The organism is Pseudomonas sp. URMO17WK12:I6, from assembly GCF_003253625.1.
Lineage (GTDB): Bacteria > Pseudomonadota > Gammaproteobacteria > Pseudomonadales > Pseudomonadaceae > Aquipseudomonas.
Map to the genome: position 1 here is coordinate 167,719 of NZ_QKYZ01000003.1, position 56,815 is coordinate 224,533.

At 60.2% G+C, this 56,815-nt stretch carries 52 protein-coding genes (2 of these 52 running past the window's edge); 19 read left to right on the top strand and 33 right to left on the bottom strand.

From position 1 onward, the window contains the following. The 3 genes from F475_RS06810 to F475_RS06820 form a co-directional block, all read right to left on the bottom strand. Positions 1–623, bottom strand: partial view of a Gfo/Idh/MocA family protein gene (locus F475_RS06810; protein WP_111453507.1) — the 5' portion only. It extends 493 nt beyond the left edge of the window; the window shows 623 of its 1,116 coding nt (coding positions 1–623); its start codon is at positions 621–623; its stop codon lies off the left edge, out of view. 187 nt (positions 624–810) lie between these two features. Continuing rightward, positions 811–1,578, bottom strand: coding sequence for an SDR family oxidoreductase (locus tag F475_RS06815; protein ID WP_018929676.1), 768 nt, complete (start codon positions 1,576–1,578; stop codon positions 811–813). 25 nt (positions 1,579–1,603) lie between these two features. Further along, positions 1,604–2,671 carry a phosphotransferase family protein gene (locus F475_RS06820; protein ID WP_111453508.1) on the bottom strand — a complete coding sequence of 356 codons (1,068 nt, stop codon included), beginning with the start codon at positions 2,669–2,671 and terminating at the stop codon, positions 1,604–1,606. Positions 2,672–2,859: 188 nt separating this feature from the next. Here F475_RS06820 and F475_RS06825 point away from each other — a divergent pair, with 188 nt between their 5' ends. Continuing rightward, on the top strand, positions 2,860–3,255 hold the full coding sequence (locus F475_RS06825) for a DUF4280 domain-containing protein (RefSeq protein WP_111453509.1): 396 nt from the start codon (positions 2,860–2,862) through the stop codon (positions 3,253–3,255). A gap of 194 nt (positions 3,256–3,449) precedes the next feature. Here the strand turns inward: F475_RS06825 and F475_RS06835 are convergent, their stop codons facing one another. The 12 genes from F475_RS06835 to tssB form a co-directional block, all read right to left on the bottom strand. Continuing rightward, positions 3,450–3,992, bottom strand: a complete 543-nt coding sequence (locus F475_RS06835) for a toxin-antitoxin system YwqK family antitoxin (RefSeq protein WP_111453511.1) — start codon at positions 3,990–3,992, stop codon at positions 3,450–3,452. A 12-nt stretch (positions 3,993–4,004) separates the two neighbouring features. Further along, entirely contained in the window at positions 4,005–6,014 is a 2,010-nt protein-coding gene (tssI, locus tag F475_RS06840) for a type VI secretion system tip protein VgrG (protein ID WP_111453512.1), read from the bottom strand. 14 nt (positions 6,015–6,028) lie between these two features. After that, positions 6,029–6,697, bottom strand: coding sequence for an endonuclease/exonuclease/phosphatase family protein (locus F475_RS06845; RefSeq protein WP_111453513.1), 669 nt, complete (start codon positions 6,695–6,697; stop codon positions 6,029–6,031). 19 nt (positions 6,698–6,716) lie between these two features. Then, the gene (locus F475_RS06850) at positions 6,717–7,433 is read right to left on the bottom strand and encodes a hypothetical protein (protein ID WP_111453514.1); all 717 of its coding nucleotides are present in this window, start codon (positions 7,431–7,433) and stop codon (positions 6,717–6,719) included. A 51-nt stretch (positions 7,434–7,484) separates the two neighbouring features. Then, positions 7,485–7,742: a hypothetical protein gene (locus tag F475_RS06855; protein ID WP_018929669.1), complete on the bottom strand. Its 258-nt coding sequence runs from the start codon at positions 7,740–7,742 to the stop codon at positions 7,485–7,487. A 15-nt stretch (positions 7,743–7,757) separates the two neighbouring features. After that, positions 7,758–10,301 carry a type VI secretion system ATPase TssH gene (tssH, locus tag F475_RS06860; RefSeq protein ID WP_111453515.1) on the bottom strand — a complete coding sequence of 848 codons (2,544 nt, stop codon included), beginning with the start codon at positions 10,299–10,301 and terminating at the stop codon, positions 7,758–7,760. A gap of 2 nt (positions 10,302–10,303) precedes the next feature. Beyond that, on the bottom strand, positions 10,304–11,329 hold the full coding sequence (gene tssG, locus F475_RS06865; RefSeq protein WP_111453516.1) for a type VI secretion system baseplate subunit TssG: 1,026 nt from the start codon (positions 11,327–11,329) through the stop codon (positions 10,304–10,306). After that, the gene (gene tssF, locus F475_RS06870; protein WP_111453517.1) at positions 11,293–13,086 is read right to left on the bottom strand and encodes a type VI secretion system baseplate subunit TssF; all 1,794 of its coding nucleotides are present in this window, start codon (positions 13,084–13,086) and stop codon (positions 11,293–11,295) included. The genes tssG and tssF overlap by 37 nt, the downstream gene beginning before the upstream one ends. Continuing rightward, positions 13,070–13,513 carry a type VI secretion system baseplate subunit TssE gene (gene tssE / locus F475_RS06875; RefSeq protein ID WP_111453518.1) on the bottom strand — a complete coding sequence of 148 codons (444 nt, stop codon included), beginning with the start codon at positions 13,511–13,513 and terminating at the stop codon, positions 13,070–13,072. Before tssE ends, tssF begins: the two co-directional genes overlap by 17 nt. A gap of 15 nt (positions 13,514–13,528) precedes the next feature. Further along, complete coding sequence (locus F475_RS06880; protein WP_007937704.1) at positions 13,529–14,026, bottom strand: Hcp family type VI secretion system effector; 498 nt, start codon at positions 14,024–14,026, stop codon at positions 13,529–13,531. A 75-nt stretch (positions 14,027–14,101) separates the two neighbouring features. Beyond that, the gene (tssC, locus tag F475_RS06885) at positions 14,102–15,589 is read right to left on the bottom strand and encodes a type VI secretion system contractile sheath large subunit (protein ID WP_019648924.1); all 1,488 of its coding nucleotides are present in this window, start codon (positions 15,587–15,589) and stop codon (positions 14,102–14,104) included. A 29-nt stretch (positions 15,590–15,618) separates the two neighbouring features. After that, the gene (tssB, locus tag F475_RS06890) at positions 15,619–16,167 is read right to left on the bottom strand and encodes a type VI secretion system contractile sheath small subunit (protein WP_026331704.1); all 549 of its coding nucleotides are present in this window, start codon (positions 16,165–16,167) and stop codon (positions 15,619–15,621) included. Between the two features lie 228 nt (positions 16,168–16,395). Here tssB and F475_RS06895 point away from each other — a divergent pair, with 228 nt between their 5' ends. The 5 genes from F475_RS06895 to tssA all read left to right on the top strand — a co-directional run bounded on the left by F475_RS06895 (position 16,396) and on the right by tssA (position 23,938). After that, a complete protein-coding gene (locus tag F475_RS06895; RefSeq protein ID WP_007937709.1) occupies positions 16,396–16,845 on the top strand; it encodes a hypothetical protein in 450 nt (149 codons plus the stop codon). A 66-nt stretch (positions 16,846–16,911) separates the two neighbouring features. Next, on the top strand, positions 16,912–18,243 hold the full coding sequence (gene tssK, locus F475_RS06900; RefSeq protein ID WP_111453519.1) for a type VI secretion system baseplate subunit TssK: 1,332 nt from the start codon (positions 16,912–16,914) through the stop codon (positions 18,241–18,243). An 18-nt stretch (positions 18,244–18,261) separates the two neighbouring features. Continuing rightward, positions 18,262–19,029, top strand: coding sequence for a DotU family type IV/VI secretion system protein (locus F475_RS06905; RefSeq protein WP_111453520.1), 768 nt, complete (start codon positions 18,262–18,264; stop codon positions 19,027–19,029). After that, complete coding sequence (locus F475_RS06910; RefSeq protein WP_111453521.1) at positions 19,026–22,844, top strand: type VI secretion protein IcmF/TssM N-terminal domain-containing protein; 3,819 nt, start codon at positions 19,026–19,028, stop codon at positions 22,842–22,844. Before F475_RS06905 ends, F475_RS06910 begins: the two co-directional genes overlap by 4 nt. Continuing rightward, positions 22,841–23,938 carry a type VI secretion system protein TssA gene (tssA, locus tag F475_RS06915; RefSeq protein WP_111453522.1) on the top strand — a complete coding sequence of 366 codons (1,098 nt, stop codon included), beginning with the start codon at positions 22,841–22,843 and terminating at the stop codon, positions 23,936–23,938. The genes F475_RS06910 and tssA overlap by 4 nt, the downstream gene beginning before the upstream one ends. On the opposite strand, the gene F475_RS06920 is transcribed toward tssA, so the two are convergent. Beyond that, entirely contained in the window at positions 23,935–24,906 is a 972-nt protein-coding gene (locus F475_RS06920; protein WP_111453523.1) for a 2-hydroxyacid dehydrogenase, read from the bottom strand. The two genes, tssA and F475_RS06920, sit on opposite strands and share 4 nt — an antisense overlap. A gap of 520 nt (positions 24,907–25,426) precedes the next feature. Between F475_RS06920 and F475_RS06925 the strand changes: the two genes are divergently transcribed. Beyond that, entirely contained in the window at positions 25,427–26,707 is a 1,281-nt protein-coding gene (locus F475_RS06925) for a serine/threonine transporter (RefSeq protein ID WP_111453524.1), read from the top strand. A gap of 12 nt (positions 26,708–26,719) precedes the next feature. Here the strand turns inward: F475_RS06925 and F475_RS06930 are convergent, their stop codons facing one another. After that, positions 26,720–27,400 carry a glycosyltransferase gene (locus tag F475_RS06930; protein ID WP_158538457.1) on the bottom strand — a complete coding sequence of 227 codons (681 nt, stop codon included), beginning with the start codon at positions 27,398–27,400 and terminating at the stop codon, positions 26,720–26,722. 148 nt (positions 27,401–27,548) lie between these two features. Continuing rightward, on the bottom strand, positions 27,549–30,158 hold the full coding sequence (gene acnB / locus F475_RS06935; protein ID WP_111453526.1) for a bifunctional aconitate hydratase 2/2-methylisocitrate dehydratase: 2,610 nt from the start codon (positions 30,156–30,158) through the stop codon (positions 27,549–27,551). Between the two features lie 409 nt (positions 30,159–30,567). On the opposite strand from acnB, the gene F475_RS06940 reads away from it, so the two are divergent. Further along, positions 30,568–31,038, top strand: coding sequence for a DUF1289 domain-containing protein (locus F475_RS06940; protein WP_007937731.1), 471 nt, complete (start codon positions 30,568–30,570; stop codon positions 31,036–31,038). A gap of 104 nt (positions 31,039–31,142) precedes the next feature. Here the strand turns inward: F475_RS06940 and F475_RS06945 are convergent, their stop codons facing one another. Then, a complete protein-coding gene (locus tag F475_RS06945) occupies positions 31,143–32,006 on the bottom strand; it encodes a universal stress protein (RefSeq protein ID WP_064618244.1) in 864 nt (287 codons plus the stop codon). Between the two features lie 159 nt (positions 32,007–32,165). On the opposite strand from F475_RS06945, the gene F475_RS06950 reads away from it, so the two are divergent. From F475_RS06950 to F475_RS06960, 3 genes are all read left to right on the top strand, one after another. After that, positions 32,166–32,774 (top strand): tRNA-(ms[2]io[6]A)-hydroxylase, encoded by a 609-nt coding sequence (locus F475_RS06950; protein ID WP_018929651.1) that lies wholly within the window; start codon positions 32,166–32,168, stop codon positions 32,772–32,774. Positions 32,775–32,934: 160 nt separating this feature from the next. Beyond that, positions 32,935–33,642, top strand: coding sequence for a winged helix-turn-helix domain-containing protein (locus tag F475_RS06955; RefSeq protein WP_064621290.1), 708 nt, complete (start codon positions 32,935–32,937; stop codon positions 33,640–33,642). Continuing rightward, a complete protein-coding gene (locus tag F475_RS06960) occupies positions 33,643–34,929 on the top strand; it encodes an ATP-binding protein (RefSeq protein ID WP_111453527.1) in 1,287 nt (428 codons plus the stop codon). On the opposite strand, the gene F475_RS06965 is transcribed toward F475_RS06960, so the two are convergent. The 4 genes from F475_RS06965 to F475_RS06980 all read right to left on the bottom strand — a co-directional run bounded on the left by F475_RS06965 (position 34,926) and on the right by F475_RS06980 (position 38,809). Further along, positions 34,926–35,414 carry a GFA family protein gene (locus tag F475_RS06965; RefSeq protein WP_111453528.1) on the bottom strand — a complete coding sequence of 163 codons (489 nt, stop codon included), beginning with the start codon at positions 35,412–35,414 and terminating at the stop codon, positions 34,926–34,928. The two genes, F475_RS06960 and F475_RS06965, sit on opposite strands and share 4 nt — an antisense overlap. Positions 35,415–35,559: 145 nt before the next feature. After that, positions 35,560–36,831 carry a cation:dicarboxylate symporter family transporter gene (locus F475_RS06970; RefSeq protein WP_018929647.1) on the bottom strand — a complete coding sequence of 424 codons (1,272 nt, stop codon included), beginning with the start codon at positions 36,829–36,831 and terminating at the stop codon, positions 35,560–35,562. A 93-nt stretch (positions 36,832–36,924) separates the two neighbouring features. After that, positions 36,925–38,133: a pyridoxal phosphate-dependent aminotransferase gene (locus F475_RS06975; RefSeq protein ID WP_111453529.1), complete on the bottom strand. Its 1,209-nt coding sequence runs from the start codon at positions 38,131–38,133 to the stop codon at positions 36,925–36,927. A gap of 10 nt (positions 38,134–38,143) precedes the next feature. Beyond that, positions 38,144–38,809: an RraA family protein gene (locus F475_RS06980; protein ID WP_111453530.1), complete on the bottom strand. Its 666-nt coding sequence runs from the start codon at positions 38,807–38,809 to the stop codon at positions 38,144–38,146. A 128-nt stretch (positions 38,810–38,937) separates the two neighbouring features. On the opposite strand from F475_RS06980, the gene F475_RS06985 reads away from it, so the two are divergent. Next, on the top strand, positions 38,938–39,834 hold the full coding sequence (locus tag F475_RS06985) for a LysR family transcriptional regulator (protein ID WP_018929644.1): 897 nt from the start codon (positions 38,938–38,940) through the stop codon (positions 39,832–39,834). A gap of 46 nt (positions 39,835–39,880) precedes the next feature. On the opposite strand, the gene F475_RS06990 is transcribed toward F475_RS06985, so the two are convergent. From F475_RS06990 to F475_RS07000, 3 genes are all read right to left on the bottom strand, one after another. Then, on the bottom strand, positions 39,881–40,498 hold the full coding sequence (locus tag F475_RS06990) for a DNA-3-methyladenine glycosylase (RefSeq protein ID WP_111453531.1): 618 nt from the start codon (positions 40,496–40,498) through the stop codon (positions 39,881–39,883). Between the two features lie 74 nt (positions 40,499–40,572). Beyond that, on the bottom strand, positions 40,573–41,385 hold the full coding sequence (locus F475_RS06995; protein ID WP_018929642.1) for an isocitrate lyase/phosphoenolpyruvate mutase family protein: 813 nt from the start codon (positions 41,383–41,385) through the stop codon (positions 40,573–40,575). Positions 41,386–41,430: 45 nt separating this feature from the next. Beyond that, on the bottom strand, positions 41,431–42,513 hold the full coding sequence (locus tag F475_RS07000) for a bifunctional transcriptional activator/DNA repair enzyme AdaA (RefSeq protein ID WP_111453532.1): 1,083 nt from the start codon (positions 42,511–42,513) through the stop codon (positions 41,431–41,433). Positions 42,514–42,639: 126 nt separating this feature from the next. Between F475_RS07000 and F475_RS07005 the strand changes: the two genes are divergently transcribed. After that, a complete protein-coding gene (locus tag F475_RS07005) occupies positions 42,640–43,053 on the top strand; it encodes a VOC family protein (RefSeq protein ID WP_018929640.1) in 414 nt (137 codons plus the stop codon). A 3-nt stretch (positions 43,054–43,056) separates the two neighbouring features. On the opposite strand, the gene F475_RS07010 is transcribed toward F475_RS07005, so the two are convergent. Both F475_RS07010 and F475_RS07015 read right to left on the bottom strand, forming a co-directional pair. After that, the gene (locus F475_RS07010) at positions 43,057–43,677 is read right to left on the bottom strand and encodes a LysE family translocator (protein ID WP_019579340.1); all 621 of its coding nucleotides are present in this window, start codon (positions 43,675–43,677) and stop codon (positions 43,057–43,059) included. 159 nt (positions 43,678–43,836) lie between these two features. Beyond that, the gene (locus tag F475_RS07015) at positions 43,837–44,049 is read right to left on the bottom strand and encodes a DUF1059 domain-containing protein (protein ID WP_007937743.1); all 213 of its coding nucleotides are present in this window, start codon (positions 44,047–44,049) and stop codon (positions 43,837–43,839) included. Positions 44,050–44,290: 241 nt separating this feature from the next. Here F475_RS07015 and F475_RS07020 point away from each other — a divergent pair, with 241 nt between their 5' ends. Next, on the top strand, positions 44,291–44,878 hold the full coding sequence (locus F475_RS07020) for a LysE family translocator (RefSeq protein ID WP_018929638.1): 588 nt from the start codon (positions 44,291–44,293) through the stop codon (positions 44,876–44,878). A 24-nt stretch (positions 44,879–44,902) separates the two neighbouring features. On the opposite strand, the gene F475_RS07025 is transcribed toward F475_RS07020, so the two are convergent. The 3 genes from F475_RS07025 to F475_RS07035 form a co-directional block, all read right to left on the bottom strand. Beyond that, entirely contained in the window at positions 44,903–48,586 is a 3,684-nt protein-coding gene (locus tag F475_RS07025) for a hypothetical protein (RefSeq protein ID WP_111453533.1), read from the bottom strand. 172 nt (positions 48,587–48,758) lie between these two features. Further along, positions 48,759–49,592: an AraC family transcriptional regulator gene (locus tag F475_RS07030; RefSeq protein WP_018929636.1), complete on the bottom strand. Its 834-nt coding sequence runs from the start codon at positions 49,590–49,592 to the stop codon at positions 48,759–48,761. Between the two features lie 34 nt (positions 49,593–49,626). After that, positions 49,627–50,130 carry a VOC family protein gene (locus tag F475_RS07035; protein WP_018929635.1) on the bottom strand — a complete coding sequence of 168 codons (504 nt, stop codon included), beginning with the start codon at positions 50,128–50,130 and terminating at the stop codon, positions 49,627–49,629. Between the two features lie 265 nt (positions 50,131–50,395). Between F475_RS07035 and F475_RS07040 the strand changes: the two genes are divergently transcribed. The 4 genes from F475_RS07040 (at position 50,396) to F475_RS07055 (ending at position 54,319) form a co-directional block, all read left to right on the top strand. Next, entirely contained in the window at positions 50,396–50,851 is a 456-nt protein-coding gene (locus F475_RS07040) for a (2Fe-2S)-binding protein (RefSeq protein ID WP_007937751.1), read from the top strand. 36 nt (positions 50,852–50,887) lie between these two features. Further along, complete coding sequence (locus F475_RS07045) at positions 50,888–53,056, top strand: xanthine dehydrogenase family protein molybdopterin-binding subunit (protein WP_111453534.1); 2,169 nt, start codon at positions 50,888–50,890, stop codon at positions 53,054–53,056. A gap of 1 nt (position 53,057) precedes the next feature. Then, on the top strand, positions 53,058–53,636 hold the full coding sequence (locus tag F475_RS07050) for a hypothetical protein (protein ID WP_111453535.1): 579 nt from the start codon (positions 53,058–53,060) through the stop codon (positions 53,634–53,636). Positions 53,637–53,710: 74 nt separating this feature from the next. After that, positions 53,711–54,319 carry a GGDEF domain-containing protein gene (locus F475_RS07055; RefSeq protein ID WP_064618228.1) on the top strand — a complete coding sequence of 203 codons (609 nt, stop codon included), beginning with the start codon at positions 53,711–53,713 and terminating at the stop codon, positions 54,317–54,319. Here F475_RS07055 and F475_RS07060 read toward each other — a convergent pair. Both F475_RS07060 and F475_RS07065 read right to left on the bottom strand, forming a co-directional pair. Next, a complete protein-coding gene (locus F475_RS07060) occupies positions 54,310–55,587 on the bottom strand; it encodes an amidase (RefSeq protein WP_111453536.1) in 1,278 nt (425 codons plus the stop codon). The genes F475_RS07055 and F475_RS07060 overlap by 10 nt on opposite strands. Continuing rightward, on the bottom strand, positions 55,584–56,009 hold the full coding sequence (locus F475_RS07065; protein ID WP_019579332.1) for a VOC family protein: 426 nt from the start codon (positions 56,007–56,009) through the stop codon (positions 55,584–55,586). The genes F475_RS07060 and F475_RS07065 overlap by 4 nt, the downstream gene beginning before the upstream one ends. A gap of 113 nt (positions 56,010–56,122) precedes the next feature. Here F475_RS07065 and F475_RS07070 point away from each other — a divergent pair, with 113 nt between their 5' ends. After that, on the top strand, positions 56,123–56,815 hold the 5' portion of the coding sequence (locus F475_RS07070) for a LysR family transcriptional regulator (protein ID WP_111453537.1). Its footprint extends 162 nt past the window's final position; 693 of the gene's 855 nt are visible here — the first part of the coding sequence; it begins with the start codon at positions 56,123–56,125; its stop codon lies off the right edge, out of view.

Here is a 56,815-nt window from a genome sequence, read left to right on the forward strand (position 1 = left end):
GCGCACACCGCCTCGACGTCGCCCAGCAGATGACGGGCCATGGCCAGTAAATGACTGCCCAGGTCCGCCAGGGCGCCGCCGGCGTAATTGGCGTCGCAGCGCCAGGACCAGGGTGAAACGGGATCGGCCATGAAGTCTTCGCTGAACTCGCCCTGGAAACTGATGATCTGCCCCAGCGCGCCGTTTTGAATGAAATCCCGAGCCAGGCCGATGATCGGGTTGTGCTGATAGTTGTAACCCACCCGCGTCACCACGCCTGCGGCTTTGGCTGCAAGGCGCATGGTACTGGCCTGCTCGAGGCTCACCGCCAGCGGCTTTTCGCAATACACCGGTTTACCGGCGGCGATGGCAGCCATGGCCATGGGGTAGTGCAGATGATTGGGGGTGGTGATGGCGATCAGGTTGACCTTGGGGTCATCGATCAACTGTTGCCAGTCACTATGAGCCGCCTCAAAGCCCCAGGCATCGGCGCAGTGGCGGGCGCGCTGCGGGTCGGCGTCGGCAAGGGCGGCGAGTTTGAGCTTCAGCGGCAATTCAAAAACAGCGCTGACATTGCGAAAGGCCAGGGCGTGGGCGCGGCCCATGAAACCTGTGCCGATGAGTCCGATACCGAGTTCGCGCATAGCCGGGGTCCTTTGGATTTTTATTTTCAGGAGGGCTATTTATGGAATAAAAATTCGCAATATGCAAATTTCGGAATAAATATTCTTGTAGTGAGAGTGCCAATCCCCCTACGCAGGGGCGGGGTGCACGCGAGGGAAACAAAAAAGGCAGCCCTGAGGCTGCCTTCGGTTTATTCGCAAAACCGAATCAGGACAGGAACCCGCCATCCACATTCAGCGAAACCCCGGTCGTATAGCTGGAAGCATCACTCGCCAGGTACAACACCGCACCGGCCATTTCACTCGGATCCGCCACGCGCTTGAGTGGAATCTGCTGCAATGCGGTGTTCAAAATTGCCTCGTTCTTCACCAGCGCCGATGCAAACTTGGTGTCGGTCAAACCCGGCAGCAAGGCGTTGCAGCGAATGCCGAACTGCGCGCATTCCTTGGCGAATACTTTGGTCATGTTGATCACCGCTGCCTTGGTCACCGAGTAGATGCCCTGGAAGATCCCCGGCGAGATGCCGTTGATCGAGGCGACGTTGATGATGCTGCCGCCACCGTGTTCGCGCATCAGCTTGCCGGCTTCCACCGACATGAAGAAGTAGCCGCGAATGTTCACGTCGACGGTTTTCTGGAAGGCGCTGAGGTCGGTGTCCAGCACGTTGCAGAACTGCGGGTTGGTCGCGGCGTTGTTGACCAGGATGTCCAGACGCCCGAATTGTTCGCGGATGGCGGCGAAGACCTGGGTGATCTGTTCCATCTCACCGATGTGGCAGGCAATGGCGGTGGCCTTGCCGCCGGCGGCGATGATCGCGTCGGCGACGTGCTGGCAGCCGTCGAGCTTGCGGCTCGAAACGATCACGTGGGCGCCTTGCTGCGCCAGCAGTTTGGCGATGGCTTCACCGATGCCGCGACTGGCACCTGAGACGAAAGCGATCTTGCCGTCGAGGTCGAACAACTGAGTCTTGGACATGATTTTTCCTTGTTATGGGGCCCGATCAGAGGCTGGATTTCTGAATGACCTGCAAGCTCATCTGCTCCAGCAGTTTGTTCATGTGAATGAACTGTGCGAAGCGTTTGTCCTGGGTCTGACCATGGAAGAAGCGGTAGTAGATCTGCTGTACGATGCCGGCCAGACGGAACAGGCCATAGGTGTAGTAGAAGTCAAAATTGTCGATCTGGATGCCGGCGCGCTCGGCGTAGTAATCGACGAATTCGCGGCGGGTCAGCATGCCGGGGGCGTGGCTTGGCTGGCGGCGCATCAGTTGCACCGGTGCCGGGTCGTCGGCTTCGATCCAGTAGGCGAGGGTGTTGCCCAGGTCCATCAGCGGGTCACCGAGGGTGGTCAGCTCCCAATCCAGCACGCCGATGATCTGCATCGGGTTGTTCGGGTCGAGGATCACGTTGTCGAAGCGGTAATCGTTGTGGACGATGCTCGACGTCGGGTGATCGGCTGGCATTTTGTCGTTGAGCCAAGCCTTTACCGCTTCCCACTTCGGCGCGTCCGGGGTCAGGGCCTTCTCGTAGCGCTCGCTCCAGCCTTTGATTTGCCGCGCGACATAACCTTCGGGTTTACCGAGATCACCCAGGCCATAAGCCTTGTAGTCGACCCGGTGCAATTCGACGAACTTGTCGATGAAGCTCTTGCACAGGGTTTCGGTCTTCGCTGAATCAAGACCCAGTTCCGGTGGCAGTTCGGAGCGCAGGATGATGCCCTTGACCCGTTCCATCACATAGAACTCGGCGCCGATCACCGATTCGTCAGTGCAGTGCACGTAGGCTTTGGGGCAATAGGGAAAACCGTCCCGTAGCTGATTGAGGATGCGAAATTCACGGCCCATGTCGTGGGCGGACTTGGCTTTGTGGCCGAACGGCGGCCGACGCAAGACGAATTCCTGTTCGGGGTATTCCAGCAGGTAAGTCAGGTTCGACGCACCGCCCGGAAACTGGCTGATCACAGGCAAACCACTCAGACCCGGAATGTGCGCCTTGAGGTATGGATCGATCAGGCTGGCATCGAGTTCTTCGCCAGAGCGGATACGGGTGGACTGGTCAGTAAGCGCCATGCTTATCCCTTCTGCTTATTTTGGAGGCCAGACATCATTGGCTAATCTAATGGCGCGCCGGGGTGGCCACAAGCGCGGCACGGTCTTATAGGTTAGCGTGTTGCCGGATAATCAGCGTTCCTGATGTGCGCGAACAGGCGCGGCGGACTATGGTTCAGGGAGCGTCGCTTCCAGGAAGGAGATTCAACATGGGCTGTCCGCAAGTTTGCGCCACCGCGACCCTGCAATGCAGTTTCGGCGCGGCGCCGGCGGTACTCAACGTGCTGCCAGTGAACCGCACAATGACCGGGGGCATGCCGGCGGCGAACATCATGGACCACATTCCGTTGGTGAACGTCATGCCGTTCGGCACGTGCATGAGCATGGCCAACCCGATAGTCGCGGCCGCCACCGCCGCGGCGCTTGGCGTGCTGACGCCGATGCCGTGCATCCCGGCCACCGCCACCCCGTGGATCCCCGGCGGCGCGCCGACCCTACTGCTGGGCGGCATGCCGGCCATCGATGCCAACAGCACCTTGATGTGCAACTGGGCCGGAGTGATCAAAATCGTGATGCCGGGGCAAATGCAGATGCTGATTCCCTGATCGCCACAACCTCTGTAGCAGCTGGCGAAGCCTGCGTTCGGCCGTAGCAGCTGTCGAGCTTGCGAGGCTGCGTTCGGCTGCGAAGCAGTCGTAAAACCTGAGACTGCGGTACATCAGGCAGACCGCATCAGCCGGACTTGCGACTGCTTCGCAGCCGAACGCAGCCTCGCGCTGCTCGGCAGCTGCTACAGAACTTAGGCTTGAGCAGGATCGCTCCAGCGTCTGAACCACCAGCGCACCCGTGAGATCGGCTTGCCGTCGGCGTCCAATGGTCGTCCGTCGCTGGCGAAGCCCTGTTCCGGTTCCAGCAATTGACCATTGAGATATCGAGCCTCGACGGCCGGCCTGCCGTTCGGATGAAAGCGCTGATAACGCCCGTCGCGCACGCCGTCGCGGTAGAACTCGACCTCCGCCAGTTGCCCATCGGGAAAGTAATTGAACGCCTCGCCATGCAGCAGCCCCCGGTGGTAAGTCGCCTTGCGCTGAAGACTGCCTTCGGGGGCATAGAAACTGGCAACCCCCTGCAGCTTGTCATGGACAAACGGCAGCTGCGCCGAGACCTTGCCATTGGGGTGGTAGAGCAGGGTGGTGCCTTGCAGCTCGCCGTGGCTGTAGTGCAAATCAGCCTGCGCGCGCCCGTCATCCTTGATGTGCAGCGCACCGTCGAGCTGGCCATCGAGCAGGCGCCCTTTGAGCTGTTTATCGTTCTGTTGCAAATCCAGCGGCGTGATGGCCATGGCGTCTCCTCATCAGTTGACCTGCACCAGACCACCCTTGATGGTCAGCATGCCGCCACCATCCACGGTCTGCGAAGCTGCACCCTTGTTGGTCAGGCTGATCCCGGCATCGTTGGTCATCGTCGTGCCGGCCTTGTTCTCCAATGAGGTACCAGCCTGATTGCTCAGAGAGGTCCCGGCCTTCTGGCTGATCGAAGTACTGGCCTCGGCCGCCAGATCGGCGCCGCTCTTGATCGCGAAACTGCCACCGCTTTGCAGGGTCAGGGTGCCGGTCACTTTGATGGTCAGGTTGCCGTCCACCGTCAGGCTGTAATCTCCGGTGACCTTGTGCGTGTAATTGCCGCCGGTACTGTGGGTCTGGTCAGCGCCCACGGTCACCGTGCGGCTGTCCTTCACATCGAGCGTGTCGCTGCCGGTCTGGATGGTCACGCTGCGTTTGCCTTTTTCCAGGGTCACGGTCTCGTCGCCGTCCTTCACCGTGCGCGTGCGAGCGTTCTGCACGGTCAGGGTTTCATCGTGGCCGACCGTGGCGGTGGTGTCGTTGAGCACGTTGATCTTCAGGTCTTTCTGCGCCTGCAAAAACACCTCTTCGGCGTCTTTCTTGTCCTCGAAGCGCAACTCGTTGAAACCGCCGCCGCCCTTGGACGATTGGGTCTTGATTCCCGACTGGGTCTGATTCGCCGGCAGCGCATAGGGCAGCGCGTTGTCACCGTTGTAGACGCAGCCGGTTACCAGCGGTCGATCCGGATCGCCATCGATAAAGGTCACGATCACTTCCTGGCCGATGCGCGGCACGAACTGCATGCCGAAGCCCTTGCCGCTCCAGGGCAATACAACTCGCACCCAACAGGAACTGGTTTCGTCGTTCTTGCCGTCGCGGTCCCAAGGGAACTGCAACTTGATCCGGCCGTATTCGTCGGTCCAGATTTCTTCGCCCGACTTGCCGACGACAATTGCCGTTTGCGGGTGCATGCGCGGTTTGGGGGTGATGCGTTCCGGGCGGTACGGCGTGGCCTTGGGGATTGCCTCGAAGCGATTGCGATAGCTGTCGTGACTGGCGTCATGTGTCACCGCCGTCACTACCCAATCGATGTTCAACGTTGAATCATCGTGCCCGGCGAGGGTGAACCAGTGCCCCGGCACCAGCCAGCGGCAGTCACTTTCACCGACAAAGCGTTTCTCCTGACTGCGCAAGCCGTCGACCCGCTGCTTGGTCAATGCATCGCCGCGCGCCTTGGCGTTGTAGCCGCCCGGATGTTCGTACATCGACCGTGGCCCGGCCACCGCTTCAGCCTGACCGTACAGCGAAGTGGTCGGGGTGGTGAATTCGTAATCCGTCGCCCGATACACCCCGGCCACCGCTTGCACACAGACTTGCCCGGAGCGAATGCCATGCAATTCACGCTCGCCCAACTGCTGGCCGAGATAGCTGACCTTCGGCCCGTTGGGGATCGGCACGAACGCGTCGTTGCTGTCGCCCAGCACCAGCGTGTGCTTGCCGTCCTCGTGGGTGAAAAACCAGAAAATCCCTTCTTCCTCCAGCAACCGCGAGACGAACGCGAAATCGGTTTCGCCGTACTGCACGCAGTATTCGCGCGGGGTGTAGCTGCCGCTGAGTGAGAGCTTGAAGTCGGTGAAGGCGTGGGCCTTGAAAATCGTGGTGACGATGTCTGAAGTGCTGAGGTTCTGGAACACGCGGTTGTTGCTGGCAAGGGTCAGCCACCAGAGCCATGGCCGTAGTACAAGCTGATAGCGCTCGGCGGTGGCGTCGGCGGGGAGTTGTCGGATTTCGGCGACCAGCGCGTCCAGCGGGCGGGTGAGGGCGTCGTTGTGCAGGGTGGCGGTGACGTGGGTGGCGACGGCGGTGGTCAGGGTGAGCGAGGAGCCGTCGTTGAGGCCGTTCAGAACTTGTGAGCCAAGGGCGTTCAGGGTTTCTTCGCCGGACAGCGACTCAGGGTAAAGCACCGACAGCGAAGCAGCGGTGAGGGAAAGGCTGGTGTTGCTGTCGGTGGTGCGGGGCATCAAGCGACCTCTTTTCAGGTTCTGACATCAAAAAGAATGGGGCGATGATCGGGGCCGCTCATATCAAACACGGTGTCCAGGTGGGTGATGTCAACCGGGACGACTTGCACATCAACCGAAGCCAGTACCCAGTCCAGGATTCCGCCCTTGCTTTGGGTCTGTCGACCTCCCCAGCATTCGTATGCGAGCCCTGCTGTATCGAGTTGCCCGACATTTTGATATTCCATATTCAGGTCGCCCGTGGCCACCCAGTTTCCACCCAGGGCGGTACAGGATTTGAGTTGGCTTTTGGTCAGCCCGGTCTGGCATGATTTGAAATGCGCCAGAAATACATAACCGGTGTAGCCGTTCACACCGGCAGCTTCGACGGCAATCAGATCCCGATTCAAACCATGCAAGCTGCCCTGACTGCACACTTGCAATGCTTCAAAACTTTTGACCATGACGATGTAGCCGTTCGAGTAGCCACCGGTGAAGGGGCAGACACGGTAATGGGAATAGACGCTGGCCAAGTATGACGCGTAGTTGTCCGTCTGGGCTGAGTGTATTTCGCATAGAAAAATAATGTCCGCGTCCCAGTCATCGCTTGAACAGCACTTGCTGATAAAAAACTCGACCTGAGTTTGTTTGTCCAGAGTGGAAGATTTGCCGTTTTTTTCGATGTTGAAACTGGCGATTCTCATGTTTCGATGCTCCCCGCAGTTACATCATGACGCAGGCGCCTTTCTTTTCGATGGGTTTCTCCCCCTGGAAGTGGAAGTACTTCCAATGGCATTTGAATTGGTCTCGATTGTGAAAAAGAAGCCTGGCCACATTGCACTCCTTGGCGCGTTTGTCATACGTCATGAACGGCGCACACAAAATCTGTGCGAACTCTTCCGCGCTGGTAGAGGCGCTGAGGTTGGCCTTCAGATCATTTATTTTTTTGATGAAGTTATTGATGTCATTTCCGACACAGCGGGCGGGTGAGTATCCCAGCATGGGGGAACAGATGCCGATGCTGGTTCCGGTCAACCACTGGCGCAAATTGAAAATACTAACCCAGCCTTGGTAGAGGATCGTTTCGTTTCCGACCTTTTGGAAGGTCAAACCGTGCTCCCAGGCTTGTATTGGGCCGTCGGTATTGATGTCTTGTCCGAAATTCAATACGGCGGTGTACAAGCCGTCTGCCGAACTTTCATTGATGGCAGCGCAGTATTTAGTGTTGGTTTTGTATTCAACGCCACATAGCCGCTTGACGACCCCTTGCATGACGGCGGTGCAAATATCATTACCCAGTAACGACTCATCATCCAGAACAGCATTTATTTTCTGGAAAGTGGTGTCGCTGTAGGCACGATTCAATAACATTTCGAATTCTACTGCCTTGTCTGGCTTTTCTGCGGGGCTTGAGCTGGAACTGGAACTGGCACCGAGCATGTGGTGTTACTCCTGTTTGTTCGACATCGCGTGTGGTGCTTTGTGAGTTTTTTAGTTGATATAAAAATGCTGTTTTGGTGCGCTGTCAGAGTTTATGCGATAGCCGCAGTAAGTCACTTCGGCGAGGTAGGTCTCGAGTCCGCCTGATGCTGTTTGCCGATAGCGGCTTTCAAAGCCGGTGTGCCAACCGTTTGTTATATAGACGGTCAGTACTTCGGAGGGCCAGGTCAGTCCAGCAAAATAATGGCTGATCTGGGTGTAGTCGGTTTGTGTTCCTATATACCCGGAACTTAGCATAAAGGCTGGCATTTCCTTCTCCTCCAGTTATTCCAACACCCACTCCGCCAGTTTCCCCGTCACCTGGGTCATCAACACATTCTCGACATCCCTCGCCCCGGCAGCACTGCACTTGGCCAACACCGCCTGCACGATCCCGGCATCGAACTCAAACTGCTTGCCGGTCGCGGCCTTGTACCGGCTGCGCAATTTCTCCAGCTTCGCCAACACAATCCCTTCCAGCGTCGCTTCATCCAGCGGTCGATACGCCACCACCGTCATGCGCGCCAGAAACGCCGGGCGAAAGGCTTTCAGCAGCACGTGATGCAGCACTTCGTTGAAGGCATCGGTGCCCAGTTGAGCGGTCGGTGTGTCGAGCAGCAACTCAGCCCCGACGTTGCTGGTGGCGAGCATTACGGTGTTTTTGAAGTCCACCACCAGCCCGGTGCCGTCTTCCATCACGCCTTTGTCGAAGACGTTGTAGAAGGCTTCGAGCACGTCCGGATGGGCCTTTTCGATTTCGTCGAGCAGCACCACCGAATAGGGTTTGCGCCGCACCGCTTCGGTGAGTACACCGCCGCTGCCGTAGCCGACGTAGCCGGGTGGGGCGCCTTTGAGTTGGCTGACGGTGTGGGCTTCCTGGTATTCGGAAAGGTTGATGCTGATCAAGTTGCGTTCGCCGCCATACAGCGCGTCGGCCAGGGCGTAAGCGGTTTCGGTTTTGCCGACGCCGGTGGGGCCGACCAGCAGGAACACGCCGACCGGTTTCTGTGGGTCGGTGAGGCCGGCGCGGTAGGCTTGCAGGCGTTGGGCGATGGTGTTCAGCGCGGTGCTCTGGCCCATGACGCGCAGGCCCATGCGCTGGCCGAGGGTGCGCACGGCATGGGCTTCGTCGGCGAGCATCTTGCCCACCGGGATGCCGGTCCAGCCGGCGATCACCGCAGCCACGGTTTTGCCGTCGACCTGTTCCGGCACCAGCGGATCATCCTGGCGAATGGCGTCCAGACCGGCCTCCAGGCGTACCAGTTCGGCGGCCAGATGATCGATGCGGCTGTCGGTGGCTTCGTCCGGTTTGTCGTTGTCGGCGCGTTCGCTCAAGGTGAGTAATTCGCGACGGGTTTCCAGCAGTTCGCGCACGGCGATCCGTTCTTCGTTCCAGCGGGTTTCCAGTTCGCGAATGGCCTGCACGTTACCCACGGATTCGGTTTCCAGCAGGGTGATGCGTTCACGGTGATCAAGCCCGGTGGCCTGTTCGCGGCGCAGGCGTTCGACTTCCTCCTTGAGGCTTTGCTGGCGGTGACGCAGGCTTTCCAGCGGTGGCGGCACGTCATGCTGGCCGAGGGCGACCCGGGCACACGCGGTGTCGAGCACGCTGATGGCCTTGTCCGGTAACTGGCGCCCGGAGATGTAGCGGTGGGACAGTTTCACCGCTTCGTGGATCGCCGCGTCGAGCACCTGCACACCGTGATGCTGTTCCAGTTTCGCAGCCACGCCACGGAGCATTTCTACTGCGGTGATTTCGTCCGGCTCCTCGACTTGCACCAACTGAAATCGCCGGGCGAGGGCGGGGTCTTTCTCGAAGTATTTTTTGTACTCAAGCCAGGTGGTCGCGGCCAGGGTGCGCAACTCGCCACGGGCCAGCGCCGGTTTGAGCAGGTTGGCCGCGTCACTGCCGCCTTCCGCGCCGCCAGCACCAATCAGCGTGTGGGCTTCGTCGATGAACAGAATGATCGGTTTGTCGGCGCTGCGCACCGCGTCGATCACGCCTTTGAGGCGCTGCTCGAACTCGCCCTTGACCCCGGCGCCAGCTTGCAACAGACCGAGGTCGAGTACCCGCAGGCTGACTTCCTGCAACGACGGCGGCACATCCCCGGCGGCAATGCGCAACGCCAGGCCTTCGATCACCGCCGTTTTGCCCACCCCCGGTGCGCCGACCAGGATCGGGTTGTTCTGCCGACGGCGCAGCAGGATGTCGATGCACTGACGAATCTCGCCGTCGCGGCCGACGATGGGGTCGATGCGCCCGGCGTGGGCATCGGCGGTCAGGTCCTGGGTGAACTGGTCGAGCACCGAATCCTGTTTCGGTTGCGGATGGCCGGCACTGACCGGCCGCGTGCCGCCAACGTGTTCGCGCGAGTTTTCGGTCCACTCCAGCAAATTACTGCGCAAGGCTTCCCGTGGAATTTTCAACAGCGACGAGGCGCTATTGAGCAGCAGGCTGCGACGTTCATCACGGTCGAGCAGGGCCAGCAGCAGCAAACCGGAGCGGATGCTCTCCAGGCCAAGCACACTGGCCTGAACCACCGCGTCTTCAAGCAGGCCGATGGTGTGCGCCGAAAGCGCCGGGGTGCGGGTGCTGCCGGATTTGAACAGTTCCAGGGCCTTGTTGATTTCCGCCGTCAGGGCATCGCGCTCCAGTCCGAAACGCGGCAGCAGCCAGGCGAAGTCACCGCCCTCGATGTCCAGCAACTCCAGCAGCAAGTGTTCGATTTCGACGTAATGATGACCCCGTTGCAGGCAGCGCTGCGCGGCCCGTTCGAGGGCGCGGCGGTTGTCCGGGTTGAGGCGTCCGATCAGGCTGGCCAGTTCCATGTTCAGGTGATCTCCAGCTGACGAAGGCGGGTTTCGATCCGTTGCACGGCAAGGCTGGTCTGGCGTTGCAGGCCGCCGTTCCAACTGAGCAAGGGCGGGGCCTGACGACCGAGTTTCATCGGACTGGCACCGCGCACCAACAGCACCAGTGTGCAATCCAGGTCGGGGCCGAAATACAGCGCGCTGAGACTGGCCAGTGCCGGATGGGCTTCACCGTCCGGCAGAAACCGCGCCGCCTGCGCCGAGGTCAGTGGGCCAAGGGTCAGGCGGATGCCGGCGTGTTCATCCCAGACCCGAGTGCCGGCCACCGCGTTACGACCCAGTTGCAGGTTGCGCCCGCCCGGTTGCAGTCGACTGCGACTGGCCGGTGGGATTTCCCGCCAGGCACCTTCATAGGCGCTGAGTTCTACTGGCAGTTCGAAGTGCTCGCGCACGATCGCGGCGAAACCGGCCAGGGAACGACGACCGTCGGCAAATAGCGCGCTGCACGCCAGTACCGCAGAGTCGGGTACGGCCTGGCGCTCCTGCAAGGCTTTGGGCAACAGCCCGGTCAGCGCCCGCAGTTGCGCCTGCACCGGCGATGCGCCGGGGGCTGTGAAGCCGACGGCGATCCGGTGTTTGCGCATCACCTTGTACAGCAGGCTGAGCAAGCGATGCTGGAACAGGTCGAGGAATTCGGCCGGGGCATAGTCCTTGGCCCGGGCCCGTTGTTGCAGCCATTCCTGATAGGCGTAGGGCAGGGGGCCGTCCGGCCCGCCGAGGCCAAACACTGGTGTCGTGAGCGTCGGTGGCTGGCCCGCGTCCAGGGTCAGACTTTCGATTTCGCTGGCGGAAAACAGCGGCGTCAACGGCCCGCGCAGGCGCAAGGCTTCCGCTTGAGGGGCGGTGCCGCTGCCCAGGGATTCGGCTTGCGGGTGTTCGCGTTCCAGCAGCAACAACGCCTGCAACAACTCGAACGCCTGCGGATCACGCCGCAGCTTCTGACTCAGACTCAGAGGGACAGCGGCATGCCGGCTTGGGGTTGCCATGTCTTGACCTCCTTGTCTGACTGGACCAGAACCGTGCGCACGAAGCGATTGGCCGTGGCATAGAGTGAAAAGAACTGCGCCAGCACCGCTGAGAACAACACGGCGCTGCTGCCGACGAAATGCTGTGGGTCGAGTTGCAGCCGGACCTCCAGCCCATTGCGCCAGCCGCGCCACGCGTCTTCGCCGACATGGGCGATCACCCGTTCGCAGCCGAGGCTCAACAAGCCGTCGATTTGCCGCAAGGCGCTGGCCTCGTCACGCAGGTTGTGCAACTGGAGGATTTCCTTGAGGGCATCCAGCGCCTGCGACCCCTCGACCAGTGACAAATGATTGAGGGTCAGTTGCGACACCAGCCGCCAGCGCGATTCGCCGTCCAGTCGCGGCAAACTCTGCGGGCTCGGCGGGTTACGCAAACGGGCCCAGGCCACCGGCCCCGGTCGTTCGAAACCCAGGGGCGTGCCGGCGGGCAGGCTCTGGGCCAGGTGCCGGTTGGTGCACAGCAGTTCGGCGGTGAGGCTGTATTCGCTGGTCTCGGTCAATGGATCGAGCCGGGTGTCCACCAGGCTCACCATCAGGTCGGTGCCCAGGCGATTCGGGGTCATGCCGCTGACCCGCCGCGCATGCCAATAGCATTGTTTGTCGCCGCCGATATGCTGACTGCCGTAATACGCTGGCACCCGTTGCACGCCCTGGCTTGAGCTGGCGCGCATGGCGCGGATGCTGTGGATCTCGACGCTGTTTTCCCGGTGACTGTCGGCGACCAGGCGATACTCGCTGCGGGTGCCGTCCGGGCGCAGTGGTTCCGAGGTTCGTGGAAACAGGTTGATCACCGGTGCGCAGCCCAGGGCGAAGTCGCTGGCCTGAAGGTGCAGGCGGTTGGCCGGGGCGCGGTCGAACACGATGTACAGGTACAGCGTCTGGCTGTCGCTGGCGGCGCCGGCCAATGGAATGTCGAAGAAGTTGAATTTGTCCGGGAACGCAAAGTACTCGGCGAGCAGGCGCATGCCTGGATGCACGCCGTCCTCGTCCGGCAACAGCACTTCGTCGCTGGCAAAACCGACGATTTGCGGCAACCCCTCCAGCATGACCGGCACGCTGCCGACCGGTCCGGCCAGCACCTTCACCGCGTGGGCGCCGAGCAGGTCATACAGGCAGGCGTTGATCACCGGTGAGGCGGCCAGGTGCACGCGCAATTGTTTGATGGCCAGCGTCGACCACTGGCTCTCACCCAGGCAACGCAGGCTCAGGCGCAAGGCCGAACGCGCCTGCGCCACACCGGTCAGGGCCTGTGCTTCATCGCTGCCCAGCAGCAGCGCTTCGTTGATTTCCACCGGCCACAATCGAACCGCAGCGCTGGTGCGAAAGTGGATGCTCTCGCCTTTGCTGGTGGTGACGAATAGCGGTGTGTCGCGGGGCAATGGATAACCATCGTTCAGGTTGCCCTTACTCGGGTCCGGCTCGAACTGCACGATCGCGCAGGACGGCAGCGGCCGCATGGCCAACGGGTACAGCTGTTCGAGCAAGGCGTCGCTGAACTCGGCATAGTCGTCATCGAGTCGCCGTTGCAGGCGTGCCGCGAGCAAGGCGAAACCTTCAAGTAGCCGCTCGACATGCGGGTCGGGGCATTCACCGGGGGACAGTTCCAGGCGTCTGGCGACCTTGGGATAACGCTCGGCAAAAATGCTCCCGGCGTGGCGCAGCCAGGTCAGTTCGCGTTGGTAGTAATCGAGCAGTTGCGGGTCAATCGAGTCGCTCATGACGCACCTCAAGACCATGGCTGGCCTTCTCGATGACAAAGGCCACGGGCCAGTGCTGCTGGCCGCTGCGTAACTCGCCCACCAGCCGAATGCTCAATTGCTGCGGATGGCCGGGGACCGGATTGACCTGGACCTCGCCCAGTTGCAGGCGCGGTTCGAAATGGGTGATCGCCTCGCGCACTTCCCGCGCCAACTGACGACGGTCATCGCTGCGCTGCTGTTGCAAGGCAGTCCAGTCAGCGATGCCGTAGTCGAGAATGCTCGGCGGAGAGGTCAGCGGACGTGAGCCGCGTCGGGTGTTGAACAGGCGCAGCAACTCCGTGTGCACCGAGTCGAGCAGCCCCTGGCGATCGAACACCTGCACGGTGTCGACCTCGCTGGCGGCGAGGCGCTCGAACAACGGTGGGAGCATGCCGGTGCCTGCCATGGCCGACGCGTCCGCTTACTTGACGAGCTTGTTGGCGGCCATGTCCCAGGTCGAGGCGGCCGTGCCTTCCTTGGTGCCGTCGTCTTTCTGGGCGGTGAGCTCCCACTTGATCTTGGTGAAGTTCAGGGAAATGGTTTCCACCGGTTTGCCACCCGTGCCGCCGCTGACGCTGACGTTGGACAGCACCACGTTGGTCAGGGTGTAGATGATGAACGGCATCAACTGACCGCTGCCTTCGGCGGCGTTACGGCCGATGGTGATCTTGGCTTCCGGGATCGGTTTGCCGGCGCAGCAATATTCGTTGAGGGAGGGCGTCGAGCTGTCGACGAATTTGGTCAGGGTGAACTCGCCGATGTGCGGCTTGCCGGAGGTGCGCTCCGAGTTGCTGACGTCGTTGGTCACCTGCATGGCCACGTTGTGGCTGTAGGACATGACTTCGATCTTGTCCTTGTAACCCTCAAGCAAGCTATCGCCTTTGATGTCGCCGCCGAGGTCGAGAATGATTGCATCCATCGCATGAAACTCCTGAAAGTAATCGTGCTAGATAAGCAGGGGAATCCCGCCGGGTTGACCCCGGCGGGAGGCAGGTCAGGCGGCTACCGGTGGCGGCAGGGTCGCGACCAGGCGGATCGACGCGGTCAGTTCCTCAAGCTGGAAGTGCGGCCGCAGGAACACCGTGGCCTTGTAGGCTCCGGGCTTGCCGGCGACCTCGGTCACATCCACCCGGGCTTCACGCAACGGGTACTGCGCCTTGATCTCTTGCGGCGCGTTGTCGTTGATCAGCACGTAGTCGGCGATCCAGTTGTTGAGGTAGGTCTGCACGTTGTCGCGGGTCATGAAGCTGCCGACTTTGTCGCGCATGATCACCTTCAGGTAGTGCGCGAAACGCGAGGCCGCGAGCACGTACGGCAGCATCGCCGAAATCCGCGCGTTGGCATTCGCCTCGTTGGTGTTGTAGACCTTGGATTTGTTGGTGGTCTGGCCGCCGAAGAACACCGCCACGTCGCTGTTTTTCTTGTGGCACAGGGCGATGAAACCGAGGTCGTTGAGCTCTTTCTCGCGGCGGTCGGTGATCGCCACTTCGGTCGGGCATTTGAGCGACAGGTCGCCGGAGGTTGTACGGAAGGTATGGGCCGGCAGGCCCTCCACCGCACCACCGCCTTCGGCACCGCGAATCGCCGCGCACCAGCCGTATTTGGCGAAGGCTTCGGTGATCCGTTGCGACAAGGCCCACGCTGCATTGCCCCACAGGTATTTGCCGTGGTCGCTGCCGTTGACGTCTTCGACGTAGTTGATGCCTTCCACCGGCGACGTGTCAGGACCGTAAGGCAGGCGCAGCAGGAAGTGCGGCAGCACCAACGATACGTAGCGCGAATCTTCGCTTTCACGGAACGAGCGCCACTTGATCAGCTCCTGGCTCTCGAACACTTTCGACAGATCCCGTGGCACGGCCAGTTCGGTGAAGCTGTTCATGTCGAACAACCGAGGGCTGGCGGCGGCAATGAATGGCGCATGGGCGGCCGCCGCGACGTTCGACAGTTTCTCCAGCAGGCCGATGTCCTGCGGGTGCCGGCCGAAGGTGTAGTCACCCACCAACAGGCTGAACGGGTGGCCGCCGAAGGTGCCGTATTCCTCTTCGTAGATCTTCTTGAACAGCGCGCTCTGGTCGAACTCGACGGCTTTTTCCAGGTCGTTCTGCAGCTCTTTCTGGGTCACGTTGAGCAGGCGCAATTTCAGCCGGGAACTGGTCTCGGTGTTCTTAACCAACAAGTGCAGGCCGCGCCAGGAGGCTTCAAGTTTCTGCAGGTCCGGGTGGTGCAGCACTTCGTTCAGTTGAGCGCTGATCAGCTCGTCGATCTGGCTGATGCGGTCGTTGATCATCGCCACGGTGTCCTTGTCGACGGCCATGCCTTCATCGAGGACCTGGGTGGCGAATTCCGCGAGCATGTCGCGGGCGTAATCCTGTTGGCTGTCGTCATGGGCCATGCGGCCTTTGGCGATTATTTCATCGAGCAAGGACAAGGTCTCGCTTGCACTGTCACTGGCTTGGGTCTGGGCGGCGGATGAGGCGGGCATGGCAAAATTCTCCCTGGGTGGATGAGCGATCAGGCTTGCGGTTCAGCCGGTGCTTCGCTGTCGCCAGCAGGAGCGGGAGCGGCGGTGTCCGGACGAGCCGACTTGATCTCTTGCAGTCCCTCGGTGTTGGCAATGACGTCACGCAACAGCTTGTCCAGATCATCGTTGCCGTCGAGTTTGGTCAGCAGGTCGCGCAGACGCTGGCGAGCTTCGAACAGACGCCGCAGCGGCGTGACTTGCTCGACCACCTTGACCGGGTCGAAGTCATCGATGTGTTTGAAGTTGAGCTCGATGTTGAGCTTGCTGTCGTCGCCGCTGAGGGTGTTGTTGACCTGCAAGGTGGCGCGCGGGCCGATCGAGGCGAGGACTTCATTGAAGTTGTCGCGGTCGATTTCGGTGAAACGCCGTTCATTCAATTTCGGGAGTGGTTCGAGAGGCTTGCCGGAGAGGTCGGCAAGAATACCGACAACCAATGGCAATTCTTTCTTCTCGATCGCGTTGCCGATTTCGACGTCGTAGGTGATTTGCACCCGGGGTGGGCGAACCCTGTCTAGCTTGTGCTGAGTACTTTCTGCCATGGTGGCTGACTCCGATGCATGAGGCGGGAGCAATGCATCGGGAGGCCCGTTTCATCGCATTCCCTTACTGGACCGTAGGTTAGAAAGGGAGGGCAGAGGACCTGTCATTCCTTTGACGAACCTTCCGAATTCGTCGTGCCGACCGAACTACCCAAGACGCTAGAACAGGTCTATAAAAAAGCAAACGAAAAACGTTTTTGGACCGTGTCGAGAAAAGGAAAATTCATTTTGTACGCACGTCTCTTTTCTTTGGTTCTGCTCCTCTCACTCGCCGGGTGTTCGTTGTTCGGTCCTCGCGTCGATCTCGATAACCTGACGCTGGACGTCGCGCCCCGCGCCAACGACGACACCCCTATTGCGGTGGACTTCATTGCGGTGAACGACGCAGATCTGCTCAAGCAATTGTCGGGTATCACCGCCCGCCAGTGGTTCGCCGAGCGTGAGCAGTATCAGCGCGACTACCGACAGCTGATGACAGTCTGGGGACTGGAGCTGGTGCCGGGTCAATTCATCGACAAACAACCCTTTCCGCTGGGGGGGAAGCGGGCGGCTGGACTTTTAGTCTTCGCCAGCTATACCACTCCCGGAGCACACCGGTTGCGGCTGGACGATCAAAGCAACGCCTGGCTCAAGTTCGACAGTCGCGAGATGACACTGGTCAGCGACCACCCGAACTGAACACAGGATTGCTCCCACAAGGGCTGATGTTCAAGTCAGGCACCACAAGAGGTCGAAGGGAATCGTATGAGTCTGCTTCCTGACGCGGTTTGCTGGCATGAGGGCATGCAGCTGCTGCCCCAGCATTTTCAGTTGCAAGGGCTCCGGGCCGAGGCGTTGGTAGCGCATTTCGCCCAAGCATGTAATCCGTGGTTCTGGGGCGTGACCCGCGTTGAATTCGATCCCTCGGCACTGAGCGCCGGGCTGGTGCGCCTGCTCAATTTGCAGGCGACGTTGCCGGACGGTTTGCCGGTCAATTTGCAGGCCGGTGTCGGGCCGATGCTGGAGCTCGACGTCAGTGAAGCGATCGACGCCACGGACAACGCCACTGTCACCGTTTACCTGGCGGTCAGTCCGCTGTGGCGTGCCGGTCAGTTACTGCCGCTCAAGGGGCGATTGCAGTCTGTCGTCGGCGATGCGCTGCCGGATCTCACCAGCGGCGAGTACCCCGAATCGATCACGGTGTGGCGCCCGAATCCGCGTTTGTGCACGCAACTGAACAAGGCCGATTCCGTGTGCCTGCCGCTGCTGAGGATTCGCAAGGAAGGCGGCGGTTTTCTTGCGTTGCCTTACACACCACCGACGCCGTGCCTGTTACCCGAATCGGTGGTGGGCCGGCGCGTGGCGGGACTGTGTGCCAGGGCGCGGGAGAAATGCATGTTCCTCGCCGGTCGCTTGCGCCAGGCGCAGCAGGCCGGCAATCAGGATGATTCGATGGAAATCCGGCGTCAGTTGACCGCGCTGTGGGCGCGGTTGCCGGAAGTCGAAGGTCTGCTGAACAGTCGCGTGGCCACGCCGCAGGCGCTGTATGGCTCGTTGCTCGGGCTGACCGGCGCCTGGTCGGCGCTCGATCCATTGGCGGGTGTTCCGGCGTTCACCCCGCTGGATTTTCTGGAGTTGCAGCGCGGCTATGAAACGGTGCTCGACTGGCTGGAAAAGACCCTCGAACTGATCCGCGCCGGCTATCGCAGCCTGGCGTTCGAGCGCAACGAACAATCCTTCTCGATTCAATTGCCCGACGACCAACCGAGCCAACGGCTGGTCATCGGTTTGCGCATGCCCAATGGCGCCAGCGAACAGGCCGCCAGCGAATGGCTGAGCGGAGCGATCATCGCCTCGCAGCCGCACATCCCGTTGCTCAGCCGTCAGCGAATGAGCGGTTTGTCCCATCAGGCCATGAGTCGCAATGAGCAAGTGGCCTACGGCGTCGGCGACGATACGCGGTTGTTCGTGGTGACGGCCGAAGGCCAATGGTTCGACGGGCAGTTGCCGTTGCTGATTGCCGCACCGGCTTCCAGGCTGGCCAGCAGTCCATGGCAAGTGGTGTTGTTTGTGGCCCAGGCGAGTGAAAGTGCTTGATCGAGGAAGGAACGTCATATGTCTGAGGGGAATGCCGGGACAGGTACACGAGGCCTCAACGAAGCGCCGCTGAGCAGTGCTTTTCGCCAGGCCTGGCAGCAATGGTTCCAGGACTGGAGCCAGTTGCCCAAGGACAGCGAAGACGAAGCGCTGGTGGAAGCGGTGGTCGAACTCTCCACGCAAATCTCCCAGCGACTCTGGCGAACGGCTTTTGCCAAAGTCGGTGATGCCGCCACCGAACAAGTCAAAGCGCTGGTTTATGCCTTTGTCGCGCTGGTCGATGAAACCTTGCTGTTCACGTCGTGGCCGGGCCAGTCGGCCTGGCAGGATAAACCCCTGGAATCGCGGATGTACTCCAGTCGTCAGGCCGGCGAGCGGATACCGTTGGCGATCAAGGAACTGCTGGATGAGCAAATCCCTACCACTCGCGATCTGGCCAATGTCTATTTGCAGTGCCTGGTGCTGGGCTTTCAGGGGCGTCTGCGGGGTGAACAGAATCAGGCCCAGCATGAAAAATGGCGCCTGGCGCTGTTCACCTTTGCCTGGCAGCACGAGGCGGATTATGCCGATGTCAGCGCCCGGCTCGAACAACCTTCGGCGGTGACGCCGCTGCAATTGCCGGTGCGTCTTTCGTTGCCCGATGGCTTTCGCCTGGGGTTGGGAATTCTTGCCGTGGTCCTGCTGCTGACCGGGTTGGGGCAGTTGTTCTGGCGTGACATTCGCCAGGAGCTCGAACCGGTCTTGCAACTGACCGATTCGGTGGCCACCTCGGAGCAAGACTCATGAGCACGCCGGGGATTATCGGCCTGATCATCGTCGTGCTGTTGGTGCTGGCGATCGTCGCCGTGGCGGTCTGGTGGTTGCGCACGCAAAGCGGCGCGGCGATCCGCAGTTTTTACCTGGCGGTGCGGCAGATGGAGCAGGAGCAGGGCACCCAGGATCGCTACCAGATTCCCTGGCTGCTGATGCTCGGCAATGAGATTCAGGGCACGCAGTTGTGCACCCAGTGGCGCTTGCAGCCCACCGACAAACCGGGCTGGTTCGGTCGCTGGTGGTCGGACCCCGAAGGTGCCGTATTGGTGGTGCCCCAGGCGCTGTTTTTGCCGGATGAAGGCATGCACCTGCAACGGGGTGGCTGGTGGCGCTTGCTGGGTTTGATCCTGCGCTTGCGCAGTCAGCGTCCGCTGGACGGCGTGATCTGGACGGTGCCGATCAGTCGGCTGGGCAATGCCGAGCAGGCGGCGGCCCTCGGCCTGGCGGCGCGTCGACGTTTTATCGATCTATTGCAGCGCTTCGGTTTGAGTCTGCCGGTGTACGTGGTCGTTACCGGCATGGAAGAGTTGCCGGGTTTTCAGGAGTTGATTAGCGCGCTGCCGGTCGAGGCTCGCGAACGTACGCTCGGCTGGTCCTCGCCCCACGGGCCCGATGCGGTGTGGCAGGCGCAATGGAGCGATCAGGCGCTGGATCAGGTCAACCGGGCCCTGGCGGAATCGATCATCGAAATCGGCGCCTTGTCCGGGCAATTGAGCGTCGATCTGTACGGCTTGCCGGAACGCTTCGAAGCCTTGCGGCGCAATCTGCAATCCTTGCTGGAACCGGTTTTCCAGGGTAATGCGCAAGGCGAAGCACCGCGTTTTCGCGGGGTTTATTTCACCGCCAACCAGCCCTCGGATGACAGCACCGACGGGTTTTCGGCCTACGACACCGGCTTGCAGCAGAGCGCTTTCGCCCGGCAACTGTGGCAGCGGCGGGTGGTCGCCGAGCGCGGTCTGGCTCAGGTGGTGCCGCGTCTGTTACGCCTGCGTCAGCGCTGGCAGCGCGTGACCGGTGGGGTGGCGCTGGTGGTCGCGCTGCTCTGGGGCGCTGGCATGCTGTGGGTGTGGCAGGACTCGGAAAAGGATGCCCATGAGTTGTCGCGCCTGATGCAAGGGGCGCAGAAAAATTACGTGGCGGTCACGGATGAATCTCATCGGCGGGAGGCGACCCGGCGCAACGTCCAGGGTTTCTGGCGGGTGCTGGAGAAGGCGCAGCGCTGGCGCTTCACCTCGGTGGTGTTTCCGACCTCCTGGTTCTCCTCGCTGGATGCGCAGTTGGAGAACGAATTGCGCCTGACCGCACAAAGTCACTTGTTGTTGCCGCTGCGCGATCTGTTGAGCGCGGATCTGGCGCAACTCAAGACCATTCGCAACACCGAACGACGGGGCAACGTCGAAAGCGAAGACCCGGCCCAATGGCAAAACTACGTCAAGGCCACGGAGCTGGTCGAGCGTGCGGTGAGTCTGGAGCAGCAGAACCAGTGGTTCAGTCAGGCGCTGAACAACACCAAGGCGCCGCTCGAAGACCTGGTGTTGCTGAGCAACAACGCCCTGTCGCTGAACCTCAACGCTGGCACGTTGCACCGCGCCGGTTTTTACAACCGGGCGCTGCTGGATGTCGACAACAGTGAGTTGAAACCACTTGACCTGACCGTCGAGCGCGCGCAGATCGAGGAAAACTTCCTCGGGCTCATGGAGCGCTGGCTGGACCAGTATTTCCTTGCCGATAACTTTGTCCGTCAGGCCGGTTATCTACGTTTGCACCTGGAGCGGCTGGAGGTCGGCAGCGGCAATTCCCTCACCGAGCTGGAAGATCTACGGGCGTTGATCGACGACCTGCAAGCGCTGGTCGGCTTGACCAACTCGGCGTGGAGCCGGGGCAAGGGACAGGATCTGGTGCCCGGTTACCGGGCGATGATGGACAAGGTGCGCCAAAGCACATTGCTTGGCCCGCAGGTCGAACAGCAACTGGATCAACAGGCGTCGAAGTTGCAGCAGAGCTTTCGTGACCAGTGGATCACCCAGACCGGGGCCAGGGACAATTTGCTGATTCAGCAAGGCAGCGGGCAACTGGTCTTGCAGGAGCATGTGGTGCAGTTGAACAACGCGGTGCAGGCACTGTTCAAGCGTGATTTCGTCGCCATCGCCTTGCAGGCGGATCAGTCCGACGTCCCGGATGGGCAGGGGCGCGGTGTTGATGGCGACGACCTCGACAGTGCGCTGAACTACTTCGCCAGTTACAAGAGTTATGCCGCCGAAGAGCTGCCGCGCATCCCCCCGGCGTATCGCGGCGCGTTGCTGCAAGCGGCCGAAGGCGCGGTGGTCAAGGCCATGTTGTCGAGCCTGCGCGAGCACAATGCGCAGGTCCAAAGTGGTGTCTTCAATGTGCAGGCCTCTCAGGCGATTGCCTTGCAAAAGGCTTTTGTCGAAGTGCGCCGCAGCGATCTGGCCACGCGTTTGCAAACCGCTTTGAACCGCCGCGCCCTGGCCGACATCGTCAGTGGCCTCGATGAAATCGTCGCCCAGCCGCTGTTCAGCGGGCGCACCGAAATCAGCCAGTGGGACGGCTCGAAAAACTTCGGCCTGCAACTGTATGGCGCCAATGACGTTCAGGATCTGAAACTGAGCCTCAAGCAGCAGTTCAATACCATGCTCGGCATCACCGAACGCCGCACTTCGGCGCTGGAATGGCTGAAAGTCCAGCAACAGAACCTCTCGGCGCTGGATTACGAACGGGTGACGCAGTTCAGTGCGCTCAACGATGAACTGCTCAAATACAAAGAACAGAACCCCGCCAGTTCGCCAGCGCAGATCGAGCAGTTGGTGAGCCGCGACTTCATCGAAATGGACGTCGCGTCCTGTGGCCAGATCCTGCAAACCGCCAACCTGTCCGGTGGGCGCGGAACGTTGGCATTGCGCGCCGTGGATCTGCAACAAACCGCCATGCAACGCTGCCAGTTCCTGCAACAGCAGCAGGCTGCGGCGGCCTGGAATGAGTTGGCCAATTATTTCAACCAGTACCTGGCAGAGCGCTTTCCGTTTGCCAATGGCTTGCAGGCCAGCGACGCCGACCCGGCCCGGGTCCAGCATTTGCTGGAGCTGATCGACAAGCGTTTGCCGGTGGCGCAGGCCGGATTGGCTCTGAGCCAGACCCCGGAACGCCTGGCCGCCGAGGACTTTCTCAATCGTCTGAAGCAAGCCAGCACCTGGCTGGGGCCGATGTTCGTGCGCGACAAGAGCGGCGTGCTGGGGGTGGAGATGGATGTGCGCTGGCGTACCGATCGGGAGGAAGAGCGCGGTGCCGACCAGGTGATTGCCTGGGGCTTGAATGCCGGGAATCAACAAATCAGCTATCCCGGCGAGGCTCAGCAGAACCTGCGCTGGATGGTCGGCCAACCAGTCCGGCTGACCTTGCGTTGGGCCAGAAATGGCTATCAGCGTCCGGCCAACGATCCGTTACAGCCGAGCCTGGTGGTGCGTGATCTGGAAGCGGGTTGGGAGTACAGCGGTCCATGGTCGCTGTTGCGCTTGATGCGTTCGCACGTGTCGGTGCAGCGCCAGCCGAACCTGGACTACACGGATTTTCCGTTGACCTTGCGCCTGCCCGTGACCACGCAGGCCAGCGCAGCGGAGCAAACCCTGATGTTTGTGCGCCTGTCGTTGATGACCCAGGGCTCGAAATTGCCGTTGTCCATTCAGCCCTTGCCGACCCGGGCTCCGCGTTCACCGTTCCTGATGACGCGCTCGACCGCGGCGATTGAATCCCATGAGGAGGAGGGCCTGTGAATCAACCATCAACACCGTTGCCGGAACTGATTACGCAACTGCTCGAACCGATCAGCAAGGAGGCGCCTTGTGGTCAGGATTTGCGTTATGAACCCGAGTTCGACCGGTTGCGCGAATTGCGCCGCGAGGATGACACCAGTTTGCCGACGGGGGTGTGGCAGTCGTCGATCAAGCGCGCCCAGTGGCCGGAACTGGAAAAACTGGCCACGAGCCTGCTGCTCGAGCGCAGCAAGGATTTGATGCTCAGCGCCTGGCTGGGGGAGGCCTGGCTGCATCAGGACGGGCTCGATGGGTTGCCGGGCAGCCTGGCGCTGGTGGCCGGGTTGTGCGAACGCTATCCCGAACACCTGCACCCACAGGCTGAGGATGGCGACCTGTCGTGGCGAGTGATACCGCTGGAATGGTTGGCTCGACGCTACGCTGAAGTGTTGCTGACCCGAGTGCCGTTGTTCGAACCGCACAACCACGAATTCGACGGCTTCTGTCTGGACGCCTGGCGCCGGTTGCAGTTGCAACAGGTGCAGGGCAGCGACAGTAAAGCGGCCAAGACCTCGGCCGAGAACGCGCGCAACGAACAGAAAAAAATCACCGAACAGATTCGTGCCACACCGTTGTCATTCTGGTTGCGCAGCCAGGGCAGTCTGCTGCTCAGTCAGCAGCACTTGCAGCGCCTGGAGGTGTGGAGCGACGCTTTTCTCGGGAATCAGGCCCCAGGCTTCAAGGCGCTGCAGGACGTGATCGACGCGTTGTTGACCCTGGTTCAGGAGTTTATCGCCATGCATCCACGAAAACCGACCCCGGCGCCTCCGGTCGAAACGCCAGTGGTGGCTGCATCGAGCCCCAGCCCGACCGCCGCGTCTGAAGTCCTTGCAGTGCCCCAAGTGTTCAGCGAACCGGCGAATCGTGAAGAGGCGTACCGGCAATTGCTGCTGATCGCCGAGTACCTGGCGCGCACCGAACCCCACAGCCCGGTGCCCTATCTGATCAAGCGGGGTGTGGAGTGGGGCAACAAGCCCCTGAGCGAGCTGCTGGGCGAACTGATCAGCGCCGATGCCGAATCCCGACGACTCTGGACACTGTTGGGCGTTCTTTAGTGATTGAGCCGGGTGGTTGTCGACGGTGGCGGTAACGCGATGGGCGTCAGTACCGGTTGACCGGAAAAAAACGCCGTCAGGTTTTTGCCGGCCAGCTCGACGGTGCCTTGGGTGGCCTCCGGGGACAATCCGGCGACATGCGGAGTCAGAATCACGTTGGCCAACCCCTTGAGGGCGTCCGGTACCTGGGGTTCGTGGTCGAAGACATCCAGCGCGGCACCGGCGATCCGCCGCTGTTCGAGCGCGGTGATCAGGTCCGCCGTGATGACCACGCTGGCTCGGGCGATGTTGACGAGGAATCCGTTGGGCCCCAGGGCGTCGAGCACTTGCCGGTTGATCAGGTGTTGGGTGCCGATCCCGCCCGGGGTGGCAACTATCAGAAAGTCTGATTGGCGTGCCAGCTCGGTAGGCGTCGAGCAATAGCTGTACGGCACATCGCTGCGATGCTGGCGGTTGTGGTAGCTCACTCTCATATCGAAGCCGTTGGCGGCACGTTTGGCGATAGCGAGGCCAACGGCACCGAGGCCGAGGATGCCTATGTGTTTGCCGGCCAGCGAAGGACGCATGATCTTCGGCCACTCGCCCCGACGGACGGCAGCATCTGCCCGAGGGATGTCACGAACCAGTGCCAGCAGCAACGCCATGGCGTGATCGGCAACGGAGGAGGCATTGACGCCGGCGCCATTGGTGACAGTGATGCCCCGGTTGACGGCGGCCTGCAGGTCGACGTGTTCGTAACCGGCGCCGATCACGCAGATGATCTTGAGGTTGGGCAGGGCGGCGATTTCATTGGCATACAGGCCCAACGGGCCACGCGTCAGCACCGCATCGATCTGGCTGCCCTGCCGGGCAATGGCGGCAGCGCGCTCGGCCGGGGTTGGGGCCAGGATCAAATGAAACCCCTGATGTTCGAGAATCGGCAGGTATTCATTGATGGTTTCAACCAGTACCAGAACGGTTGCGGTCATGCTGGGCTCCTGTGGGCAGCGGAGTGTGGGGCTCGAACGTCGCGTCAGATTGCTGACTCCAGAGCAGATTGGCAATGGTCCGAGATCATAGGCTATTGGTTGGCAAGCACCTGTGCAGGCGTTGGCGATACCGGCGAGCTTCTTAGATACAACACTAGATCAGTGCGCGGCAGGTGGAGAGGATTTGTCCGCGATGAAATTGCCGCAGCAGCTGTCGAGCCTGCGTTCGGCTGAGCAGCAGTCGTAAAGTCAGGCGCTGCGGTTCGTCAGGCACACCGTACATTAGGGTTTACTAAAGCGTGTCAGAAAACGACACATCGCATACCCGCTGCCGACAATTATTTTTCTAAAAGCGACAGGCCTTTGATCTGCTCCGCACAACCATTGCTCAGCTAAGCCTTTGCTTCTGCTCGTTTATCGCGGAGAATCCCGCCCCTGTTTCGGCCGGAGCATGTCTGTCGGTTTTTTCCGACGCGTCCTGACCGAGTGGCAAGTGACCGGAAAGCGGAGATCCGACCGGATGAATGATCAGGCCAATAGCGTCGACGAACGCTATGTAGCGGCGATACCAGCGAGCCTCGAAAGCTGGAATCGCCATGACACCACCTGGATGCTGGGCCTGTTTGGCACGGCAATCGGGGCCGGTACCCTGTTTTTACCCATCAACGCGGGGCTGGGCGGCTTTTGGCCGTTGCTGATCCTGGCATTGCTGGCGTTCCCCATGACGTTTTACGCGCACCGTGGCCTGACCCGCTTTGTGCTGTCCGGTCGTGAAGGTGCAGACATCACCGAAGTGGTGGAAGAACATTTCGGCATTAAGGCCGGCGCGCTGATCACCTTGTTGTATTTCTTCGCGATCTTCCCGATCCTGCTGATCTACAGCGTGGCCCTGACCAACACCGTGGGCAGTTTCCTCGAACATCAGCTGCACATCATGCCGCCACCGCGCGCCGTGCTGTCGTTCGTGCTGATTCTCGGCCTGCTGGCGGTGGTGCGTTGCGGTGAGCAGGTGATCGTTAAGGCCATGAGCCTGATGGTGTATCCGTTCATCGTCGCGCTGCTGTTCCTGGCGGTGTTCCTGATTCCTCACTGGAATGGCGGCATCCTCAGCACCGCGTCCACGCTGCCTGAGTCGTCGGCGCTGCTGCACACCCTGTGGCTGGCGATTCCGGTGATGGTGTTCTCGTTCAACCATTCGCCGATCATTTCGGCGTTCGCGGTGGACCAGAAACGTCGCTACGGCACGCATGCCCAAGAGCGCAGTTCGCAGATCCTGTCCCGCGCCCACCTCTTGATGGTGGTGATGGTGCTGTTCTTCGTCTTCAGCTGCGTGTTGACCCTGTCGCCGGCGCAACTGGCGGAAGCCAAGGCACAGAACCTGTCGATCCTGTCGTACCTGGCCAACCACTTCAGCAACCCGACCATCGCCTTCGCGGCGCCGTTGATTGCCTTCGTGGCCATTTCCAAGTCATTCCTGGGCCACTACATCGGCGCCAGCGAAGGCTTGAAGGGCTTGATCGTCAAGAGCGGCAAACGCCCGGCGCCGAAGACCCTGGACCGCATGACCGCAGCGTTCATGCTGGTGGTCTGCTGGGTCGTCGCGACCCTGAACCCGAGCATTCTCGGCATGATCGAAACCCTCGGTGGCCCGGTCATCGCGGCGATTCTGTTCCTGATGCCGATGTACGCGATCCGCAAAGTACCGGCGATGGCGCGTTACCGTGGCCAAGCCTCCAACGTCTTCGTGACGCTGGTGGGCCTGGTGGCCATTTCGGCGTTGATCTACTCGCTCAGCGCCTGAAACAGCGGGCGATCAATCGGAGCTGCCCCGGTTGATCGCCCCCTTCGAATGCCCGGCCAGACGACCTTTGGTTCGCTGGCGGCAATGCTCGATAGCCGCAACGGCTTTTTCGCAGGCCTTGCACAGCGTGGCCGGCGCAGAAGCTTGCTGCGGTGCGAACCACTCGGGGCAGAAGCTGATCACGCCGTCCGGCGAATGCATCCATTGGCTCATAACGTGTTGAACCGTCCCGCTCAGGCCCTTTCTGGCGCGCAAGGCGTTAAGTGATGGCGCACAGAGCTGGTCCAGCGCCAGCCGATGGACCTCGCGCAAGAACGGTGAAATCTGTACCGAAAGGTAGGCAATGCCGAACGTCTCCTGGGCCACACGTGCGCCCAACGCCCAAAACGAGCCCACCACCACGATATCCTCATGGCGCCGCGCTGCGATGTAGTCATAGGTCGGTTCGAGCAGGTGCGAGACTGCGTTCCACTGCTCTGCCAAAGCGCTTTTCGAGTCTCGCGGGCGGGGCGTGTCGTCGCAGGTTTGCTGGCCTAACGGCTCGAATTCCAGCCCGTACTGTTCGACGGTGGCTTTGAACGCCGGCAGGCTGCACAAGGTCGCGCGATGACCGCGCAGGTTCAGCGCATTGGCCAGGCCAATGAAGGGGAAAACGTCACCGGGCGAACCGATGGCGATCAGGATGACCCGCATGACTCCTCCTTGAGATAAGGCCCGTGGGGCCTCGTGGCACGCCGTCCTGGTGCCGACATCAGGCAAAGATAGCTGGGTAATCGGCGTCAGGCATAAAAAAACGCCGCTCATCTCACGATGGGCGGCGTTTTTTCATGGCTTTGTAGCGTTAGGCTTGAACGACCGGGATGTTGGCGTTCGCAGCAGCTTCACGGAACTCGGCGATCTGGTCGAAGGACAGGTAGCGGTAAACGTCGGCCGCCATGCTGTCGATCTTGCCAGCGTATTCCATGTACTCCTCGACGGTCGGCAGGCGACCCAGGATGGACGCAACGGACGCCAGTTCGGCCGAAGCCAGGTAGACGTTCGCGCCGTCACCCAGACGGTTCGGGAAGTTACGCGTCGACGTCGACACCACGGTGGAGTTCGGCTCTACACGTGCCTGGTTACCCATGCACAGCGAGCAGCCTGGCATTTCCATGCGTGCGCCGGCCTTGCCGTAGATGCCGTAGTAGCCTTCTTCGGTCAGCTGGTGAGCGTCCATTTTGGTCGGCGGCGACAGCCACAGACGGGTTGGCAGCTGACCGTTGACCTGTTCCAGCAACTTGCCGGCAGCGCGGAAGTGACCGATGTTGGTCATGCACGAACCGATGAACACTTCGTCGATCTTCTCGCCAGCAACGCTGGACAGCAGACGGGCGTCGTCCGGATCGTTCGGTGCGCAGAGCACAGGCTCATTGATGTCCGCCAGATCGATTTCGATGACTTCGGCGTATTCGGCGTCGGCATCGGCTTCCATCAGTTGCGGGTTGGCGATCCAGGCTTCCATCGCTTGAGCGCGACGCTCCAGGGTACGTGCATCGCCGTAGCCTTCGCCGATCATCCAGCGCAGCAGGGTGATGTTGGACTGCAGGTACTCGGTGATCGACTCTTTCGACAGCTTGATGGTGCAACCGGCAGCCGAACGTTCGGCCGATGCGTCGGACAGCTCGAAAGCCTGTTCCAGCGTCAGGCCTTCCAGGCCTTCGATTTCCAGGATGCGGCCGGAGAAGGCGTTTTTCTTGCCTTTCTTCTCGACGGTCAGCAAGCCATTCTGGATGGCGAAGTAAGGAATGGCATGAACCAGGTCACGCAGGGTGATGCCAGGTTTCATTTTGCCTTTGAAGCGCACCAGGATCGATTCCGGCATGTCCAGCGGCATGACGCCGGTGGCTGCGGCGAACGCGACCAGACCGGAACCGGCCGGGAACGAGATGCCCATCGGGAAACGGGTGTGCGAGTCGCCACCGGTACCCACGGTGTCTGGCAGCAGCATGCGGTTCAGCCACGAGTGGATGATGCCGTCGCCCGGACGCAGGGAAACGCCGCCGCGGGTCATGATGAAGTCAGGCAGGGTGTGGTGGGTGGTCACGTCGATCGGCTTTGGATAAGCCGCGGTGTGGCAGAAGGACTGCATCACCAGATCAGCGGAGAAGCCCAGGCACGCCAGGTCCTTCAGTTCGTCACGGGTCATTGGACCGGTGGTGTCCTGGGAACCCACGGTGGTCATCTTCGGTTCGCAGTAGGTGCCAGGACGAACGCCTTTGCCTTCTGCCAGGCCGCAAGCCTTGCCGACCATTTTCTGCGCCAGGGTGAAACCCTTGGTGCTTTCGGCCGGTGCTTCAGGCTTCTTGAACAGGTCGAACGGTGGCAGACCCAGTTCGGCGCGAGCCTTTTCGGTCAGGCCACGGCCGATGATCAGCGGAATACGGCCGCCGGCACGGACTTCGTCCAGCAGAACCGGGGTCTTCATTTCGAAGGTGGTCAGGACTTCGTCGCTGTTGTGCTTGGTGACTTTGCCAGCATGCGGGTACAGGTCGATCACATCGCCCATGTTCATGTTGGAAACGTCGAACTCGATTGGCAGTGCGCCGGCATCTTCCATGGTGTTGTAGAAGATCGGAGCGATTTTGCTGCCGAAGCAGAAACCGCCAGCGCGCTTGTTCGGCACGTAAGGAATGTCGTCGCCGAAGAACCACAGTACCGAGTTGGTAGCGGATTTACGCGAGGAACCGGTACCGACCACGTCACCGACGTAGGCGATAGGGAAGCCCTGGCCGCGCATTTCTTCGATCTGCTTCATCGGGCCGGTCTTGCCTTGCTCGTCCGGAACGATGCCGTCACGGGCCATTTTCAGCATGGCCAGGGCGTGCAGCGGGATGTCTGGACGCGACCAGGCGTCTGGAGCAGGGGACAGGTCGTCGGTGTTGGTTTCGCCGGTCACCTTGAAGACGCGCAGGCTGATCTTGTCGGCCAGCACCGGGCGCTTCTTGAACCACTCGCCGTCAGCCCAGGACTGCAGCACGGCCTTGGCGTGAACGTTGCCGTTCTTGGCTTTTTCAGCCACGTCGTGGAAGGCATCGAACATCAGCAGGGTGTGCTTGAGTTCTTCGGCAGCCACTGGCGCCAGTTCGGCGTCGTCCAGCAGGTTTACCAGGGTCACGATGTTGTAGCCGCCCTGCATGGTGCCGAGCAGTTCAACAGCGCGCTTCTTGTCGATCAGAGGGGATTTGGCTTCGCCCTTGGCGAGGGCAGACAGGAAACCGGCCTTTACATAGGCGGCTTCGTCCACTCCTGGCGGAACGCGATTGGTGATCAGGTCAACGAGGAAAGCTTCTTCGCCAGCCGGGGGATTCTTCAGCAGCTCGACCAGGCCTGCAGTTTGTTCGGCGTTAAGCGGCTGGGGAACGATACCCAGTGCTGCGCGCTCTTCGATATGTTTGCGGTAGGCTTCAAGCACAGTTATTACCCTCATCAGTGGTCCCAAATGGGTGTCCGGGACGCTCATCCCGAAATTACCGTACTCATGCGCTGCGTGGCGTTGTGGGCCGCTTAGCCAGAATTACCGGCAATTCCTTACAGAAGCTGCTTTCAAAGTTTTACGCCTGCAGAACGGGGAGCTGATGAGGGTTGGCGTTGGGCTTTTCCCCGCTGGAAAAACCCTTCGCCAACACCGCTCTGAAGGAACGACTGTGCTCGTGACGCTTTGAAAACAGCTTCTTAACGGACATTGGCGCCTTAAAAGGCTGGCTGATTCTACGGCAAAAAAAATTGAAAGGTAAGTTAGGTCCAAAACTTTGAGGGGTGATGAATGTTAGACAAAGGGCTAACATGCCGACCTGTTCTGCTTTCCCGTGTTTTGTCTACCTATGCCCAATCAGACCATCAAGACCCCCTGCGTCGGCCTCTGCTCCACTGTTTACGGTGATTTGGTGTGCCGTGGCTGCAAGCGTTTCCATCACGAAGTGATCCACTGGAACGGTTACAACGAGGAAGAAAAACGCGCAGTGTGGTTGCGGCTTGAGCAGCTGTTGTCGCAGGTGATGGCTGCCAAGGTAGAAATTTTCGATCCCGCGCTGCTGAGAATGCAGCTGGAACAGCGCAAGATCCGCTTTGTGCCGCATCAGTCGGAGTATTGCTGGGCTTATCAGTTGATCGCCCGGGGCGCGCGGGTCATCAATAATCTGGAAGCCTACGGAATGGTGCTGCTGCCGGAGTTCCGCGACTGGAACCTGCCGGAATTGCGCGATGCCATTGATCGGGAATTTTTCCTGCTCTCGGAAGCGCATTACCAGCGCTACATTGCGCCGGGGTTCCTAAAAGACGCCTTCGGCGGCTGATTTTTAAAAGCTTCGCGGGCAAGCCTCGCTCCTACAGTCTTGCGTTGCTTACCCTGTAGGAGCGAGGCTTGCCCGCGAAGGCGATCGACCCGACGCCGAAAATCTCAATGCCGGGTCACGATCTCTTCCAGATGATCCATGATCTCGTCCGGCTTGAGCACCAGCACATCGCTTTCCAGCGCATCGAGCACCACTTCCGCCGTATTCCCGATCAACGCCCCGGACAACCCGGTCCGCGCCACCGTGCCGATCACCGTCACGGAGGCCCCCAGCTTATGGGCCATGAATGGAATCAATACATCCGCCGGGCCTTCCTCGATGTGCAGGTGGTCGTCGTCGATGTCGAACTCGGCCTGGAACGCCTGGCACTGCTCGCGGTAACGGGCCTCGATGGTTTCCTTGAGCTGCATCGTCGGGTCGGCCGCCGACAGCATCGGCGACGGATGGGCGCTGATTACGTGCAGATGGGCTTTGGCCAAGCTGGCAATGTCGTAGCCATGATCGATGATGCTGGCATGCAGGGTGCGGTGTTCGCCGTCCATGTTGCCGACATCGATGGCCGCCAGGATCACTCCACCGGTCCAGGGTTTGGCGGTTTTCACCAGCAGCACCGGAGTCGGGCAGTAGCGCAGCAGTTTCCAGTCCGCCGGAGTCAGCAGGGCCTTTTTCAGTGGGCTGTCGGGATAATGCTGCTTGACCACCAGCCCGCAACCTTCAGCCTGCTGCACATCGATAATGGTGTCGTGCAGGCTTTCGTTCCAGGCTTGCTCGGTGGTGACGTTGTACCCGTCCGCCAGCAGAGCCGCCTTGAGCACGCCGAGCATCGCGCTGTGATCATGCTTCTTATCGCAGACCAGCAGGTGCAGATGAGCCTGGGTCACGCCAGCGATCAATTTGGCCCGTTTGAGCGCCAGGCTTTCCGAGTGTTCGGGTTCAATGACCACCAGAATGCTGCGAATGGCTTGCATGATCGGGATCTCCAGGAAGGTAAAAACACTGCGTTGGACAACTATAGTTGCTGGTCGGGCATTCGCGACTTGATGCATATCAACGGTGGCGACTGGTGGTCTGTCGGCAGGCCGGTATAATCGGCGCCCTTCGTTTTGAACCTTTTATCCGTGAGCCCCATGATCCTTCCCGAAATTCACGAGTTCCTCGGCTGCCGCACGCCCGACGGTTGGGTCCAGGCCGCGCTGGCCGATCAGGAAACGCTGCTGATCGACCACAAAAACTGCGAATTCAAGGCGGCCAGCACGGCGTTGAGCCTGATTGCCAAGTATCACTCCCACGTCGATCTGATCAACCTGATGTCGCGTCTGGCCCGGGAAGAGCTGGTGCACCACGAGCAGGTCATGCGCCTGATGAAAAGGCGCAAGATTGAACTGCGCCAGCTGTCCGCCGGGCGTTACGCCTCGGGGCTGCGCAAAGTGGTGCGCAGCCACGAGCCGGTGAAGCTGGTGGATACGCTGGTGGTCGGCGCGTTCATCGAAGCCCGCAGTTGCGAGCGTTTCGAGGCGTTGGTGCCGCATCTGGATGAGGAGCTGGGCAAGTTCTATTTCGGCCTGCTGAAAAGCGAGGCCCGGCATTTCCAGGGGTATCTGAAACTGGCCTATCAATACGGTGACGCCAAGGACATCGCCCAGGTGATCGACAAGGTGCGCGACGCCGAACAGGCGTTGATCGAGTCGCCGGATGTGGAGTTCAGGTTTCACAGTGGTGTGCCGGTCGCGGCGTGACAACGTGTCATCTTCAATAATTGTAAAAAACTCTTAAAAGAATGAAACATCGCCAAAAACCGGCTTCCATGGCCGGTTTTTGCTGTCTGCGATAACCGTCCCTTCACCGATTGGCGCCATAATGCCGGCCATTTCATTCAAGGGTTGGCAGACGGTCATCATGGAGAGTCTGGGTTTTGGCAAAGTATTGCTGGTGGAAGACGACGAGAAGCTCGCCGGGCTGATTGCGCATTTCCTGTCCCAACACGGTTTTGAAGTCCGCGAGGTACACCGCGGAGATCTCGCGGTAGCCGCTTTCCTTGAATTCAAACCGAAAATCGTCGTACTCGACCTGATGTTGCCGGGCCAGAGCGGCTTGCACGTGTGCCGCGAAATCCGCAGCGTATCCGACACCCCCATCGTCATTCTCACCGCCAAGGAAGACGACCTCGATCACATACTCGGCCTGGAATCCGGTGCCGACGACTACGTGATCAAACCCATCAAGCCCCCCGTGCTGCTCGCTCGTCTGCGTGCCTTGCAACGCCGTCAGATGCCGGACAGCAGTGTGTGCAGCTCACTGGAATTCGGTCATCTGAGCATCGATCGCAGTTGCCGCGAAGTGCGCCTGGCGGGCGAGGGCATTGAACTCACCACCATGGAATTCGAACTGCTGTGGTTGCTGGCCAGCGCCGCCGGCAAGACGCTGTCCCGCGACGACATCCTCAATCGCATGCGCGGTATCGCCTTCGACGGCCTCAACCGCAGCGTCGACGTGTACATCAGCAAATTGCGCGGCAAGCTCAAGGACAACCCGCGCGAACCGGTGTGCATCAAGACCGTGTGGGGCAAGGGTTATCTGTTCAATCCGTTTGCGTGGGAGCTGTAAATGCTGCGGTTATTTTTGGGACTGTTTCTGGTGATGACGGTTGGCCTGGTACTGGGGCTGCAAACCGTCGAGCGCACGTTCGATGCGCTGCTCGACGGTCAGATGCGCAGCTACAACCAAGAGGCGGTGCGTGGTCAGGCCTGGTCGCTGGTCGAGCAATTGCGCGGCCTGGACAGTCCGGCCCGGGAGCGACAGCTGGAAGCCATACGCCCTCACTACGGTTTGGGCCTGGCTCTGGTCGAGACCGATCAATTATCTCTGACCGATCAGGAACAAGCCGAGTTGGCCCAGGGCCTGCTGGTGATGCGCGACAAATACACGCAGTTCATCTCGCGCATTGACGACGGTTCGCAACTGCTCAGCATCAAGCTGCCGGCCGAGCCGAGTCTGATGCCGTTCTACATTGCCGCGGCCTATCTGATGATCGCGGTGATGATCGGTTTTGTATTGTTTTTCTGGGTGCGCCCGCACTGGCGCGATCTGGAGACACTGCGCCTGGCCGCCGAACGCTTTGGCGATAACGACCTGTCGGCGCGTATCCAGTTGTCCAAGCGCTCGAACATTCGTGACCTGGCCGAACACTTCAACCTGATGGCCGCGCGCATCGAGGGACTGATCGCCAACCAGCGCGAGCTGACCAACGCGGTGTCCCATGAGCTGCGCACACCCATCGCGCGGTTGTCGTTCGAACTCGACCAACTCAAGCAACAGCCCGACCCAACCCAGAACCGCGAGTTGATCGCCGACATGTACGCCGACCTCGGCGAGCTGGAAGAAATGGTTTCCGAGTTGCTGACGTACGCCAGCCTTGAACGCGGTGCCACGGTGATTATCCGGGAGAACATTCAGGCCAGCCATTGGTTAGACAGCGTGGTGGGCAGCGTGACGCTGGAGGCTGAAGCCGCCGGGGTGCAACTGCTGATTGTCGAATGTCAGGTTGACGAAGTTCGTATCGAACCGCGCTTCATGGCCCGGGCAGTGATCAATTTGCTGCGCAATGCCATTCGTTATGCCGACCAGAGGGTAGAGGTGTCGTTGGTGCGTACCGGTGATCATTACGAGGTGCAGGTCAACGATGATGGGCCGGGCGTGCCGCTGGACGGGCGGGAGAAAATCTTCGAACCGTTCTCGCGCCTCGATGCCAGCCGCGACCGCCGCACCGGTGGTTTCGGCCTGGGCCTGGCGCTGGTGCGGCGGGTGTCTCAATCCCATGGCGGGCAAGTGGAAGTGGCGGATTCTCCGTGGGGCGGGGCGTCGTTTCGCATGACCTGGGCGCATTTGGATTAGCGGCTCAAACCCAGGCGTTCATGCCACTGGGCAATGGATTCTACCGGGTAGACCTCGAATTGCTGGTCCCCCGGATGCACCTCGACTTCCACCCACGGCGCCTTGGAGCCGAGCATCAGGTGCGTGTGCTCGGGCGGCACCGGCAACGGGGTGTCGATGGCCGAGGCAAACGGGTGAATCAGCTCCGGCCATTCAGGGCTGAACAGCCATAATCCCGAGCCGCACAGGGAACAGAAATGCCGCTCGGCGGTGCTGCGCCGGGCGCGCTTATCGCCTTCGTCCTTGAGCCGCGCATGGTAAATCGAGATGTGCTTGCGACCACGCACCTTGAGGCTCTGGGCGTCGCCCGCCAGGTTGATCGCATAACCGCCACCGCCCTGAGTCTTGCGACAGATGGAGCAGTAGCAACGCTGATAAGGGTAGGGGTGGGCGCTGGTCAGGCTGAACGACACCGCGCCGCAATGGCAGGAGCCTTCGAGCTGCATGGGGGCCTCCGATGGGGTTGGGATGACTCAAGACAGACTAGACCGTAAGCGTTTCTGGACAGTTGAATTTATGGTGGCCGTTCAGGCGCCTTCGCGGGCAAGACACAAGCGGGCTTGCTCGCGAAGAACGATGACGCGGTCTGCGCTACGAGCACTGCCCCTGCGGCACCCTCAGGCAATGAGCCTCGCGACCCTCCCACTTGGCGATCACCAGTGGCGCCAGTGCATTGCCAAGCACATTCAGGGCGGTGGTCGGCATCTCCATCAACCGATAAACCCCGGCAATGAACGCGATGCCTTCCAGCGGTAATCCGGCACTGGCCAGGGTGGCCGAGAGAATCACGAACATGAACCCCGGCACGCCGGCAGCCCCTTTGGACGTCAGGACCATGGTCACCACCAGCAACGCCTGATCGCCCAGGCTCAGGTCGATGCCGTACAACTGGGCGACGAACAAGGTGCCGATACCGAGAAACAGCGACGCACCGTCAAGGTTGAAGGAATAACCCACCGGCACCACGAAACTGACCAGCGACGGCGGCACGCCATAGGTCTCGAGTTTCTTCATCAGTTGCGGCATCACCGCCGCCGAGCTGGCGCTGGAGAAGGCCAGGACCAGTTCATCCTTGATGTGGCGCATCAGCGCGAACAGGTTGATCCCGCACAGTCGCGCCACCAGGTTGAGCACCACCAGCACGAAGAACGCGATCGCCACGTAGCTGACCATGATCAGCTTGGCCAGTGGCAGCAAAGAGCTGAAACCGAAGTTTGCCACGGTCACGGCAATCATCCCGAACACACCGATCGGCGAGTAGGCCATGATCATCGATGTGACCTTGAACATCGCTTCCGAGACACCGCGCAGCAACGCGATCAACGGCTCCTTGCGTTCGTTGCCCAGCTTCGAAACGCCGAGGCCGAACATCACGGCGAAGAACAGCACCGACAGCAGACTGCCTTGGGCCATCGCGTTGATGACGTTGTCCGGAATAATGCCGACGATGATTTGCCCCAGGCTGTGCCCTCCGGCTGCGCTGCTGGTCGGCAGGGTAACGGCGGCCGCCTTGAGGCTCGCCAGATCAGTGCCGGCACCGGGTTTTAACAGGTTGCCGATTACCAGTCCGACGATGATTGCCAGGGTGGTGATGCTGAAGAAATACGTCAGCGACTTGACCCCGATGCGGCCCAGGGATTTGCCGTCGCCATGACCGGCAATGCCGACCACCATGCAGGAAAACACAATGGGTACGACGATCATCTTCATCAGCTTGATGAAAATGTCGCCGGCCGGTTGCAGCAGGTTGTTCACCAGCCATGGACGAGACTCGGGAAAGCTGTGCAGCAGGGCGCCGATGGCAATGCCGGCGAGCAGGCCGATCATGATTTGCCAGACCAGCGCGATACGGGGCTTGTGCATGGGGGATGCCTCATTTGATGACATGATTATGAGTGTTGTTCTAGGCAGTCAATGAGCAGCCGTCCGATGGCTGTCGGGTGTTGCGATCAGCCGTCAGCGCAAGCGTTGGCACGCTTGTTCAAGTCGACGGCAACCTTCTTCGATCACGTCCAGCGAACTGGCGAATGACAGGCGGATATACGGCGACATGCCGTATGCCGCGCCGCTGACCGTGGCCAGGCCGTGCTCCCTGAGCAGGTAGGCGACCAGTTGCGTATCGCTGTCGATGCGCTCGCCGCTGGTGGTGGTTTTGCCCATCAACTCGCTGACGTTGGCGAACACATAGAACGCCCCGTCCGGTGGGGTGAAGCTCAGGCCGTTGATCGGTTGCAACAGTTCGAGCATGCGGTCACGGCGTTGTTGGTAAACCTTGCGCATGCCGGCAATCGGTGCCTGATCTCCGGCGAAAGCCGCGACCGCCGCCGCCTGGCTGACCGAACTCGGACACGTGGTGGTCTGCGACAGCAGTTTGCCGATGGCACCGATCAACCACGCCGGACCTGCGCCAAACCCAAGACGCCAACCGGTCATGGCGTAACCCTTGGACGCGCCGTTGACGATCAGCGTGCGCGGTTTCAGGTCTGGGGCGAGCAGGGTCAGCGACACATGCCGGGCGTCGCCATAAACGAACTGCTCGTAGATTTCGTCGGCCATGATCAATACGTGAGGATGCCGACGCAGGACGTCTGCCAGTGCCAACAGCTCGGTTTCGCTGTAGACCGCGCCACTCGGGTTGTTCGGCGTGTTGAGGATCACCCATTTGCTGCGCGGGGTGATTGCCTGCTCCAGCGCCGCTGGCGAGAGCTTGAAACCGTTGGATTCATCGCCGGGAATGATGACTGGAGTGGCGTCGTTCAACCGGGCGATGTCCGGGTAAGACACCCAGTACGGCGTGTGCACGATCACTTCATCGCCCAGGTTCAGTGTTGCGGCCAGGGCGTGGTAGATGATGTGCTTGCCGCCGCAGCCGGTAACCACTTCGTCGAGCCCGTAATTCAGACCGTTATCGCGCTCAAGCTTGAGGCAGATCGCTTTTCGCAAGGCGAGTGTGCCGTGGGTGGCCGTGTAGTGCGTGTCACCGCTGTGCATCGCGGTGCTGGCGGCGTCGAGGATATGTGCCGGGGTGTCGAAATCCGGTTCGCCCATGGTGAAGTTGACGATGTCCCGACCCTGGGCGCGCAACTCGGTCACCAGTGCGTTGGCGGCGATGCTCGGCGAAGGCTGAATGCCCAGCACCCGATCAGACAAGAATGAAGTGCTCATTGTGTTCCCCTTAATCGGCCAGGCCGGCCTGCTGCAAGACCTTGTCCATCCAGCTCTGGCGCAGGGCACCGGTGGCGATTTCGGCTTTGACTTGTTCTTCGTGGGCCGCATGTTGTGCCGCGCGACGCAGTACTTCGGCAGCATCGGCCTGGGAAAACGCCACCAGGCCGTCTTCGTCGCCGACCAGCAAATCGCCCGGTTGAACCGGCATGCCGCCAATCGACACCGGTACGTTGATCTCGCCCGGACCGCTCTTGTAAGGGCCGCAGTGCACGACGCTGCGGGCGTAGCAGGGGGTATCGTCGAAACTGGCGACATCGCGAATCGCGCCGTCAATCACGAAACCGACGCAGCCACGCTGCTGGGCGTAGAGCTTGACCAGTTCGCCGATCACCGCGTTGTTGGTATCGCCCTGGGCGTCCACCACCAACACATGGCCGGGTTGCAGCATGCTCATGGCCTTGTAGATCAGCAGGTTGTCGCCTGGACGGGTTTTGACGGTCAGGGCGGTGCCGACCAATTTGCCGCTGCGGTTGTAGCGGGTCAGGCCGCGAGCACCAATGTGCCGGCCGAGGTTGTCGCTGATATGCGGCGTGACCACATTGGCGAACGCTTCGAGCACTTCGGCAGCGGCCAGCGGTGGGTTGGGAAGAATGCGTGAACCGGGCAAGGACATGGCTGATCTCCTGAAGAATGAGTTAGCAGCCGATCAGGGCTGTGGCTCGATCTTAGGAGTGATAAACAAACAGTTTTAGCGATATTTTATTATGCGGTAGTATCGCTTTTTTTCATGTGGTGTTTGCAATGATCACCTTCAAGCAGATTGACGCGTTGTTCTGGATTGCCGAGTTGGGCAGCTTCGAAGCCGCAGCGAACAAGCTGAACATGTCTCAGTCGGCGATTTCCAAACGTATCCAGGAGCTGGAAGAAACCTTCGACGTGGAGATTTTCGACCGCAGCAAGCGCAACGCACGGCTGACCGAGAAGGGCGGCGAACTGCTGGATTACGCCAAGGATTTGCTGGAACGCCGTGACTATTTGCTGGAGCGGGTCAGCGCCCGTGAAGTATTGGTGCGCAGGTTTCGCCTCGGGGTCACCGAACTGACGGCGTTGACCTGGTTGCCGGCGCTGGTCGAGTCGCTGCGGCAGGCTTACCCCAAGGTGCAAATCGAGCCTTCGGTGGAACTGAGTAGCGAACTGTTTCGCAAACTGGAAAACGATCAACTCGATCTGGTCATCGTCCCGGATGTCTACAACGATGCGCGGTTCGTCAGCACCCCACTGAAGTCCGTCGAAAACGCCTGGATGTGCGCACCAGGTCTGATTACCGACCCGGATCCGGTGAGTATCGAGCGCCTGGCCGGTTGCACGGTGCTGACCCAGGGTTCGCAGTCCGGGACTGGCTTGATCTACGAGCGCTGGATGGCCTCCCACAACGTGCAGATGCCTAAAACCATCACCAGCCATAACTTGCTGGTGCAGGTCGGATTGACCTTGTCCGGAGTTGGCGTGAGTTATTTGCCCAAGGCTTGCCTGTCACACTTGATCGAACGAGGCGCATTGCGCGCCTTGGTGACGACGCCGGGCCTGCCACGGATTCGCTACGCCGCGTTGCACCGCACCGATCGTCAATTCGGTCTGAACCAGGATGTCGCGCAACTGGCGTTGCAGTGTTGCGATTTTTCGCGGCTGTTGCTCTAAGCGCTCTGTAGCCGCCGGGCTTGCCCGCGATGAACGATAGCGCCGTCTACCGGTTAGGCACCCGCCACAAATACCACGACGCCACCGTCCTATAAGGGCTCCATGCCAACCCGATATCAATCATCTGCTTGCGACTTGGCTGTTGTTCCAGCCCCTTTAGCCGGCGATATCCCTCACGCACCCCGAAGTCATCGGCCGGCAAAACGTCTGGCCGCTCCAGGCTGTAGATCAGCAGCATTTCCACGGTCCAGCGGCCCACTCCGCGCAAGGTGATCAGGCGCTCGATCAACGCTTCATCGTCCATCGCCAGCGCCGTGGCGTAGTCCGGCACCACGCCGTCCAGAGCCGCCTGGGCGATGCCCTGAATGGTTGCGATCTTGCTGGCGGAAAAGCCGCAACCGCGCATCTGCTCGAAGTCGGTCGCCAGGATCTGCTCGGGTCTGGGGAAGGTGCTCGCGGGAAACAACGCCAGCAGCCGGCCGACAATCGCATCGCCAGCCTTTGCATGCAGTTGCTGATAGGCAATCGCCCGCACCAGCGACTCATAAGGATCGCGCGCCGCATGGGGTTGATGCAGGCAAGGGCCGATGTCGCTGATGTGGCGCTGCCAGTCGGTATCGAGGGCCGAGAGAAATTCGCTGGCCAGTTGATAGGTGTCGGGCATGGAGCATCCTGAGGGGCGGGTGGCTGCGGGAAGACTAGTCGTCTCCCCGCAGCGCCGCACTCCATTGCTTGCGGTCAAACTTTGCCGGTCGGGGCCAGCAGGGCGTTCACTTGGCTGTAGGTGAAGGCCTTGAGGTGACTGCTGTCGAGCGTGCCGGTTTGCAGAAAACTTTTGGCCAGGCCGGCCATGGCGCCGTAGAGGAATTCGGCGATGCCCGAGCCGGCGCTCAAACGGCGCACGCCAAGGGCTTGCAGTTCTTCAGGCGAAGGCAGGCCCGGGAAGCCGAGCACGTTCAGCGGCAGCGTCGTGCCGTGGCACAGGGCGTCGATCTCGTACGCCGCCGTGACGCCAGCGGCGAACAGTCCGTCGGCACCGGCCGCCTGATACAACGCGGCGCGTTTGAGCGTCTCGGCGACGCGATCTTCGGCCGGCACCAGGCCCCTGAGGTACACGTCAGTGCGGGCATTGATGAACAGCTTCACATCCCGGCGATTGGCAACCTGGCGCGCGATTTCGATCTTGCGGGCCAGCAGGTCGGGCGAGGCAGCACCGTCCTCGATATTGATCCCCACGGCACCGGCGGCGATCACCGCGTCGACCACTTGCGCAACTCGCTCCAGGTCATCGGAATAACCCGCCTCAATGTCCACGCTCAACGGCACGCTGATGACCCGGGCGATGGATTCGACGGTGGAAACCAGCCGCTCAAGCGGCAAGGTGTTGCCATCCGGATAACCATGCACCCAGGCCACCGCTGCGCTGCTGGTGGCCACGGCTTTGCTGCCCAGCTGTTCCACCAGTCGCGCCCCGGTGGCGTCGGCGACGTTGGTCAGAATCAACAGCCCGCTCTGGTGCAGTTGATGGAATTGAGTGTCGAGTGTGTCCATTGAATGTCCCTCCTTATGACTTTTTATTGAAAAACAATGGAGTGATCAGAATGCCAGTTGTTGGGTGATTTGCACCGCGGCGCTTTCCAGCCTGAGCAGAAACGCTTTACGCGGTTGTCCACCACCATAGCCGGTCAACGAGCCGTCTGCGCCGATCACCCGATGACAGGGCAGCACAATCGCCAGACGGTTTTGCCCGTTGGCCATGCCCACGGCGCGACTGGCGCCGGGCTTGCCCAGTTGCGCGGCAATCGCGCCATAGGTGCTGGTCTGGCCGTAGGGGATCTTCATCAATTCGCTCCACACCTGCTTGGCGAACGCGCTGCCGGGCAGGTGCAGGGGCACGTTGAATTCGCTCCGTTTGCCGGCGAAGTATTGCGCCAGTTCCTCTTCGATCTGCTGCAAATGCCCGTTGTGTCCGGGGGCCACGGCGTAGCCATAATGGTTCTGCAGTTCTTCGATTTCCTTGGTCAATGCCGGTCGGTCGAGAAACTCCAATAGCACCAGCCCACGCCGTTCGACCATGGCGATCATCGGTCCCAGTGGCGTGGTCAATCGGGTGAACAGCAGCGGCTCGCTGTGGGCGGCGCGACCGGGGGTGATGTGGAATGACTTTTGAAACGCATCGCGAAAACCGCTCAGGGATTCATAGCCGGAATCGAACGCCGCGTTGTCGATGGATTCGCCCTGTTTGATGCCACCGAGGGCGATGCCCAGGCGTCGGCTGCGCAACCAGGCATGAAAGGTCATGCCGAAATGCTGCTTGAACCAGCGCCGCAGTTTCAGCGGCTCGATGCCCTCGGCGAGCAATTGGGCATCGGTCCAGCGCTGGTCGGGGTCGGCGTCGACGGATTTCAGCAGTCGTTGCACCCAGTCCGGTGCAATGGCCGCGGCGTCCAGCGGCTTGCACCGCAGGCAGGCCCGATAACCCGCCGACATCGCCTCATCGGCATGGGCGAAGAACTCGACGTTTTCCGGCTTCGGTTTGCGCGCCGTGCAACTGGGGCGGCAGAAGATGCCGGTGGTTTTGACCGCGGTAAAGAACACCCCCTCGTAGGCGGTGTCGCGTTCGAGCATGGCGCGAACCATCTCGGCGTGGGGCGGAAGCACAGCGTTTTGTAGGTTCATGGGCTGAGCATAAGCCGCGTTGCCTGGCGCCTCCACCGGAAAATCGACAGAGAATTTTTGTACCCTGAGCTACAGTCATCGGGTCACTGGCAATGCTGTAAACGATATTTTCAGGAATCCATCCCAATGCAAGCATTCACGATTAAGCACATCGATCATATCGTCCTGCGCGTCGAGGACCTCGAACGCAGCATCGCGTTTTACGGCGAGGTACTCGGCGCCGAACTGGTCAAGCGCCGCGACGATCTGGGCCTGGTGCATTTGCGTGCGGGCACCTCGATGATCGACCTCGTCGATATCCAGGGCGAACTCGGCCGCACGGGCGGGGCTGCCGCTGGTCGCGAACGGCGCAACGTCGATCACTTCTGCCTGCGCATCGAACCGTTTGACGAGGATGCGCTGGTCAGTCACTTGCAGTCCTTCGGCCTGAAACCCGAGAAAGCCGCCGTGCGTTTTGGTGCCGAAGGCAACGGGCTGTCGATCTATTGCTTCGATCCGGACGGCAACCAGGTCGAACTGAAAGGACCGTCCCAAGCGTAAAGGTCAGGCCCGTTTCGCCATCAACAGCACCGAAGCTGCCGCCGACAGCAACCCCGCGCAGCAACGGTTGAACATCCGCTTGCCCCGTGGTTCGGCGAACCAGCGGCGCATGTGCAGGCCCATGTAGGCGTAGGCGCTGATGGCAATCCATTCCAGCAGCAGGAACAACGCGCCGAGCACCGCGAATTGTGGCGCCACCGCCTGGGTCGGGTCGACGAACTGCGGCAGGAAGGCGGTGAACAGCAAAATGGCCTTGGGATTACCCGCTGCCACCAGAAACTCCTGCCGCGCCAGGGCCAGGATCCCCACTGGCGTGCCGGTGATGTGCTGCTCGGCCTCGGGATTGGCACGCCACAGTTGCCACGCCAGGTACAACAGGTAAGCGGCACCGATGATCTTGATCGCATAGAACAGCCATTCCGAGGTTTTCAGCACCACCGACAATCCGGCGGCGGCCAGGCCGATCATCCCGGCAAACGCCAGCAAACGCCCGACGCCGGCCACACAGGCACGACGATAGCCATAACGGGTGGCGTTGCTGACCGACAGCAGATTGTTTGGGCCGGGGGCCATGTTCAGGGCGAAGCAGGCCGGCAAAAACAGGAGGAGGGTGGCGAGGTCCATGAACGGGGCTCCAGGAACGAGAGCGGTATTTTTATCATGGGTGGTTGGTGATTTGGCCCATACAGCGGTGGATGCAAATAGCCGTACAGAGAAAAACACGGGACAGACCACGATTGTTCGGCATTTGCCTTGAATCGTGGTCTGTCCCTTTTTGCGTTCCTACGCCGGACGCGGTGCTTCTACGGGCGGGGTGCCGTCGTGGAACATTGTCTTCAGTTGAGCACGCAGTTCTGGTGAATCGGTGTGCTTGTGAACACTGACCGCATGCTGTGCCGCGGCCTCCAGCAGTTCGTTTTCAGAGTCTGCGGACAGGGCGACCGAGCATTTGGACGCGCTTGGGAACTCGCGGCAGTCGATGTATTTACGCGCCATGATCTTCTCCTCCCTACGATGAAGGCAGGCTGTGGCCTGCGTGAACGATCACTCGACGCGCCCCGCATCGAGTGTGCCGACTCTTGAAGTATAGGCCCGCCATAAGGTCCCTCGTGACAGTCTTGCAACCTACAGGGCGCGACATGCATCGCGGAACAGGCAAGGGTTGTTTTCTTCAATACAGCATTCCCCTGGCTCTTTACCTTGAGCCCTGGTTCAACTGAATTGAAGAAGGTATGCAATGAGTCTGATTCTTTCCATGGCGGCGTTTGCCTTGGTCGCTTCCATTACACCGGGGCCGGTGAACATTGTGGCGTTGAGTTCGGGGGCGCAGTTCGGTTTTCGCGCCAGTCAGCGACATGTCGCCGGAGCAACGCTGGGTTTCGTTTTATTGCTGGTATTGATGGGATTGGGGTTGCATGAGGTATTGCGGTTGTGGCCGGCGCTGACGCAAGTGGTGCAACTGGCGGGTGTTGCGTTTCTGTTGTTCATGGCCTGGAAACTGGCGGCGGACGATGGCCGCATCGATGCGGATAAATCGCGCCGGGCGCCGTCGATGTTATATGGCGCGATGATGCAATGGCTCAATCCGAAAGCCTGGCTGGCCTGTGTAGCGGGCATGGGCGCGTTCGTCGCGGACGGTGAGGCGCGGCTGGTCTGGCAGTTTGCGGCGGTGTATCTGGTGATCTGCTATGTGTCAGTCGGCTGTTGGGCGTATGCCGGGACATGCCTGCAGGGTTATCTGAATAATCCTGTAGGCATGCGATGGTTCAACCGGCTCATGGCATTGTTGCTAGGGCTGAGTGCGGTGTATTTGTTGCTTTCCTAAGCAACATACCCTCAGTCATTTACCTTAATCGAGTCCGTGCAGCAAACTGAACTCTTGTTTTGTCAGCGGTGTGAACCGGTTGTTTCGAAGCTGGCTGATGGCATACAGGGCACGACCCGTACGGCCATTACCGTCGCCTAGACCGTGGAAACCTACGACGGTCGCCAGCAACTGTTTGTCGAAATGCTCATGACTGGAGTTCAGTGTTTTCAGATGTTGTTCCATCGCGGCGAATCCACTGATGTTGCTAGCGTATTTCTTGTCATTGACGCCCACGCGCACGACGTCCGAGGTGGCTGGCGCGATACGGGCATGCAGCTGTTTGATCACGGTCGGATCAGTCAGTGTTTTTTGATTGCCGGCGTACTCGCGCAGTACCGCAACGATGCTGTCGAGGTCGTTGCCAGGGGAGGTAGAACCATTGACGATCCAGGCGCCGGCCCTTTGCGAGTTATCGGTAAAGCCCATTGGATTGAAGGCTGATTCTGGCATGACCTGATTAAACGGTGCCTTGCCCAGGTCTTGCTGTAATACATTTTGTTGGTAATTCTTCATGTAGGTGACGTTTTTCGCTTCGATCTGGGCAAAGGTTGCCAGTGTATCGGCGTAACCTTGAGCACCGGATGCGGAGCGGGCGCTGGTGTAGCTGTATTGATTTTTTTCCAGGACAGCCTTGAAAAGATCATCAACAGGCGCTCGACCGATCAATCCCTGCAGATCTTGCGCTTGCTTGAGTCCGAGCGCTGATTCAACGAGCGCATTGTTGAACAGATGCTCCAGTTCGGACGGCAGAGCGCCATCTGGCAGTCGACTGTTCTTGTTGCCCAGGCGGGTCACAATCTGTTCAACGGTTTGAATGCTGTCGTCCTTGAACAGCGCTCGACCATGGGCAACCGTGTCCAGCGACATTCGAATCCGGGGGCCTGCGCCGGTATGGTTGATGGCCCGGAGTAGATCATAGCTGTTCGCGCCCGTCAGATAGCGCAACTGCCGCCGAGCCAGATACGGGGTGGAGAGCGCATGAGCGCCTAGTTTCTTCACGCCCCGAGCCAATAGTTTTCCGCCGCCCTTGAGCAGTTGAGGCACTCCGTCAATGGGGTTGAAAAGGCTGATGACAGTACTGCCAACAACTTTGGACGTGGAAAGGAGTTTGGAGACCAGGGTCGTGGCCTTGGCGCTGATAGCGGTAACTTTAATGCCGACGACGGCAAAGGAAACAGCGAGGGCCGCCGCGTCCATGACACAGCCGTGAATAGCGCGGTTTTGTCGGGCAGCAACCCCCGAGGAAAGCTCCTCGACGCACTCCTTGAACGGAATGATCAGGTTCAGAATGAATGTGAAGATGGCGTCGGTCTTTTCAATCGCTTTTTCCCGTCGTGTCTGATCGAGGCCCAGTTGCATCAGTTCATCTACAGTGAAATAGGGGTTCTTTTTTGCAATAAGGCCGCTGATTGCTTCTTTTCGCGTGGAACGAAAGTAGCGGTTCGGCGAGGGGGTGCCTGCACTGGCCGACGATGGGTTGAATTCACCGATCTTGCGGATGAAAAAGGCGGACCGGGAATAGCTGCGGGGGGCCGTGTTCGCTCGATAAGCCTGTATATCCAGACGGCCTTCCAAATGGTGTTTGTGGTTCACAAACGTCGCTACAGCGGACCCACTGGCCATGAAGAGAGGGCGAAACACTTCGCCAAGTTCCTCGCTGTATACGCATTCCGTCCTCATTGGAAACAGTTGATAACAACGAAGCTCTGAATCAAGTACCGCACAAATGAGAACGCCATAACGGCCCGTCTTCCCTGGAACGGGCGTCGCTGGTCTTGCTACGCCCGTCGGGTTGGGAATATTGGTAAATCGGGTGGTTGTGTATTCCTGAACACTATAGATACCTAGATGGCCGTCCTCGATGAACGACCTGTCCTTCGGGCTTAGTTGCGAAAAGGTGACGTTGATAATGGCCGACAATGCTTCGGTCATTGAGTTGTGATGATTGTGGACCGCTTGCTGAAATAAATCCGCAACGGGGTACATGTCAGCCAGATCAGGAAAGGACTCGTAAATGCTGGTGCCTTTGGCTCGATCCCAATCCTGGGTGTGAAGCTCGTCGCCCAGGTAAAGATCGACAACCGATACTCGCCTTCCCGCGCCGCCGCCCGTTCCGCGATGTTTGACCAACAGTTCCTCGGGGTCACAATCCGGCACTTGGGATTTCAGTTCTTTAAGCGCGAGCGCCTTGCGATGGGGCAGCGGTTTGCCCAGATCAATCAAGGCGCTCGTCATCATGTCCGCATGTTGCTTGTACTCATCCATCGCCACCGTAACGGCTTGCTGATTGAGGTTGCCCTCTGAATCCCGGGAGATCAGGTCGTTCATCAGCGCCCAAGTGATCACCGGGTCAGCCGAGTGCGCGGCAAACACTGCTTTGAGCTCGGGTGTCAATTGCGATGCGCGGGCGAACCCCAGCAGGTGTTGGTAGGCCATGCTCCGGGAAACACCGGGGGTGATCGCTTCGGCAAAGTGTACGGCCTGGGTGAAGACGACCCACGCCGGTGTGCCGATACGCAGATTGGACGGCAGTTCATGGGCAAGATATTCCGGCGCCATGCCACCCAGGACCCATTCCGCGACGAGCGGGGCAATCATGGCGTCGAGCTTGAGTTGGCTGACCAGATGCTGTTCAAGTTGCGTGCGGACCGCTGAGGGGGAAAGCAGCAAATGACGTTTCGAGTAGAGGTCAAAACCTGCAAACGAGGTATTGGCGCTGTCCAGTTCCGGATCAAGGTCAAGCAGCATCACCGCAATCATCAGCTGTTCGATGAACTGCTCGGTGGGCTTGGGGCCGTTTTCATCAGCGAACCAGCCTAATGCCGTCATGAACGCATGCCCATTATTCGCGCTCGACACTGCAATATCGATCAGCCGTGTCAGACGGTAACCTTGGCTGGTGGGCAGTTTGTCGGCGGAAAAGCTTTCAAGTTTCAGCGCATGGCCATAAAGCGAAACCAAAGGAAGTTCGCCTCCGGTTTCTTCCTCGATCACATCGCGAATGAGGGCGCGATTTTTCTCCGTGAGTTCGAACGGTGAGTCTTTGGGAGGGCTCAGCAACTCCCAGTAGTTCCCATAGGGCGACGGTGCTGGAAGGGGGGTGACATTCAGTAAGTCAATTAACTCTTTTGCACTTTCCACGCTGGCCGGAAGTGGCAAGCTGTGAAAACGCAACCACTGGCTTATTGTGATTTTTTCGGTGGACGTCACCCATCCGCCAGTCAGCTTGGCACTGCCTGAAAGGAGGCGTAGTTGTTCATCGATATCGGCAACGCCAGTGAAGTGATGGGCGATATCGTTACGCTCGGAGAAGAAGCTGACAGTGATCAGCTCACCGTTGGTTTCACGGGTACTGATGTTGTCATAGGAATAAAAGAGTTGGCCGTGTTCATTGACATGAAAGATGTTTGTTCGGGAGATGCCTTGTTCGACCGCGATTTTTTTGAAGTCGGGTTGCCGGCTGAGCCTCGCCAGGCAGGTAGTAGCTGGACGATGTAGTTGGGAGAAGTCGGAATTCGGGTCACAGGTAACGGATACACGATCCCACGACCATCCAACGGTTGCCATGACGTCTTCATCGCTGAGGAAGTTGGCGATGGCTTCAATGACTAATTGTTTTTCGCGTTGGTTGCTGGAATGAAATACGTTGTTGTTCGGCGTGTTCAAGTAAGAAGCTCCATCTTCTGATATTGGGTTGTAGCGTGGGAAGGGAGCTTAAATAAGAGTTTGGAGTGTTGTCATATTGGTTATATGACTTTGTATGAATTTTACCGGCATGGCTCGTGGGTTTATATTAACTAACCTGTTTTTGACAGGGGGCGCATGTCGACATATTAACTTACCCGCGATATTGCCCTGGTGTCGCCGCCAGATGTTGCTTGAACGCCCGCTGAAAATGCGCCTGATCAGCAAATCCGGCCTCCAATGCGACATCGGCGATCAGCCTGCCGCTACGCAGTCGATCCCGGGCGAACTGGATGCGCCGGTTGACCAGAAATGCATGGGGCGTCATGCCGTAATGCTGTTTGAAGGCGCGGATAAGGTAGGACGGCGACAGTTGCGCCGCTTCGCAAATGTCTTCGAGCTTGAGCTGATGCGTGCAGTTATCGCGGATGTAGTCGGCGGCCCGTTCGAGCTTGAAATTGGGTTCGCGCAGCGGTTGATCGACCGGGTTGAGCCGCTGTTGCACCTCGGTGAAAAACTCCACCGCCGCGCTGTGTTTGCGCAGCACGTCTTGCTGCTGATCGATCAACACCTCGTATACGCTCCTCAGGCCGGCGAACAGCTCGAGATCGCGATTGTGGGTGATGGAAAACCGGCGAAACGCCGAATCCTGGCTGAAGCCGAGCTGATGCTGCAAGTCAGTCAGCCAAGGCGTCTCGACGTACAGCATCAGGTACGACCAAGGCTGGTCATCGATCGGATTGCAGGCATGCACATCGCCGGGGTTCATCAACACCACGGTACCGGCGCTGACCTGAAACTCCGATTGCTCATGGATGTAGGTGCTGCGCCCAGCGGTGATAGCACCGATGGAAAAGTGTTCGTGGGAATGCCGGGCGTAGCAGACCTCGCGGCCGTCGGCGATGGAGCGGGCTTCGATGAAGGGCAGGGCGTCGTCGCGCCAGAAACGCGGGGCTTTGTCTGCATCTTTGGCGACGGTGTGCTTCATCTCGATGTCCTTGGCGGGCCAGTGCCTGAGTGTATTAGCTCTGGCCGGCAAAGGCTCGTTCCAGTTCGGCGATGTCGAGCTTTTTCATTTGCAGCATCGCTTGCATCGCGCGCTGGGACTTGTGCGTATCGGGGTCTTGCATCATGTGCATCAGCGCGATCGGCACGATCTGCCATGACACGCCGAATTTATCCTTGAGCCAACCACATTGCTGCGCCTGCACAGGCCCACCGGCGGACAGGTTGCCCCAGAAGTGGTCGACTTCCTCCTGATTCTGACAATTGACCTGGAACGACACCGCTTCGTTGAAGGTGAACACTGGCCCGCCATTGAGACCGGTGAAGGTCTGGCCATCAAGCTCGAAGCTGACCGTCATCACCGAACCTTCCGGGCGGCCGTGGATTTCCTGACCGGCCTTGCCGTAATGGGTGATGGCGGTGATTTTCGAGTGATCGAAGATCGAGCAATAGAATTTCGCCGCCGTTTCGGCCTGATCGTCAAACCACAGGCAGGGCGTGATTTTTGGAAAGCGTTGCATGGCGGTTGTCCTCGGCAGGTTGAACACACTGGATTATCAGATTAGCCAGTCCGCAGTAGACGGGTGGCGCCGTAGATCGACAAGTCCGTAGCAGCTGCCGAGCTGTGCGAGGCTGCTGCTACGGGACGGGAGCGACCGGTGGTCGATGAACATGGCTTGTGGGTCAAATTGCGCTTAGCTGTAGGGATGACCCAAGGCGCCGCGTAGGTATTTCGCTGCCACAGCGGCGCCCCTTCAGAACACCGTGAGTCTGAGGAAATCAGCCATGCTGACCCTGAATATCAATGGCAAGGACCAGGAACTGGATGTCCCCGCGGACATGCCGTTGCTCTGGGTTCTGCGCGATGTCGCGCACCTGACGGGCACCAAATTCGGTTGCGGCATGGCCCAGTGTGGCGCCTGCACCGTCCACGTCGACGGCGCGCCGCTGCGCTCTTGCATCACGCCCGCCACGGCGGTGGCCCACGGGCAGAAAATTCTCACCATCGAAGGCCTGTCCAGCGACGGCTCGCACCCGGTGCAACAGGCCTGGGCCGAACTCGATGTGGTTCAGTGCGGTTATTGCCAGTCCGGGCAGATCATGTCGGCGGCCGCGTTGCTGGCGAAGATCCCCAAGCCTACCGACAGCGACATCGACCAGGCGCTGTCCGGCAACATTTGCCGCTGCGGCACCTACCCAAGAATCCGCGCCGCGGTCAAACGCGCCGCCGAGATCGGGTGAGGCGACGTTGAAGCCACGTTGAAGGGAGTCTGAGCAATGAACAGCATCAACCCTGTTTCGCGTCGCGGTTTTCTCAAGGGCAGTGCCGTGTTGGGAGGCGGTCTGGTGGTGGCGTTTGTCATTCCTGGCGGCCATCGCTTCGCCTTCGGTGCCGAGAATCAAGGAGAGGTGTTCGCGCCCAATGCCTTTTTACGCATCGGCAACGACAACAGCGTCACTGTGCTGCTCGGCCATTCGGAAATGGGCCAGGGCATCTGGACCGGCCTGACCATGTTGATCGCCGAAGAACTGGACGCCGATTGGTCGAAAATACGCGTCGAACACGCGCCAGCCTCGGCCGCCGAGTATGGCCTGCCGGCGTTTGGCGGGATGCAAATCACCGGCGGTTCGACCTCGACCTGGATGGAGTTCGATCGCTATCGTCAGGCCGGCGCAGCGGCGCGCTTGATGCTGATCGACGCGGCAGCCAAGCGATTCGACATGGCGCCTTCGCAGATTCGCACTGAATCGGGCGTGGTCATTGCCGGCGACAAACGCGCCACTTACGGAGAACTGGCGGATGACGCCGGCAAGTTGCCGGTACCGGATCCAGCCTCGATCAAGTTCAAGGAAGCCAAGGACTGGAAGGTCATCGGCAAACCCACCAAGCGCCTCGATACCCCGGAGAAAATCACCGGGCAGGCCAAGTTCGGCATGGACGTGCAATTCGACGGGCTCATGACTGCGGTGGTCGCTCGGCCGCCAGTGTTCGGTGGCAGCGTCAAATCCTTCGAAGGCGCCGAGGCGCTGGCGGTGCCTGGCGTGCACAAAGTGGTGCAGGTGCCCACGGGGGTCGCGGTGATTGCCGATCATTATTGGGCGGCGAAGCTGGGGCGCGATGCGTTGAAGGTCGTATGGGAACCGGGGCCGAACGCCGGGCTCGACAGCCAGCAACTGTTGGAAAGCTTCCGTAAACTCGCCGCCACCCCCGGCACCTCGGTCAGCCAGGCCGGGGACGCGACGGTGATGTTGGGCAGGGCGGCGAAGACTATCGAGGCCGAATACAGCGTGCCGTACCTGGCCCACGCGCCGATGGAACCGCTCAATTGCACGGTGAAAATCACCAAGGACAAATGCGAAATCTGGACCGGCACGCAGTTCCAGACCCTGGATCAGATGATTGCGGGGAAGATCACCGGGCTCAAACCCGAACAGGTCGAGATCCACACCCAATTCCTCGGTGGCGGCTTCGGGCGTCGGGCCAACCCGACCTCGGATTTTGTCAGCGAGGCGGTGTACGTCGCCAAAGCGGCAGGCGAACCGGTGAAAACCGTCTGGTCCCGAGAGGATGACATTCGCGGCGGTTACTATCGCTCGGCATTCCTGCATCAGGCACGCATCGGGCTGGACGCCGACGGTATGCCGATCGCCTGGAAGCATATGCTGGTCGGGCAGTCGATCATGGCCGGCACGTCGTTCGAGGCGACCATGGTCAAGGACGGTGTCGACAAAACCTCCGTCGAAGGTGTGGCCGACAGTCCTTATTTTGAGGGGCTGGCCAATCACCTGATCGACCTGCATTCCCCGCAAACAGGCATCAGCGTGCTGTGGTTGCGGTCGGTGGGGCATACCCATACGGCATTCGTCATGGAGTCGTTGATCGATGAGCTGGCAGAGGCGGCCGGCAAGGATCCGGTGGAATACCGACGAACCTTGCTCAAGGCGCATCCACGGCATCTGGGGGTGCTGAATCTGGCGGTGGAGAAAGCCGACTGGAAAGCGCCGTTGCCGGACGGCCACGCATTGGGCGTGGCGGTGCATGAGTCTTTCGGCAGCTACGTCGCCCATGTGGCGGAGGTGTCGCAGGACAACCTGGCGATTCGCGTACACCGGGTGGTGTGTGCGGTGGATTGCGGCATTGCGGTCAACCCGCAGAGCATCGCCGCGCAGATGGAGTCAGGCATCACCTTCGGTCTCGGATTTACCTTGCACAGCAAACTGACGTTCAAGAACGGCCAGGTGCAGCAATCCAATTTTCACGACTATCAGGTGTTGCGCCTGAACGAAATGCCCGTGGTCGAAGTGCATATCGTCCCCAGCACCGACAAACCCGGCGGCATCGGCGAGGTTGGTGTACCGCCCGTGGCGCCGGCCGTGGCGAACGCGGTGTTTGCCCTGACCGGGCAGCGTCTGCGGGAACTGCCGCTGCAATTGTCAGGGGTGTGACATGAAACGACATTTGTTGCTGGGCGCGGTGGTGTTGATCGGGCTGACTGGCTATGCCTCGGACCTGTTCGCTGATGAAAAAGAGGCGCTGAAGGCATTTGACACGGTACAGAAGGTGTTCCAGAGCCCGCGCTGTCAGAACTGCCATATCCCCGGCGATTCGCCTTTACAGTTCGACGCCGGCAATCCTCACGCGATGAGGGTGGTTCGCGGGATGGATGGCAAAGGGGCGGCCGGTCTGCCGTGTGCCAGTTGCCATGCCGACAGCAATCCGCCCGCCAGTTATGGGCCTCACACACCGCCTGGAGCGCCGCATTGGAGCCTGCCGCCAGCCGCGCACAAAATGGCCTGGATCGGCCTGCCGCCCGACAGGTTGTGCGCAATGATCAAGGATCGTTCCAGTAATGGCGATCGTGATTTTGCGGCACTGATCAAACATGTCAGCGAGGACAAACTGGTGCTCTGGGGCTGGCATCCAGGTGAGGGACGGACGCCGGTGCCGGTGCCCCACGACATTTTCGTCACCCAGTTCAAACTCTGGGCGGACGCTGGAGGGCCGTGTCCGGTGGCGGGTAGCTGACCAGCGGCGCGTTTATAGGGAGTCAAACCGGGTGTGAACGACTCTAACGTTTATATCCATCAAGGGAGTGAGTAATGCTAACCCCAGAAAAACCGCTCAAACCCGGCGTGGGCACGCCGAACGTCCTCGACGGCGCCGTGCAGGACCGCGATGTACTGCGCGACCTGGCGCGCAAGGCCGAGCAAGAACTGATGGGCGTGCAGATGGCGAGCATGGATGAGTTGACGCTGCTGTCCAATCGTCATGGCTTCGAGGCTCTGGCCCAATTGGCGCTGGAGGCTTGTCGGCAGTTGGGCCAACCTGCAACCCTGTTGTTTTTCGACCTTGACGACTTCAAGCGCATCAACCGGTTGTATGGGCGTGCCGAGGGCGACAACGCCCTGAAAACCTTTGCCGACGTGCTGCGCATCGCTTTTCGTGAAAGCGATGTGATCGGTCGGCTGGGCAGCGATGAGTTTGCTGCCTTGTTGACCGGCGCCAACACGGTGGAGATTGCCGCGATCAGGGCGCGCCTCGAAGAAATACTCGATGAGCGTAATGCCACGGTGCATCGTGGCTATGACATTCGCTTCAGTGTCGGGCAGATCGAGTTTGATGCTCAGCTAACCCAAACGGCGCAAGATCTGCTGGCTCTGGTCGATAAGGCGTTGCGTGCCCGACAGTTCGAAGCTCGTCATTCTTGAATGGCGCCTTGCAAAACCGCTGCAACGTGCTCGGCCGTTCGTAACAGCCGACCATCCTCTCTGAACCTTCCGATCATCTGTAGCCCGACAGGCAACATGGCTTGGCCGGGCCTCAGCGGTATGTTCAGTTGCGGCCAGCCAAACGCCCCCCAGAACTTGATGAAATCCGACGGTCCGGTGCTTTCCAGGCCGACCGGCGCGACCATCCCGCAAGAGGCGCCGAGCATGGCGTCGAAGGGGCGGCAAAGCTCGCTCAAGCGTGGGGCAAGATCAGCCAGGCGCGCCTTGGCAGCGGATTCCTGTTGCCAGGTTGTGGTCGCCGCCCGCTCGAACATGGCCAGGGTCGAAGGGCTCAATTGTGTTCGGTGTTGTTGAAACTCCTTTGCCAGCGAGCGGGCACCTTCGCAATCGTTAATCAACTGATGATCGTCGAACACACCGGCAAACTCATCCGGCAGCCGTACGTCGCTCACGTGATGGCCGGCGCTGCGCAACTGATCCACCGCCTGTTCCAGGGCAAGGACCACGTCGGGGTCCACTTGATCCCAGCGCGACGTGCGGCAGAACCCCAAGTGCAGCGGACGCCGCTCGATGTCCGGCACCACGAACCCGGGAATCAACACGCGCGCTACCAGGTGCAGGTCGCGCACTGACTGGCCATACCAACCCACGGTGTCGAAGCTCGGCGCCAACGGTTTTACCCCTTCCAGCGACACCAGGCCCAGCGACGGTTTGAAAGCGAAGAGGCCGCAGTAGGATGCCGGCTTGAGCAACGAGCCAGCGGTCTGGGTGCCCAGCGCCAGGGCAAAGAACCCTGCAGCCATCCCGGCCGCCGAGCCCGCGCTGGAGCTGCCCGGCGTTCGCGTAAGGTCGTGGGGATTGCGGGTTGGACCGGTGTGCATGTACGCAAACTCGGTGGTATGGGTCTTGCCCATGATCAGCGCCCCGGCCTGGCGCAGCAGCGTCACGACGTGGGCGTCCCGGGAGGGTTGATGGTCGGTATAGATGGGTGAATAGAACTGCGTGGGGTGGGTCGCAGTGTCGAAAATGTCCTTGATACCCACGGGGACGCCGGCCAGCAGACCCTGGCCGTTGTGCTGCGCCGCATCGGCGCGGACCTGCCGGGCGTCGAACGAGACAAAAGCCTGGATATCCGGCTCTTGCGCCTGAATGCGTTGAAGAAAGGTTTCGACGACGATGGCAGCGGTGGTCTCGCCATTGACCACCGCTTCACTGAGGGTGGTGGCGTCAAGGGGCAGGCGGATCATTTGGCGAACAACTGATTGATATTTTTGAACGCCTTGAACTCCAGAGCATTGCCGCAGGGATCGAAAAGAAACATCGTGGCTTGTTCGCCCACCAATCCCTGAAACCGGATGCCCGGCTCGATCACGAAGTGTGTACCCAGGGCTTTCAGGCGTTCGGCCAGCGCCTCCCATTCTTCCATCGGCAATACCACACCGAAATGCGGCACCGGTACGTCGTGGCCGTCCACGGCGTTGGTATGGGCGGCTTCCTGAGAAGCGTTTTTCGGGGCCAGATGAATCACCAGTTGATGGCCGAAAAAGTTGAAATCGACCCAGTGATCGCTGGAGCGACCTTCTTCCAGGCCGAACACCTCACCATAGAAACGCCGGGTAGCGTCCAGATCGTAAACCGGGATGGCCAAATGAAAAGGGGACAGTTGCATCGGATGTGCCTCGACGGGTTGAGCGTTGAGGCTGAGTTTAGTCCTGTGCTTTTTGATTGAAAGACGATAATTTTTGCAGCGAGCTCAAATTATTTCGATCAATTGGGGGGCGTATGCTGCGGGAACTGAAAACCTTCATTGCCGTGACGCGCCATGGCACGTTCGCAGCGGCAGGCATGCACATCGGCCTGACTCAGTCGGCGGTCAGCGCGCAGATCCGCAATCTGGAGCAGGCGTTGGGCATCCGTCTGTTCGATCGCACCGGGCGTCAGGCACTCCTCAATGCCGCAGGGCAGCGAGCGTTGCCGATGGCTCAGGAAATGCTCGAGATCTTCGGTCGCATGGCCGTCAGTGATGACATCAGCGAGTTTCGTGGCGAATTGAAGATCGGCGCGGTGGCCACCGTCCAGACCGGTTTGTTGCCACGGGCGCTGTTGCGACTCAGGCAACAGGCGCCGTTGCTGGAGGCGAAACTGGTTCCGGGGGTATCCCTGAACCTGCTGAGCCAGGTGGACACTGGCGAAGTGGACCTGGCGATTCTGATCAAGCCGCCGTTTGAATTGCCCAAGGAATTATCAGTGCAAGTCATTCGCCGGGAGCCGTTTGTGCTGATCGTACCGGCCGACCTTGAGGGGGATGACCCGCTGCAGCTACTCGACAGCCATCCCCACGTACGCTACGACCGCAATTCATTCGGTGGGCGATTGGTGACACGTTTTTTGCGCGAGCAGCAGATTGATGTACAGGTGGCTCTGGAGCTGGATGAGCTGGAAGCCATTGTCAAGATGGTGGAGTGCGGGCTGGGT

Excerpts from the sequence above, each read along its gene's own strand:
- F475_RS06815 (WP_018929676.1), bottom strand. The coding sequence starts at position 1,578 with ATGTCCAAGACTCAGTTGTTCGACCTCGACGGCAAGATCGCTTTCGTC.
- F475_RS06820 (WP_111453508.1), bottom strand. The coding sequence starts at position 2,671 with ATGGCGCTTACTGACCAGTCCACCCGTATCCGCTCTGGCGAAGAACTC.
- F475_RS06825 (WP_111453509.1), top strand. The coding sequence starts at position 2,860 with ATGGGCTGTCCGCAAGTTTGCGCCACCGCGACCCTGCAATGCAGTTTC.
- F475_RS06835 (WP_111453511.1), bottom strand. The coding sequence starts at position 3,992 with ATGGCCATCACGCCGCTGGATTTGCAACAGAACGATAAACAGCTCAAA.
- tssI (WP_111453512.1), bottom strand. The coding sequence starts at position 6,014 with ATGCCCCGCACCACCGACAGCAACACCAGCCTTTCCCTCACCGCTGCT.
- F475_RS06845 (WP_111453513.1), bottom strand. The coding sequence starts at position 6,697 with ATGAGAATCGCCAGTTTCAACATCGAAAAAAACGGCAAATCTTCCACT.
- F475_RS06850 (WP_111453514.1), bottom strand. The coding sequence starts at position 7,433 with ATGCTCGGTGCCAGTTCCAGTTCCAGCTCAAGCCCCGCAGAAAAGCCA.
- F475_RS06855 (WP_018929669.1), bottom strand. The coding sequence starts at position 7,742 with ATGCCAGCCTTTATGCTAAGTTCCGGGTATATAGGAACACAAACCGAC.
- tssH (WP_111453515.1), bottom strand. The coding sequence starts at position 10,301 with ATGGAACTGGCCAGCCTGATCGGACGCCTCAACCCGGACAACCGCCGC.
- tssG (WP_111453516.1), bottom strand. The coding sequence starts at position 11,329 with ATGGCAACCCCAAGCCGGCATGCCGCTGTCCCTCTGAGTCTGAGTCAG.
- tssF (WP_111453517.1), bottom strand. The coding sequence starts at position 13,086 with ATGAGCGACTCGATTGACCCGCAACTGCTCGATTACTACCAACGCGAA.
- tssE (WP_111453518.1), bottom strand. The coding sequence starts at position 13,513 with ATGGCAGGCACCGGCATGCTCCCACCGTTGTTCGAGCGCCTCGCCGCC.
- F475_RS06880 (WP_007937704.1), bottom strand. The coding sequence starts at position 14,026 with ATGGATGCAATCATTCTCGACCTCGGCGGCGACATCAAAGGCGATAGC.
- tssC (WP_019648924.1), bottom strand. The coding sequence starts at position 15,589 with ATGCCCGCCTCATCCGCCGCCCAGACCCAAGCCAGTGACAGTGCAAGC.
- tssB (WP_026331704.1), bottom strand. The coding sequence starts at position 16,167 with ATGGCAGAAAGTACTCAGCACAAGCTAGACAGGGTTCGCCCACCCCGG.
- tssK (WP_111453519.1), top strand. The coding sequence starts at position 16,912 with ATGAGTCTGCTTCCTGACGCGGTTTGCTGGCATGAGGGCATGCAGCTG.
- F475_RS06905 (WP_111453520.1), top strand. The coding sequence starts at position 18,262 with ATGTCTGAGGGGAATGCCGGGACAGGTACACGAGGCCTCAACGAAGCG.
- F475_RS06910 (WP_111453521.1), top strand. The coding sequence starts at position 19,026 with ATGAGCACGCCGGGGATTATCGGCCTGATCATCGTCGTGCTGTTGGTG.
- F475_RS06920 (WP_111453523.1), bottom strand. The coding sequence starts at position 24,906 with ATGACCGCAACCGTTCTGGTACTGGTTGAAACCATCAATGAATACCTG.
- F475_RS06925 (WP_111453524.1), top strand. The coding sequence starts at position 25,427 with ATGAATGATCAGGCCAATAGCGTCGACGAACGCTATGTAGCGGCGATA.
- F475_RS06930 (WP_158538457.1), bottom strand. The coding sequence starts at position 27,400 with ATGCGGGTCATCCTGATCGCCATCGGTTCGCCCGGTGACGTTTTCCCC.
- F475_RS06940 (WP_007937731.1), top strand. The coding sequence starts at position 30,568 with ATGCCCAATCAGACCATCAAGACCCCCTGCGTCGGCCTCTGCTCCACT.
- F475_RS06945 (WP_064618244.1), bottom strand. The coding sequence starts at position 32,006 with ATGCAAGCCATTCGCAGCATTCTGGTGGTCATTGAACCCGAACACTCG.
- F475_RS06950 (WP_018929651.1), top strand. The coding sequence starts at position 32,166 with ATGATCCTTCCCGAAATTCACGAGTTCCTCGGCTGCCGCACGCCCGAC.
- F475_RS06955 (WP_064621290.1), top strand. The coding sequence starts at position 32,935 with ATGGAGAGTCTGGGTTTTGGCAAAGTATTGCTGGTGGAAGACGACGAG.
- F475_RS06960 (WP_111453527.1), top strand. The coding sequence starts at position 33,643 with ATGCTGCGGTTATTTTTGGGACTGTTTCTGGTGATGACGGTTGGCCTG.
- F475_RS06965 (WP_111453528.1), bottom strand. The coding sequence starts at position 35,414 with ATGCAGCTCGAAGGCTCCTGCCATTGCGGCGCGGTGTCGTTCAGCCTG.
- F475_RS06970 (WP_018929647.1), bottom strand. The coding sequence starts at position 36,831 with ATGCACAAGCCCCGTATCGCGCTGGTCTGGCAAATCATGATCGGCCTG.
- F475_RS06975 (WP_111453529.1), bottom strand. The coding sequence starts at position 38,133 with ATGAGCACTTCATTCTTGTCTGATCGGGTGCTGGGCATTCAGCCTTCG.
- F475_RS06980 (WP_111453530.1), bottom strand. The coding sequence starts at position 38,809 with ATGTCCTTGCCCGGTTCACGCATTCTTCCCAACCCACCGCTGGCCGCT.
- F475_RS06985 (WP_018929644.1), top strand. The coding sequence starts at position 38,938 with ATGATCACCTTCAAGCAGATTGACGCGTTGTTCTGGATTGCCGAGTTG.
- F475_RS06990 (WP_111453531.1), bottom strand. The coding sequence starts at position 40,498 with ATGCCCGACACCTATCAACTGGCCAGCGAATTTCTCTCGGCCCTCGAT.
- F475_RS06995 (WP_018929642.1), bottom strand. The coding sequence starts at position 41,385 with ATGGACACACTCGACACTCAATTCCATCAACTGCACCAGAGCGGGCTG.
- F475_RS07000 (WP_111453532.1), bottom strand. The coding sequence starts at position 42,513 with ATGAACCTACAAAACGCTGTGCTTCCGCCCCACGCCGAGATGGTTCGC.
- F475_RS07005 (WP_018929640.1), top strand. The coding sequence starts at position 42,640 with ATGCAAGCATTCACGATTAAGCACATCGATCATATCGTCCTGCGCGTC.
- F475_RS07010 (WP_019579340.1), bottom strand. The coding sequence starts at position 43,677 with ATGGACCTCGCCACCCTCCTCCTGTTTTTGCCGGCCTGCTTCGCCCTG.
- F475_RS07015 (WP_007937743.1), bottom strand. The coding sequence starts at position 44,049 with ATGGCGCGTAAATACATCGACTGCCGCGAGTTCCCAAGCGCGTCCAAA.
- F475_RS07020 (WP_018929638.1), top strand. The coding sequence starts at position 44,291 with ATGAGTCTGATTCTTTCCATGGCGGCGTTTGCCTTGGTCGCTTCCATT.
- F475_RS07030 (WP_018929636.1), bottom strand. The coding sequence starts at position 49,592 with ATGAAGCACACCGTCGCCAAAGATGCAGACAAAGCCCCGCGTTTCTGG.
- F475_RS07035 (WP_018929635.1), bottom strand. The coding sequence starts at position 50,130 with ATGCAACGCTTTCCAAAAATCACGCCCTGCCTGTGGTTTGACGATCAG.
- F475_RS07040 (WP_007937751.1), top strand. The coding sequence starts at position 50,396 with ATGCTGACCCTGAATATCAATGGCAAGGACCAGGAACTGGATGTCCCC.
- F475_RS07045 (WP_111453534.1), top strand. The coding sequence starts at position 50,888 with ATGAACAGCATCAACCCTGTTTCGCGTCGCGGTTTTCTCAAGGGCAGT.
- F475_RS07050 (WP_111453535.1), top strand. The coding sequence starts at position 53,058 with ATGAAACGACATTTGTTGCTGGGCGCGGTGGTGTTGATCGGGCTGACT.
- F475_RS07055 (WP_064618228.1), top strand. The coding sequence starts at position 53,711 with ATGCTAACCCCAGAAAAACCGCTCAAACCCGGCGTGGGCACGCCGAAC.
- F475_RS07060 (WP_111453536.1), bottom strand. The coding sequence starts at position 55,587 with ATGATCCGCCTGCCCCTTGACGCCACCACCCTCAGTGAAGCGGTGGTC.
- F475_RS07065 (WP_019579332.1), bottom strand. The coding sequence starts at position 56,009 with ATGCAACTGTCCCCTTTTCATTTGGCCATCCCGGTTTACGATCTGGAC.